55 protein-coding genes and 2 pseudogenes (1 of these 57 cut by a window edge) are annotated in these 56,335 nt (G+C 58.6%); 34 read left to right on the top strand and 23 right to left on the bottom strand.

Annotated features, from left to right (window positions below):
* Positions 1–677, bottom strand: the beginning of a protein-coding gene (locus AC1DPR_RS20095) for a UbiD family decarboxylase (RefSeq protein WP_477817016.1). It extends 832 nt beyond the left edge of the window; only the first 677 of its 1,509 coding nucleotides appear in the window; the start codon lies at positions 675–677; its stop codon lies beyond the left edge, outside the window.
* 102 nt (positions 678–779) lie between these two features.
* Between AC1DPR_RS20095 and ubiT the strand changes: the two genes are divergently transcribed.
* The 6 genes from ubiT (at position 780) to AC1DPR_RS20065 (ending at position 4,310) form a co-directional block, all read left to right on the top strand.
* Complete coding sequence (gene ubiT, locus AC1DPR_RS20090) at positions 780–1,286, top strand: ubiquinone anaerobic biosynthesis accessory factor UbiT (RefSeq protein WP_477817015.1); 507 nt, start codon at positions 780–782, stop codon at positions 1,284–1,286.
* Entirely contained in the window at positions 1,277–2,254 is a 978-nt protein-coding gene (gene ubiU / locus AC1DPR_RS20085) for a ubiquinone anaerobic biosynthesis protein UbiU (protein WP_477817014.1), read from the top strand. The genes ubiT and ubiU overlap by 10 nt, the downstream gene beginning before the upstream one ends.
* Before the next feature lie 3 nt (positions 2,255–2,257).
* Complete coding sequence (ubiV, locus tag AC1DPR_RS20080; RefSeq protein ID WP_477817013.1) at positions 2,258–3,187, top strand: ubiquinone anaerobic biosynthesis protein UbiV; 930 nt, start codon at positions 2,258–2,260, stop codon at positions 3,185–3,187.
* The gene (locus AC1DPR_RS20075) at positions 3,184–3,600 is read left to right on the top strand and encodes a hypothetical protein (protein WP_477817012.1); all 417 of its coding nucleotides are present in this window, start codon (positions 3,184–3,186) and stop codon (positions 3,598–3,600) included. Before ubiV ends, AC1DPR_RS20075 begins: the two co-directional genes overlap by 4 nt.
* Positions 3,597–3,779 carry a hypothetical protein gene (locus tag AC1DPR_RS20070; protein ID WP_477817011.1) on the top strand — a complete coding sequence of 61 codons (183 nt, stop codon included), beginning with the start codon at positions 3,597–3,599 and terminating at the stop codon, positions 3,777–3,779. Before AC1DPR_RS20075 ends, AC1DPR_RS20070 begins: the two co-directional genes overlap by 4 nt.
* A 174-nt stretch (positions 3,780–3,953) precedes the next feature.
* Positions 3,954–4,310, top strand: coding sequence for a hypothetical protein (locus tag AC1DPR_RS20065; RefSeq protein WP_477817010.1), 357 nt, complete (start codon positions 3,954–3,956; stop codon positions 4,308–4,310).
* 72 nt (positions 4,311–4,382) lie between these two features.
* Here AC1DPR_RS20065 and AC1DPR_RS20060 read toward each other — a convergent pair whose 3' ends face one another.
* Positions 4,383–4,595 (bottom strand): hypothetical protein, encoded by a 213-nt coding sequence (locus tag AC1DPR_RS20060; RefSeq protein ID WP_018856187.1) that lies wholly within the window; start codon positions 4,593–4,595, stop codon positions 4,383–4,385.
* A gap of 123 nt (positions 4,596–4,718) precedes the next feature.
* Here AC1DPR_RS20060 and AC1DPR_RS20055 point away from each other — a divergent pair, with 123 nt between their 5' ends.
* From AC1DPR_RS20055 to AC1DPR_RS20045, 3 genes are all read left to right on the top strand, one after another.
* On the top strand, positions 4,719–5,282 hold the full coding sequence (locus AC1DPR_RS20055) for a threonine transporter RhtB (RefSeq protein ID WP_477817009.1): 564 nt from the start codon (positions 4,719–4,721) through the stop codon (positions 5,280–5,282).
* Between the two features lie 94 nt (positions 5,283–5,376).
* Positions 5,377–5,709 carry an ArsR/SmtB family transcription factor gene (locus tag AC1DPR_RS20050; RefSeq protein ID WP_169680332.1) on the top strand — a complete coding sequence of 111 codons (333 nt, stop codon included), beginning with the start codon at positions 5,377–5,379 and terminating at the stop codon, positions 5,707–5,709.
* Positions 5,710–5,754: 45 nt separating this feature from the next.
* A complete protein-coding gene (locus AC1DPR_RS20045) occupies positions 5,755–6,477 on the top strand; it encodes a CBS domain-containing protein (RefSeq protein ID WP_477817008.1) in 723 nt (240 codons plus the stop codon).
* A gap of 289 nt (positions 6,478–6,766) precedes the next feature.
* On the opposite strand, the gene hutC is transcribed toward AC1DPR_RS20045, so the two are convergent.
* Together hutC and AC1DPR_RS20035 are read right to left on the bottom strand one after the other, a co-directional pair.
* Positions 6,767–7,489 (bottom strand): histidine utilization repressor, encoded by a 723-nt coding sequence (gene hutC / locus AC1DPR_RS20040; protein ID WP_018856183.1) that lies wholly within the window; start codon positions 7,487–7,489, stop codon positions 6,767–6,769.
* 56 nt (positions 7,490–7,545) lie between these two features.
* The gene (locus AC1DPR_RS20035; protein WP_477817007.1) at positions 7,546–8,907 is read right to left on the bottom strand and encodes a formimidoylglutamate deiminase; all 1,362 of its coding nucleotides are present in this window, start codon (positions 8,905–8,907) and stop codon (positions 7,546–7,548) included.
* 121 nt (positions 8,908–9,028) lie between these two features.
* Between AC1DPR_RS20035 and hutI the strand changes: the two genes are divergently transcribed.
* The 9 genes from hutI (at position 9,029) to AC1DPR_RS19990 (ending at position 19,559) form a co-directional block, all read left to right on the top strand.
* Positions 9,029–10,291, top strand: coding sequence for an imidazolonepropionase (gene hutI / locus AC1DPR_RS20030; protein WP_477817006.1), 1,263 nt, complete (start codon positions 9,029–9,031; stop codon positions 10,289–10,291).
* On the top strand, positions 10,288–11,823 hold the full coding sequence (gene hutH / locus AC1DPR_RS20025; RefSeq protein WP_477817005.1) for a histidine ammonia-lyase: 1,536 nt from the start codon (positions 10,288–10,290) through the stop codon (positions 11,821–11,823). The genes hutI and hutH overlap by 4 nt, the downstream gene beginning before the upstream one ends.
* Position 11,824: 1 nt before the next feature.
* The gene (gene hutG / locus AC1DPR_RS20020) at positions 11,825–12,625 is read left to right on the top strand and encodes an N-formylglutamate deformylase (protein WP_477817004.1); all 801 of its coding nucleotides are present in this window, start codon (positions 11,825–11,827) and stop codon (positions 12,623–12,625) included.
* Between the two features lie 26 nt (positions 12,626–12,651).
* The gene (gene hutU / locus AC1DPR_RS20015; RefSeq protein WP_113161657.1) at positions 12,652–14,340 is read left to right on the top strand and encodes a urocanate hydratase; all 1,689 of its coding nucleotides are present in this window, start codon (positions 12,652–12,654) and stop codon (positions 14,338–14,340) included.
* Positions 14,341–14,526: 186 nt separating this feature from the next.
* Positions 14,527–15,195, top strand: coding sequence for a HutD/Ves family protein (locus AC1DPR_RS20010; RefSeq protein ID WP_477817003.1), 669 nt, complete (start codon positions 14,527–14,529; stop codon positions 15,193–15,195).
* Between the two features lie 211 nt (positions 15,196–15,406).
* Positions 15,407–16,420, top strand: a complete 1,014-nt coding sequence (gene tauA, locus AC1DPR_RS20005) for a taurine ABC transporter substrate-binding protein (protein ID WP_477817002.1) — start codon at positions 15,407–15,409, stop codon at positions 16,418–16,420.
* Positions 16,421–16,494: 74 nt separating this feature from the next.
* Positions 16,495–17,286 (top strand): taurine ABC transporter ATP-binding protein, encoded by a 792-nt coding sequence (locus AC1DPR_RS20000; protein WP_477817001.1) that lies wholly within the window; start codon positions 16,495–16,497, stop codon positions 17,284–17,286.
* Complete coding sequence (locus AC1DPR_RS19995; protein ID WP_113161653.1) at positions 17,283–18,137, top strand: ABC transporter permease subunit; 855 nt, start codon at positions 17,283–17,285, stop codon at positions 18,135–18,137. The genes AC1DPR_RS20000 and AC1DPR_RS19995 overlap by 4 nt, the downstream gene beginning before the upstream one ends.
* A gap of 66 nt (positions 18,138–18,203) precedes the next feature.
* Positions 18,204–19,559 (top strand): LLM class flavin-dependent oxidoreductase, encoded by a 1,356-nt coding sequence (locus tag AC1DPR_RS19990; protein ID WP_477817000.1) that lies wholly within the window; start codon positions 18,204–18,206, stop codon positions 19,557–19,559.
* Here the strand turns inward: AC1DPR_RS19990 and AC1DPR_RS19985 are convergent, their stop codons facing one another.
* The 4 genes from AC1DPR_RS19985 to AC1DPR_RS19970 form a co-directional block, all read right to left on the bottom strand.
* Entirely contained in the window at positions 19,560–20,213 is a 654-nt protein-coding gene (locus AC1DPR_RS19985; protein WP_477816999.1) for a methionine ABC transporter permease, read from the bottom strand.
* Positions 20,194–21,276, bottom strand: coding sequence for a methionine ABC transporter ATP-binding protein (locus AC1DPR_RS19980; RefSeq protein ID WP_477816998.1), 1,083 nt, complete (start codon positions 21,274–21,276; stop codon positions 20,194–20,196). Before AC1DPR_RS19980 ends, AC1DPR_RS19985 begins: the two co-directional genes overlap by 20 nt.
* A 93-nt stretch (positions 21,277–21,369) precedes the next feature.
* On the bottom strand, positions 21,370–22,203 hold the full coding sequence (locus tag AC1DPR_RS19975; RefSeq protein WP_477816997.1) for a MetQ/NlpA family lipoprotein: 834 nt from the start codon (positions 22,201–22,203) through the stop codon (positions 21,370–21,372).
* Complete coding sequence (locus tag AC1DPR_RS19970; RefSeq protein WP_477817042.1) at positions 22,200–22,580, bottom strand: hypothetical protein; 381 nt, start codon at positions 22,578–22,580, stop codon at positions 22,200–22,202. Before AC1DPR_RS19970 ends, AC1DPR_RS19975 begins: the two co-directional genes overlap by 4 nt.
* Between AC1DPR_RS19970 and AC1DPR_RS19965 the strand changes: the two genes are divergently transcribed.
* Positions 22,518–23,915 carry an FAD/NAD(P)-binding protein gene (locus tag AC1DPR_RS19965; RefSeq protein ID WP_477817040.1) on the top strand — a complete coding sequence of 466 codons (1,398 nt, stop codon included), beginning with the start codon at positions 22,518–22,520 and terminating at the stop codon, positions 23,913–23,915. The genes AC1DPR_RS19970 and AC1DPR_RS19965 overlap by 63 nt on opposite strands.
* Before the next feature lie 30 nt (positions 23,916–23,945).
* Here the strand turns inward: AC1DPR_RS19965 and AC1DPR_RS19960 are convergent, their stop codons facing one another.
* On the bottom strand, positions 23,946–24,482 hold the full coding sequence (locus AC1DPR_RS19960) for a carboxymuconolactone decarboxylase family protein (RefSeq protein WP_477816996.1): 537 nt from the start codon (positions 24,480–24,482) through the stop codon (positions 23,946–23,948).
* Positions 24,483–24,698: 216 nt separating this feature from the next.
* On the opposite strand from AC1DPR_RS19960, the gene AC1DPR_RS19955 reads away from it, so the two are divergent.
* Genes AC1DPR_RS19955 through AC1DPR_RS19935 form a run of 5 tightly spaced genes read left to right on the top strand, consistent with a single transcriptional unit; the run spans position 24,699 to position 28,516 of the window.
* Positions 24,699–25,370 carry an amino acid ABC transporter permease gene (locus AC1DPR_RS19955; protein ID WP_018856166.1) on the top strand — a complete coding sequence of 224 codons (672 nt, stop codon included), beginning with the start codon at positions 24,699–24,701 and terminating at the stop codon, positions 25,368–25,370.
* Positions 25,370–26,041, top strand: a complete 672-nt coding sequence (locus AC1DPR_RS19950; RefSeq protein WP_477816995.1) for an amino acid ABC transporter permease — start codon at positions 25,370–25,372, stop codon at positions 26,039–26,041. Before AC1DPR_RS19955 ends, AC1DPR_RS19950 begins: the two co-directional genes overlap by 1 nt.
* 1 nt (position 26,042) lies before the next feature.
* On the top strand, positions 26,043–26,777 hold the full coding sequence (locus AC1DPR_RS19945) for an amino acid ABC transporter ATP-binding protein (RefSeq protein WP_477816994.1): 735 nt from the start codon (positions 26,043–26,045) through the stop codon (positions 26,775–26,777).
* 9 nt (positions 26,778–26,786) lie between these two features.
* Entirely contained in the window at positions 26,787–27,704 is a 918-nt protein-coding gene (locus tag AC1DPR_RS19940; RefSeq protein WP_113161646.1) for a glycosylasparaginase, read from the top strand.
* A gap of 20 nt (positions 27,705–27,724) precedes the next feature.
* Positions 27,725–28,516, top strand: coding sequence for a transporter substrate-binding domain-containing protein (locus AC1DPR_RS19935; RefSeq protein WP_477816993.1), 792 nt, complete (start codon positions 27,725–27,727; stop codon positions 28,514–28,516).
* Between the two features lie 38 nt (positions 28,517–28,554).
* Here the strand turns inward: AC1DPR_RS19935 and AC1DPR_RS19930 are convergent, their stop codons facing one another.
* On the bottom strand, positions 28,555–29,556 hold the full coding sequence (locus AC1DPR_RS19930; protein WP_477816992.1) for a LacI family DNA-binding transcriptional regulator: 1,002 nt from the start codon (positions 29,554–29,556) through the stop codon (positions 28,555–28,557).
* A 153-nt stretch (positions 29,557–29,709) separates the two neighbouring features.
* Here AC1DPR_RS19930 and AC1DPR_RS19925 point away from each other — a divergent pair, with 153 nt between their 5' ends.
* The gene (locus AC1DPR_RS19925; RefSeq protein WP_477816991.1) at positions 29,710–31,074 is read left to right on the top strand and encodes a Xaa-Pro aminopeptidase; all 1,365 of its coding nucleotides are present in this window, start codon (positions 29,710–29,712) and stop codon (positions 31,072–31,074) included.
* A 728-nt stretch (positions 31,075–31,802) separates the two neighbouring features.
* Here the strand turns inward: AC1DPR_RS19925 and AC1DPR_RS19920 are convergent.
* The 7 genes and pseudogenes from AC1DPR_RS19920 to AC1DPR_RS19890 all read right to left on the bottom strand — a co-directional run bounded on the left by AC1DPR_RS19920 (position 31,803) and on the right by AC1DPR_RS19890 (position 37,343).
* Positions 31,803–32,627: a glycosyltransferase family 2 protein gene (locus tag AC1DPR_RS19920; protein WP_477816990.1), complete on the bottom strand. Its 825-nt coding sequence runs from the start codon at positions 32,625–32,627 to the stop codon at positions 31,803–31,805.
* 300 nt (positions 32,628–32,927) lie between these two features.
* Positions 32,928–33,182 (bottom strand): DUF2934 domain-containing protein, encoded by a 255-nt coding sequence (locus tag AC1DPR_RS19915; RefSeq protein WP_113471746.1) that lies wholly within the window; start codon positions 33,180–33,182, stop codon positions 32,928–32,930.
* 111 nt (positions 33,183–33,293) lie between these two features.
* Positions 33,294–33,707 (bottom strand): VOC family protein, encoded by a 414-nt coding sequence (locus tag AC1DPR_RS19910; protein WP_025660825.1) that lies wholly within the window; start codon positions 33,705–33,707, stop codon positions 33,294–33,296.
* 3 nt (positions 33,708–33,710) lie between these two features.
* Positions 33,711–34,808 carry a Gfo/Idh/MocA family protein gene (locus AC1DPR_RS19905; RefSeq protein ID WP_477816989.1) on the bottom strand — a complete coding sequence of 366 codons (1,098 nt, stop codon included), beginning with the start codon at positions 34,806–34,808 and terminating at the stop codon, positions 33,711–33,713.
* Between the two features lie 10 nt (positions 34,809–34,818).
* The gene (locus AC1DPR_RS19900; protein ID WP_477816988.1) at positions 34,819–35,829 is read right to left on the bottom strand and encodes a Gfo/Idh/MocA family protein; all 1,011 of its coding nucleotides are present in this window, start codon (positions 35,827–35,829) and stop codon (positions 34,819–34,821) included.
* A 227-nt stretch (positions 35,830–36,056) separates the two neighbouring features.
* Positions 36,057–36,382, bottom strand: a pseudogene (locus AC1DPR_RS19895) (transposase); the annotation flags it as partial.
* A gap of 253 nt (positions 36,383–36,635) precedes the next feature.
* Positions 36,636–37,343 (bottom strand): hypothetical protein, encoded by a 708-nt coding sequence (locus AC1DPR_RS19890; RefSeq protein WP_477816987.1) that lies wholly within the window; start codon positions 37,341–37,343, stop codon positions 36,636–36,638.
* Between the two features lie 204 nt (positions 37,344–37,547).
* On the opposite strand from AC1DPR_RS19890, the gene AC1DPR_RS19885 reads away from it, so the two are divergent.
* Positions 37,548–37,691 (top strand): hypothetical protein, encoded by a 144-nt coding sequence (locus AC1DPR_RS19885; RefSeq protein WP_477816986.1) that lies wholly within the window; start codon positions 37,548–37,550, stop codon positions 37,689–37,691.
* A gap of 83 nt (positions 37,692–37,774) precedes the next feature.
* Here the strand turns inward: AC1DPR_RS19885 and AC1DPR_RS19880 are convergent, their stop codons facing one another.
* On the bottom strand, positions 37,775–38,578 hold the full coding sequence (locus tag AC1DPR_RS19880) for a hypothetical protein (protein WP_477816985.1): 804 nt from the start codon (positions 38,576–38,578) through the stop codon (positions 37,775–37,777).
* A 1,192-nt stretch (positions 38,579–39,770) separates the two neighbouring features.
* Here AC1DPR_RS19880 and AC1DPR_RS19875 point away from each other — a divergent pair.
* The 3 genes from AC1DPR_RS19875 (at position 39,771) to AC1DPR_RS19865 (ending at position 44,710) form a co-directional block, all read left to right on the top strand.
* On the top strand, positions 39,771–40,040 hold the full coding sequence (locus tag AC1DPR_RS19875; RefSeq protein ID WP_477816984.1) for a hypothetical protein: 270 nt from the start codon (positions 39,771–39,773) through the stop codon (positions 40,038–40,040).
* Positions 40,001–40,924, top strand: coding sequence for a hypothetical protein (locus AC1DPR_RS19870; RefSeq protein WP_477816983.1), 924 nt, complete (start codon positions 40,001–40,003; stop codon positions 40,922–40,924). Before AC1DPR_RS19875 ends, AC1DPR_RS19870 begins: the two co-directional genes overlap by 40 nt.
* Positions 40,925–41,395: 471 nt before the next feature.
* Positions 41,396–44,710, top strand: coding sequence for a type 2 periplasmic-binding domain-containing protein (locus AC1DPR_RS19865; protein WP_477816982.1), 3,315 nt, complete (start codon positions 41,396–41,398; stop codon positions 44,708–44,710).
* 108 nt (positions 44,711–44,818) lie between these two features.
* Here the strand turns inward: AC1DPR_RS19865 and AC1DPR_RS19860 are convergent.
* Positions 44,819–45,121, bottom strand: a pseudogene (locus AC1DPR_RS19860) (GH25 family lysozyme); the annotation flags it as partial.
* Positions 45,122–45,730: 609 nt separating this feature from the next.
* Between AC1DPR_RS19860 and AC1DPR_RS19855 the strand changes: the two are divergent.
* From AC1DPR_RS19855 to AC1DPR_RS19835, 5 genes are all read left to right on the top strand, one after another.
* Positions 45,731–46,324, top strand: coding sequence for a hypothetical protein (locus AC1DPR_RS19855; RefSeq protein WP_477816981.1), 594 nt, complete (start codon positions 45,731–45,733; stop codon positions 46,322–46,324).
* Complete coding sequence (locus AC1DPR_RS19850; protein WP_477816980.1) at positions 46,314–46,679, top strand: hypothetical protein; 366 nt, start codon at positions 46,314–46,316, stop codon at positions 46,677–46,679. The genes AC1DPR_RS19855 and AC1DPR_RS19850 overlap by 11 nt, the downstream gene beginning before the upstream one ends.
* A 153-nt stretch (positions 46,680–46,832) precedes the next feature.
* The gene (locus AC1DPR_RS19845; RefSeq protein ID WP_477816979.1) at positions 46,833–48,791 is read left to right on the top strand and encodes a hypothetical protein; all 1,959 of its coding nucleotides are present in this window, start codon (positions 46,833–46,835) and stop codon (positions 48,789–48,791) included.
* A gap of 1 nt (position 48,792) precedes the next feature.
* Positions 48,793–50,370 (top strand): ComEC/Rec2 family competence protein, encoded by a 1,578-nt coding sequence (locus AC1DPR_RS19840; RefSeq protein WP_477816978.1) that lies wholly within the window; start codon positions 48,793–48,795, stop codon positions 50,368–50,370.
* Positions 50,371–50,429: 59 nt separating this feature from the next.
* Positions 50,430–51,461 carry a patatin-like phospholipase family protein gene (locus AC1DPR_RS19835; RefSeq protein ID WP_477816977.1) on the top strand — a complete coding sequence of 344 codons (1,032 nt, stop codon included), beginning with the start codon at positions 50,430–50,432 and terminating at the stop codon, positions 51,459–51,461.
* A gap of 335 nt (positions 51,462–51,796) precedes the next feature.
* Here the strand turns inward: AC1DPR_RS19835 and AC1DPR_RS19830 are convergent, their stop codons facing one another.
* The 4 genes from AC1DPR_RS19830 to AC1DPR_RS19815 form a co-directional block, all read right to left on the bottom strand.
* Positions 51,797–52,879, bottom strand: coding sequence for a hypothetical protein (locus tag AC1DPR_RS19830; RefSeq protein WP_477816976.1), 1,083 nt, complete (start codon positions 52,877–52,879; stop codon positions 51,797–51,799).
* 260 nt (positions 52,880–53,139) lie between these two features.
* Positions 53,140–55,122: a peptidoglycan-binding protein gene (locus AC1DPR_RS19825; RefSeq protein ID WP_477816975.1), complete on the bottom strand. Its 1,983-nt coding sequence runs from the start codon at positions 55,120–55,122 to the stop codon at positions 53,140–53,142.
* Positions 55,123–55,301: 179 nt separating this feature from the next.
* Entirely contained in the window at positions 55,302–55,904 is a 603-nt protein-coding gene (locus tag AC1DPR_RS19820; protein WP_477816974.1) for an IS630 family transposase, read from the bottom strand.
* The gene (locus AC1DPR_RS19815) at positions 55,825–56,253 is read right to left on the bottom strand and encodes a helix-turn-helix domain-containing protein (protein ID WP_477816973.1); all 429 of its coding nucleotides are present in this window, start codon (positions 56,251–56,253) and stop codon (positions 55,825–55,827) included. Before AC1DPR_RS19815 ends, AC1DPR_RS19820 begins: the two co-directional genes overlap by 80 nt.
* Positions 56,254–56,335: the final 82 nt, after the last annotated feature.

Here is a 56,335-nt window from a genome sequence, read left to right as displayed (position 1 = left end):
GCGATCGGCATATCCAGGCCTTTACGCTGCCACAGCCGAAAATGCTTCGCGCCACCACGATGGGCCAGCCACCGAACGATCAGCGACGAGCGGTCGCGGACCTGCATCCGGTATATGCCCACGTTCACGTCCCTGGGGTCGTCGGGATTGCATGTAATCACCAGCGGCCAGGTCACGAGAGGCGCCGGCTCGCCTGGCCAGCACCATTGCACCGGAAGCTGCCCGAGGTCGATCTGCTGTCCCTTGTAGACGACCTCCTGAGAGGCAGCCGCCCTGCGCAAGCGAGGTCGCATGCTGCCCACCGCCTTGAGCATTGGCAGCTTGCTCCACGCATCGGCGAGCGACACGGGTGGTGTCGGCCGTTGAAGCTCGGCCAGGTCATTGGCGAGGCCCGCCAGCCCCGCTTCGCCGACGCCAAAGCCGAGCTCGATCCGCTGCCTTGTACCGAACAGATTTGCAACGACCGGTATCGGGGAGCACCGTCCGTCGGCATTTACGGGGTTTTTGATGAGGAGGGCGGGACCACCCTCGGAAAGCACTTTCTGGTGCAGGGCGGTCAGTTCATGCACGAGCGACACGGGCTCCTCCACGACAAGCAGCAGTCGTCGCTGCTGCAGGTCGCGAAGGAAGGACTGCAGGTCGCCATGGCGTTTGGCTTTTGGCTCTTCGTTACGCATGACGCTGAAATCGACGAGGAAACCGTCTTTGTCTTTGTCTCAGATCAAACAGAGCCTCGCCAAGAAAAACTAGGATTGCCCTGTTCAATCTGAGAGGCCGTAATGCTCGCCCCATCTCGCCTGATGGCGACCGCCCGCATCATTCCATTGCCGATCGTCGGGCGCATTGCCGACTTCCTGCTCAAGGAGGTTCTTTCAATTCATCCGAGGCTCTTCGACCGGCTCGGTGAGTACAGCCAGTCCCGCTTTGCATTCGTGCCGTCGGACTTCCCGTTTTCATTCCTGATTTGCCCAAAAGATCGCACTGTCCAAGCCTTTCGTCGCGGTACCCACATGGCCGCTGACACCACCATCTGCGGACCGCTGGTCCTGATGCTGGCCCTTGCCGAGGGCAGGATTGACGGCGATGCCATATTCTTCGCAAGAAAGCTCACTGTCACGGGTGACATGGAGGCGGTGCTGGCACTTCGAAACGCGCTTGATGACAATGAAATAGACCTCGTTGACGCAATCGGGAGATTGTCGGGCCCGATGACCCGTTCCATCACCGGAGCCCTTGGTTCGGTCCGTCGGCAAGCACTGAAGGCGCATGGTGTCCAATGGAGCTGATCTGCCCTGCAGGAACCCCTGCATCGTTTCGCGAGGCCGTCGATGCGGGGGCAGATGCCGTCTACTGTGGCTTTCGCGACGAGACAAACGCGCGCAACTTCCCGGGTTTGAATTTTGATCTCGCCGAGCTTCGTGATGCAATCGGCTACGCACGCGCGCGAAAGGTGAAGACGTTTGTCGCTCTCAACACTTTCATGACCGCCGGCAAGGAAGATCTCTGGTACCGCAGGGCAAGGGAAGCGTCGGAAGCGGGCGCCGACGCCCTCATCGTTGCAGACTTCGGATTGATGGCGCATGTCGCGGAACATCACCCGGCACAGCGCCTCCATATCTCGGTTCAGGCGTCTGCCTCCAATCCCGAGGCCCTTTCATATCTGGTCGACTGTTTCGGTGCTGCCCGGATCGTGCTGCCGCGAACCCTCACCATCCAGGACATCGCCCGCATTGCACGAAGCGTAGACTGCGAATTGGAGGTTTTCGTCTTTGGCGGATTGTGCGTCATGGCAGAGGGGCGCTGCTCGCTGTCGTCCTACGCGACCGGCAAGTCGCCAAATATGAACGGCGTATGCTCGCCAGCCAGCCACGTACGCTACCGGCAGGCCGGCGGCGACCTGGTGTCTGAACTGGGTGGCTTCACCATAAACCGGTTTTCCGAAGAAGAACCCGCTGGCTATCCGACGCTGTGCAAGGGTCGCTTCGAGGTCGGACAAAGCGCGACCTACGCTTTCGAGGATCCGGTGTCGCTGGACGTCATGGACCAGCTCGACGAACTTCGGGCGGCCGGCGTCAAGGCATTGAAGGTCGAAGGCCGTCAACGCGGCAAGGCCTACATCTCGGAGGTCGTGTCCACGCTTCGCGCCACGCTGCAGGCGGCGCCCGCGGACCGCCCGGTCCTCATGTCACGCCTTCGCAAACTCAGCGAGGGACAACAGACGACAAAGGGCGCCTATGAGAAGCGTTGGAGGTAGTCGATGAAATCTCCCCTGAAGCTTACCTTGGGGCCGCTCCTCTATCTTTGGCCGACAGAGCGCTGGCGCGACTTCTATTTCGCAATCGCCGACCAGTCGCCTGTCGACGTCGTGGTGCTTGGCGAGACCGTCTGTTCCAAGCGGTTGCATTTCATGGAACCCGAGTTCGTGGCTGTCGTAGAACGCCTGGAGGCGGCGGGAAAGGAAGTCCGTCTCTCCACGCTCGCCCTTGTAACCCTCGATCGCGAATCGAAGTATCAGAGATCAGTTGCAGCCGATGAAGATCACCTGGTCGAAGCCAACGATCTTTCAGCCCTTCAGATGCTGAAGGGCCGGCGTCACACCGTCGGACCCTTCGTCAATGTCTATAATGGACCGTCGGCCAAGCTTCTCGCACGAAACGGCGCGGCCAGCATCTGCCTGCCCCCGGAGCTGCCGGCAGCGTCGGTCGCCGAGATCACGCGATCCTGCCCCGGAGGCGATTTCGAGCTTTTCGCGTTCGGCCGCTTACCCCTCGCCATCTCGGCGCGCTGCGCGCATGCGCGATCCAAGGGAAAGACCAAGGACAATTGTCAGTTCGTTTGCCAGGAAGATCCCGACGGCCTTTCCGTAGCCACGCTTTCAAACCAGCCGTTTCTCGCATTGAACGGCGTACAGACGGTCTCTCACTCCTGCCAGGCGCTTCTGGAAGGGCCGGAGGAGTGGGACGCACTGGGCGTCAGCTCACTGCGCCTCTCGCCGCAGGATTGCGACATGGTTGCCGTGTCCGCGCTCTATCGCAAGATGCTCGACGGTCACCTCGCGCCGGCGGAGACGGGCTCAAGAATACGAAACCTCTATCCCGACGTCCCGTTGTCGAACGGATTTCACCACGGGCGCGCCGGTGCGGAATGGATCGCAAGACAAAGGAACACAGAAGGAGCGAGCAGATGACAGGGAAGCAATCGCGAAGCGGCAGTCTCGCCGATAATCATATTCTTGCAGCGGTTCGCCAGATCAAGGCTTTCGCGAAAAATCCGGCGCTCGATTGCGGCTGCTCCACGGTTGTGGGCCAGGTCCTGGTCAGCCTCGTGCCGAAACAGCGCGCTGCCGTCGTCCAGGAGCTGTTTCTGTCTGCCATGCGACAACGGGACAAAGTGTCGACCCTTATGGAGCTTCTGAAGGAACTCGACCAGTTCGGACCGGCAACGGAGATCGGGGAGGTTGAGGAAGCGGCGTTGATCTTCGACGACCTGGCTCAGCAGGCGCGGTTGGGATCGCAGCTCCTGAGAGCCTTCGCCTTCAATCGAAACGACATGCTGGCTCCAGCAACCAAGCATGTTGAGGTGCAGGAGGCCTTGTCGTGAATTCCGAAAGGAGCTGCCAGAGACATATCGACGCTCTGGAGTTCGTCAGCCTTTGGGGAGCGTCTGGCGGCGAGCAGCGGGCGGTCCTGGAGGCGTTTCTTTTCCATTCCCGCGGGTGGTTCTCGAAAGATCCGGGTGACCAGCAGGACCGGCTTTGCAGGGAACGCTCCGGTGAATAAGCCTTCATTCCAGTTCGCGTTCATCTTCACGGAGGTATTTGGGCCCGGCAGGTATGATGTCACGGTTTGACCCAGATCAAGGTTTTGGGAGAGCGCATCGCTAATCTTCGCAGAACTTTGGCAGGGGATCGCCGTCAGCGGCGCTTTTGGTGCGTGGCACGGAGGGAGCAAGTTTTGCGGTATACGGTAGTCGCTGCGTGGCTGGACGGAAAGGAGAGATCCGGACGCATCGTTTTGCAGGCAGCCGGTCGTTCACGGACGATCGTCGTCACGCGACGTGCGCTCCTCAATGTCGACACCCCTCCCCGCGCCACAGAGGAACGTCTCCTTCAACATCTTGATAGTTTCTGTGAGATGGCGCTCGCCTTCATCGGCGATCGCCAGGACGACTGCGAGACGCTCCTTGTCACAGCGACCGACGTTCGCAACCGCAGAAGAGCAGAACCGGTTCCGGAGCCGCTGTGGACCTGGCAAGACCAGTGGGGCTGCTGGAAACAGAAAGGCAGTCGTTCTCGGCTCGGGTTGGTCTGATCGGCAGGATCGCGCCGCTCGGCGCTCATGCCTTCGGCATTGCTCATTTGCACCGGGTCCGACTTTCGGCGCTCAAGGTTCATCAAGCCACAGCGCCGTCGCCAGGTAACCGGCAGCGATCGTGCTGCCGAACAGATAGACAAACATGCCCTGGGCGACATAATAGTCGGGCACTTCAATACCTGCGCCCCAGGAGCCGACCCTCCAGATAGCCAATCCAGCCACGGATCCGATTGCGAATCCGGCCGAAAGGCGGGTAAGCAGAAACCAGATCAAGTGAGGCATCGCGGTACCTCCATCCATGTCCCAGCATAACACGTCGTGTGGCGACAAGTTCTTGCAAAATGATCAATGTCAATGTGGCCGACGTCGCATCGTGCGAGCAGCGAGTTTCACAGGATACGGACCATGAATGACCTCAGCTTTGCACTTGGTGCTTTCACACTTCTGATACTGCCGGGACCGACCAACGCATTGCTCGTCATGGCGTCGCACGGCCTATCTCGCATTGGCTTGCTTGAGGTGCTCGCCGCCGTTGTCTTCGCTTACCTTGCGATCATAATTCCCGTTTCAAGCGTCGCTGGTCCATTCCTGCATGCTCACCCTCTCGCGCTGCAAGTCGTGAAGGCCACCTCCGCCGTCTGGGTGCTCTATCTTGCATTCAAGCTTTGGGGGCGCAGTACCGTCGCCTCGACGGAATTTGCGGGTCCCCGGCACGTGTTCGTGACGACATTGCTCAATCCGAAGGCGATAATAATCGGATTGACGATCATTCCCTCCCCGCAGGATGGACTTGCGCTCGCCACGATGATGGCGTTCGTCGCCGTGGCACTCTCGACGTCCCTGATTTGGCTTACCGCCGGCAGGCTGGTGATCGGCGAAAGCGATCACATGCCCTTGATCGCCAGGCGTTGCGGTTCAGCAGCCTTGATGATCTTCTCCATCGTCCTGACGGCGAGTGCTCTTCGCTAGGAGACGAGCCGTCTTTCCCTAGCAATTTGCGCTGGCTCAATGAAGGGATCCGGAAGGTCGCTAATATCGCTCCGTTCATACCGGAGGAAATGCGATGCTCGGCGACGACGGCGAACTCGCTGCATATTTCTCGGCGCTCGCGAATGCCCATCGCCTGGCCGTGTTGAGAACACTCGCCGAGGGCGAAATCTGCGTCAGGGAACTCGCGCTCCGCATCGGTCTGGGCCGGTCTGCCCTGTCGCAGCACCTGAACATCCTTCGACGGCATCAGCTGGTCAAGCAGCGTCGTGAAGCGCAGACGACCTACTATTCTCTGTCTGGCAGCAGAAGCGACAAGGCGCTCCTGCTCGTTAACACCATTCTTTTTCCGTATGGGGTCCAGTTGTCGATGTTCGGGTTCTCGGACGTCACGCGGGACGGCGTGTAGGCATTTGTAGAACCGGTTCCCGTTTGCGCCCTGGAGGTGCCTGAAATGCGCGTAAGTCAAATCATGACAGAAGGCGTCATCACGATCACTGAGCGGGCGACCGTGATCGATGCTGCAGAACTGATGCTCTACCATCGCATCAGTGGCCTTCCGGTGCTTGATGCGCGGGGCGGCCTGGTGGGTATGCTGAGCCAAAGCGACCTGGTGCGAAGGTCGGAGGCGCAGACCGAGACCCGCCGTTCATGGTGGCTGCAACTCTTGACGGGTCAAGACTGCCTTGCCGACGAATATGTGGCCTTGCGCGGACGGCGTGTTGGTGAAGTCATGTCGCGTCCGCTTGTGACCGTCTCTCCTTATGCGACGCTGACCGAGGCGGCAGAATTGATGGAGCAGACAAGTGTAAAGCGGCTGCCGGTGGTCGTGGGGGACAGCCTCGTCGGCATCATTACCAGGAAAGACTTCCTCAAGCCGCTTGGACAATCGCGATCGGTCTCGGTCTTTCCGATTGATGACAGGACGATCCTATCGAACGTCGAGGCGGAATTGCAGACCAGAAAATGGGCTCGATGTGGACAGATCCGCGTCAGCGTCAATGCCGGCATTGTCGTGTTGAGAGGGACGGTTCCCGACGAGCGGGTGCGGGCGGCCGTAAGAGTTGCGGCGGAGAATGTCGCCGGCGTGCAGGACGTTCGGGACGAACTCACCTGGATCGATCAGAGCTTCAGGATTTTGGCGCCGTCACCAACCGTCGAAGAGAGGCTGAACTGAACGCGCCTCAACTGGCGGCTAGACCGTTGCAAAAAGCCGCATGACAGGCCCGACCGATGACAGGAGAGGCAAAGGTGCTGACGCCAATATGCATTGCGGCAGTCTTGCTGGCGATGGCGAGCTTGCGGCGGCATGCGAGACATCAACCTTCTGAAGTTTGAGACGTTTTGCGTGACGTTCGTTGCGTTCACTGGCGAGCCACGAAACTCGGGTAGGAGACTTGCGCTCCGAGGAACCAGGTGTCTTGCTGACAAGGCCGTCTGACAACACAGTCTGACAAGGCCGTTCGCTATTGCGACGCCGGGGTGAAGCGCGCTACCAGTGCGTGCCGGTCGCCGGGATAGGTGAAGCGCACGTGAGTGACTGGCCCGACATTGCTCCAGGTGCGGCGTTCGACAACCAGACAGGCAGTGTTGCGCGGGATGTCCAGGGCGGCAGCCTCGTCCGCGCCGGCCGATACGGCATGGATGCGGTGCTCGGCGCTACTCCATGGGATCTGATTGATCAGCCAGGCGCCCGGTGCCATCTCGGAAAAATCGGCGTCGGCCGCCTCGGGTACGGTCGACAGACTGATTAGCCTTTCCTCGAGGCAGAATGGCCGCCCGCCCGCGTGATGAATGCAGGCCACGTCGACAACGGAAGAGCCCGGCATGACGTCCAGGCGTCCGATGTCCTCGGCCTTGGCCTTGCGTTGCACGCGCTTTGAGACCGTGAAGGCATAGGCAAGATTCAACGACTTGACCTCGGCGCCGATGTCGTGGATCTCGAGGACGGCCGATTGTGCCTGCGGCTGTGTGACGAAGCTGCCGGACTTCTTCCGACGCTCGATGAGGCCCGCCTTGGCGAGCTGGGTCAGCGCCTTGTTCACGGTCATGCGCGAACAGTCATATTGCTTGGTGAGATCCACTTCGAACGGGATACGGTGACCCGGTGGCCATTCGCCCGAGACGATGCGGCCCTCGATGTCACTCACGATCCGCTGATGCAAGGTTATGTCCTTGCTTTGGTTCATCGTCACGCTCCGGTTATACCTCCCGCTCTAATGTGAATGTCGGGACCTGGAAAGCCCTATGCTGAAAGAAGCTCGCCCATCGCCTTCAGGAACCGGCGATTGATTGCCTCGCGCGCTACGTGGCGGCCGCCTTCCACCTGCTTGCGGCCGAGCGCCCAGACACTGTCGACCGCGACACCGCCGGCAAAAATCCAATGATCGAGCAACTGGTCGCCTGAAAGATAGGGCACGGCGGTCGTGTCGAGCGAGATGAGATCGGCGTGATGACCGACGGCAATTCCCCCAGGGGCCTTCAGGGCGGCGCCGCCACCGGTTATTGCATGATCGAACAGGCTGCGCGCCGTTGAGCCGCCGGGTGCAGCCACCACGTTGCGGGCCCTCAACGCCAGACGCTCTGAGTATTCAAGCTGGCGCAGTTCGCCGGAAAGCGAGATCGCCACGTTGGAATCGGAGCCGACGCCGAGACGTCCGCCTTCTTCGATGAAGAGCGGTGCCTCGAAGGTGCCATCGCCGAGGTTGGCCTCGGTAATCGGGCAAAGGCCGGCGATCGCACCGCTACGGGCCATGCCACGGGTTTCCTCGTCGCTCATGTGCGTCGCGTGGATCAGGCACCAGCGATCATCGACGGGTTGGTTGGCAAGCAGCCATTCGACGGGCCTGGCGCCCGACCAGGAGATGCAATCCTCGACTTCCTTGACCTGCTCGGCGATGTGGATGTGGATCGGGCCGTTACCGGCAAGCGGGACGACCGTGGCCAGTTCCTCGGGCGTGGCGGCGCGCAGGCTATGTGGGGCAAGGCCGAGCTCGGCACCTTGAAGCCCGCTCGTCACCTTGCGGCAGCCGTCCATCAGGGCGGCAAAACTGTCCAGCGAATTGATGAAGCGTCGTTGACCCTCGATCGGTGCCGCGCCGCCGAAGCCAGAATGGGCATAGAATACGGGAAGCAGCGTCAAGGCGATGCCGCTGACATTTGCCGCCGCCCCGATGCGCTCGGCCAGCTCGGCAATGTTGGCGTAGGGTGTGCCGTTCTTGTCGTGGTGCAGATAGTGGAATTCGCCGACACGGGAAAAGCCGGCCTCCAGCATCTCCATGTAGAGCTGGGCGGCAACGGCTTCGACATGTTCGGGCGTCATCGACAATGCGAACTTGTACATGACCGTGCGCCAGCTCCAGAAGCTGTCATTGGCAGGTCCCCGCACTTCGGCAAGGCCGGCCATGGCGCGCTGGAAAGCGTGGCTGTGGAGATTGCCCATCGCCGGCACAAGCGTACCGTGACGATCATCGGCTGGCGTCGGAGCGACGTTGGTCTCGATGGTCGCAATCAGGCCGTCCTCGATCGTCACGCGCACGTCCTTGCGCCATCCCTGCGGCAGAAGTGCCGCGCTCGCATGAAGTCTGGTCGCCACCGTCTGAGCCATAACGCTTTTTCTCCTCTTTGGCGCCGCGCATCTTTCTTTTCCATGGAGGCGCACAAAATTTCACTTGTCATCGGTTTATTATGTATATACATGTTTCCGCATAAGGAAAGGCGCAAAGCTGATGAATGGGAACAAATTTTCAAGCCATGAGTCATCCGGCGACGTCCGTCCGCATCTGTGGCGGAATGTGCGCTTGGCAACACTCGACCCACAAAAGCAGGGCCTCGGCATCGTTGAAAAAGGCGCCCTCGTCACCGAGGGTGGGCGCATAAGCTACGTCGGCTCCGAGGACGAACTGCCTGTTTCCGCGATCGAGCGCGCCGAGATCACGGATCTCGAGGGCCGCTGGGTTACACCGGGCCTCGTCGACTGCCACACCCACATCGTCTATGGCGGCAATCGCGCCCGCGAGTTCGAGATGCGCCTCGAAGGTGCGACCTATGAAGAGATTGCGCGCGCTGGCGGCGGCATCGTCTCTTCCGTCAAGGCAACAAATGCGCTCTCGGTCGAAGGCCTCGTCAAGGCGGCGCTTCCCCGCTTGGATACGCTGATCTGCGAGGGGCTGACGACGATCGAAGTCAAGTCCGGCTATGGGCTGAACGTCGACGGCGAGCTGAAGATGTTGCGCGCTGCCCGCCAGCTTGAGCGCCTTCGCCCGGTGCGCGTCGTCACGTCCTATCTCGGCGCTCATGCAACGCCGATCGAGTACAGGGGGCGCAACAGCGACTATATTGCCGAGGTCGTCCTCCCAGGCCTCGAATACGCCCATGCCGAGGGCTTGGTCGATGCAGTCGACGGGTTCTGCGAGGGCATCGCCTTTTCCACCGCCGAGATCGCCCGCGTGTTCGACAAGGCAGAGACACTCGGTCTGCCAGTCAAGTTGCATGCCGAACAATTGTCCAATCTTGGCGGCGCCAAGCTCGCCGCCTCCCATGGTGCGCTCTCTGCCGACCATCTTGAATATCTCGATGCCGAGGGTGCTGCCGCCATGGCTGCGGCCGGTACGGTCGCCGTTCTCTTGCCTGGCGCTTTCTACGCCATCAACGAAAAGCAGAAGCCGCCCGTTCAGGCGCTGCGYGACGCCGGCACCCGTATTGCCATTGCGACCGACTGCAATCCCGGCACCTCGCCGCTGACCTCGCTGCTTCTGACGATGAATATGTCAGCCACGCTCTTCGGCCTGACTGTCGAGGAATGCATTGCGGGGGCGACCCGCGAGGGCGCACGCGCCCTTGGGCTTCTGGGCGAGACAGGAACGCTCGAGACCGGCAAGTCCGCGGACTTTGCGATCTGGGACGTCGAAAGCCTCGCGGAGCTCGTTTACCGCATCGGCTTCAACCCGCTTCATGCACATGTTTTCAAGGGCGAAAGGATCGACCATTGACCATTACCCTTCATCCAGGCTCCGTTTCGCTCAGGGATCTGGAGACGATCTACTGGACCGGTGAACCGGCGAGGCTCCACGCATCTTTTGATGCCGGTATCGCCAAGGCCGCTGCCCGCATTGCAGAGATCGCGGCCGGCAATGCACCGGTCTATGGCATCAATACCGGCTTCGGCAAACTTGCTTCGATCAAGATCGACAGTGCTGACGTGGCGACGCTCCAGCGCAATCTTATCCTGTCCCACTGCTGCGGCGTCGGCGCGCCGTTGCCCGAAAACATCGTTCGCCTGATCATGGCCTTGAAGCTCGTTTCGCTCGGTCGCGGCGCCTCTGGCGTCCGGCTTGAACTGGTGCGGCTGATCGAAGGCATGCTCGAAAAAGGCGTCATCCCGGTCATCCCGGAAAAGGGTTCCGTGGGCGCTTCGGGCGACCTTGCGCCGCTGGCCCACCTGGCCGCCGTGATGATGGGCGAAGCCGAAGCCTTCCTTGCGGGTGAACGCCTGTCCGGCGCAGCCGCCCTTGCGAAGGCTGGCTTGAAGCCCGTTGTGCTGGCGGCCAAGGAAGGCCTTGCGCTCATCAACGGCACGCAGACCTCGACGGCATTGGCGCTTGCCGGTCTCTTCCGGGCTCACCGCGCAGCTCAGGCAGCACTGATTACCGGTGCCATGTCGACCGATGCGGCGATGGGCTCGTCCGCGCCTTTCCATCCCGATATTCACACGCTGCGCGGCCACAAGGGCCAGATCGACACGGCCGCGGCACTTCGCGCGCTCCTCGAAAGCTCCGTCATCCGCCAGAGCCATATTGAGGGCGACGAGCGTGTGCAGGATCCCTACTGCATTCGTTGCCAGCCGCAAGTCGATGGCGCCTGCCTGGATCTTCTGCGCTCGGTCGCGCGCACACTGGAGATCGAGGCAAATGCCGTCACCGACAACCCGCTGGTGCTTTCGGATAATTCGGTTGTCTCGGGCGGCAATTTCCATGCCGAGCCGGTTGCCTTTTCAGCCGACCAGATCGCCCTCGCCATCTGCGAAATCGGCGCGATCGCGCAAAGGCGCATCGCCTTGCTGGTCGATCCCGCGCTTTCCTATGGATTGCCGGCCTTCCTGGCAAAGAAGCCGGGCCTCAACTCAGGCCTGATGATCGCCGAGGTAACGTCGGCAGCGCTGATGTCTGAGAACAAGCAGATGTCGCACCCGGCCTCCGTCGATTCGACGCCGACATCCGCCAACCAGGAAGATCACGTTTCGATGGCCTGCCATGGAGCGCGTCGTCTGCTCCAGATGACCGACAACCTCTTCAGCATTATCGGCATCGAGGCATTGACCGCAGCGCAGGGCGTGGAATTTCGTGCGCCACTCACGACAGGTCCCGAGCTGCAGAAGGCGATCGCCACCATCCGCAGCGTGGTCCCGACGCTGGAGCTCGATCGCTACATGGCGAACGATCTGAAGGCGGCTGGCGACCTCGTCGCGACAGGCGCGCTGAATGCATCAGTCTCAAGCGGCATCCTGCCGGCTCTGGAGGTCTGAGATGGCTGTCGTCGACGTCAAACACGGTTCTTCACCCATTGTCCTGGGTTTTCCGCACACCGGGACTGACGTGCCCGCCGGCATCTGGGAGCGTCTGAATGATAACGGCAGGATTCTTGCCGATACCGACTGGCACATCCATGACCTCTATGACGGCCTGCTTGCCGATGCGACGACGGTGCGCGCGACGTTCCATCGCTACGTCATTGACGCCAACCGCGATCCGGCAGGCGTCAGCCTCTATCCCGGCCAAAACACCACTGGCCTGGTTCCTGAAACGGACTTCGACGGCAAGGCGATCTGGAAGGATGGACGGGCACCTGATGAAGCCGACATTGCGGCGCGGCTCAGGGACTTTCATGCTCCCTATCATGCAGCTCTTGCCGCCGAGGTTGAGCGTGTGAGAGCAATTCACGGCGTGGCGATCCTCTATGATTGCCACTCGATCCGCTCCCATATTCCCTTCCTTTTCGAAGGCAAGCTGCCGGATTTCAACATCGGCACCGACATGGGCAAGACGTGCGATGGCGCGATAGAACAGGCGACGCTCACGGTCGTCGAGGCGGCCGAAGGCTATGACTGCGTGCTCAACGGCCGCTTCAAGGGTGGGTGGACGACGCGCCACTACGGCCAGCCTGAAACGGGCGTGCACGCCATCCAGATGGAACTCGCGCAATCGACGCATCTTGAGACCGAGGCGCCGCCGTTTGCCTACGACACTGCCAAGGCAGAGCGCCTTCGCGTCCACCTCAAAGACATTCTGGTGCGCATCGAGCAGATCGCGCCGGACCTGAAACGATAACGATCACTCGACAGGGGGAACCCCGCATGACCTCAAATCCACGTCACAACATTCGCGAGATCCGCGCCCCGCGCGGCAGTGAACTCAACGCCAAGAGCTGGATGACCGAAGCGCCGCTGCGCATGCTGATGAACAACCTCGACCCTGACGTCGCGGAAAATCCAAACGAGCTGGTGGTTTATGGCGGCATCGGCCGTGCAGCCCGCACCTGGGACGATTTCGACCGTATCGCAGCGACCCTGAAGACTTTGAACGAGGATGAAACGCTCCTCGTGCAGTCCGGCAAGCCAGTCGGCGTGTTCCGCACGCACAAGGATGCCCCCCGCGTGTTGATTGCCAACTCGAACCTCGTGCCGCACTGGGCGACGTGGGATCACTTCAACGAGCTGGATAAAAAGGGCCTTGCCATGTACGGCCAGATGACAGCCGGCTCATGGATCTATATCGGCACGCAAGGCATTGTGCAGGGAACCTACGAGACCTTCGTCGAGGCCGGCCGCCAGCACTACGATGGCAACCTCAAGGGCAAATGGATCCTGACCGGCGGTCTTGGTGGCATGGGTGGCGCACAGCCGCTCGCAGCCGTGATGGCGGGCGCCTGCTGCCTGGCCGTCGAATGTGACGAGACGCGCATCGATTTCCGTCTGCGTACACGCTACGTCGACGAGAAGGCGAAGACACTCGATGAGGCCCTGGCGCTGATCGACAAGTGGACGAAGGCCGGCGAAGCAAAGTCGGTCGGACTGCTCGGCAACGCTGCCGAAATCTTCCCGGAACTCGTTCGCCGCATGAATGCCGGTGGCCCTCGCCCCGATATCGTGACCGATCAGACATCCGCGCACGATCCGCGCAACGGCTACCTGCCAGCCGGCTGGACTGTCGAGGAAGCCAAGGCCAAGCGCGAGAGCGATCCGAAGGCTGTCGAAGTGGCCGCGCGCGCTTCGATGAAGGTCCACGTCGAAGCGATGGTTGCCTTCTGGGATGCTGGCGTTCCGACGCTCGATTACGGCAACAACATCCGTCAGGTTGCCAAGGACGAGGGCCTGGAAAACGCCTTCGCCTTCCCGGGCTTCGTGCCTGCCTATATTCGCCCGCTGTTTTGCCGCGGCATCGGTCCCTTCCGCTGGGCAGCCCTGTCGGGCGATCCGGAGGATATCTACAAGACCGACGCCAAGGTGAAGGAGCTTCTGCCTGACAACAAGCACCTGCACAACTGGCTGGACATGGCCCGCGATCGCATCGCTTTCCAGGGATTGCCGGCGCGCATTTGCTGGGTCGGTCTCGGCGATCGCCATCGTCTCGGCCTTGCGTTTAACGAGATGGTCAGGAACGGCGAGTTGAAAGCACCCGTTGTCATCGGCCGCGACCACCTCGACTCCGGCTCCGTCGCTTCACCGAACCGCGAGACGGAAGCGATGAAGGACGGCTCGGATGCTGTCTCCGACTGGCCGCTTTTGAATGCGCTCCTGAACACCGCATCGGGTGCGACCTGGGTGTCGCTCCATCACGGTGGCGGCGTCGGCATGGGCTTCTCGCAGCATTCCGGCATGGTCATCTGCGCCGACGGCACTGATGAGGCGGCGCGCAGACTTGAGCGGGTTCTCTGGAACGACCCGGCAACCGGCGTCATGCGCCATGCCGACGCGGGCTACGAGATCGCGATCGAGTGCGCCAAGGAACAAGGCCTGCGCCTGCCCGCGATCCTCGGAAACTAAGCCTCACATCAGTCGAACAAGGCCGCCGCATCTCGCGACGGTCCTGTCGACGGTGAGAAGGATCAATGCCTCCGAAAAGCCTGTGCCATGGGGAAAGGATCGAAGGCATCTCCCTAGGGGGGGGAAAGGTTTCCACTGTCGCTCAGTTCCAGCCGGTGACAGGGAGTTCACAATGATGGAGCAAAAATGACCCGCGCCACCGTCCTCAGAGCCAGCAATTATCGCCGCATGCCGTGGAAGAACGGCGGCGGCGAGACCGTTGAGGTCGCCGTCTCGCCCGAGGGGGCGGCCCTTTCTGATTTCGACTGGCGCGTCAGCATGGCAACGGTCGCGACCGATGGCCCCTTCTCGATCTTTCCTGGCATCGACCGGACGCTTTCGATTATCGACGGCAACGGCATGCAGCTCGCAATCGATGGGGATGATCCGCTGTTGCTGACGCAGGACAGCGCTCCCCTCGCCTTTGCCGCCGATGTCGCTGTCACTGCAACGCTTGCCGAGGGACCCATCACGGACCTGAACGTCATGACGCGTCGCGACGGATTGCGCCACCGGGTCGAGAGGGTTGATATCGATTCCAGGGCCACCTTTCAGCCCGCCGCGCCGACGTGGCTTCTCCTTTGTCATCAGGGCGCGCTCACCGTTGAATGGAGTGGTCAAAGCGTGGATCTTGGCCCAGGCGATACGCTCCTGCTCGAGCAGGCCGGGGATGTCGAGCTTCTGCTCGAGCAACCCGGGGATGTCGAGCTTCTGCTCGAGCAACCCGGGGATGTCGAGCTTCTGCTCGAGCAACCCGGGGATGTCGAGGTGAGCGGCAGAGCGCGCTGCTTCCTGATCCTTATCGATCCGGTCTGACGCCATTTCCCAAATTATGATGCCGATCTAGGCCCCTCAGCCGGCCGAGGCGCGAATGATTGCGCCTCAACTCAATCAAAAAACAATATTGTTCTTATATTCTATAAAATAGATAGTTTTGCCTGTGTCCGCTAAAGCATCCGCCCTACGGTCTAAGCGTCGAAACAAGTTCAGGCGCTGAAGCTGACGCTCAGCCGCAAGGGGGCGAAACATGAATATCAGGACATTATTGGCGGTGATCACACTTGGTTCCGCGAGCCTGCTGGCAACATTTTCCGTACAGGCAGCCGACAAGAAGGTCGTGGTAGCCTATCAGACGGATGCGCTTCCGTCGTCGGTCGCAATCGCCAATGGCGAATTTGCGAAGGCAACCGGCTACGACATCGATTTCCGCAAGTTCAACTCCGGGGCTGAAATCTTCGCGGCCATCGCTTCGGGCGATGTGCAGGTCGGTTACGTCGGCTCGAGCCCGTTCGCGGCTGCGACCTCGCGCGGACTGGAGGTCAAGGCCTTCTACCTTTCCTCGATCTCCGGCATCGACGAGGCGCTGGTCGTTCGCAACGGTTCGGGCATTGCGTCTCTGTCCGACCTCAAGGGCAAGAAGCTCGCTGCCGCGCCGGTATCGACCGACCACTATCAGCTTCTTGCGTTGATCAAATCCCTCGGACTGACGGAAAAGGATGTTCAGGTTTTTGCAATTCCGCAGCCCGAGATCGTCGCCAGCTACAACCGCGGCGACATTGACGGTGGCTTTGTCTGGGATCCGGCGCTGAGCGAGCTGAAAAAGAACGGCAAGGTGCTTGTCACCTCCAAGGATGTCGCCGACAAGGGCGCGCCCACTTTCTCCGCATGGGTTTCCGCATCGAAGTTCGCCGATGAGAACCCGGCGTTCCTGAAGGGCTTCGCCAGCGTGGTCAACAAGTACTACGCCTCCTTCGCGGCAGACAAGAAGGCCTGGGACGCCGACAGCGAAAATGCCAAGCTGCTTGCCAAGACACTTGGTGGCGCACCCGAGCAGCAGGCTGCCGCACTGAAGAACCTCACGCTGCTGACCCCTGAGGTGCAGGCGTCCGAAGCCTGGCTCGGTGGCGGCGAAAAGTCGGGCGCTGCCAAGATCCTCAAGGACACGGCCGCCTTCCTGAAGGATCAGGGCAAGGTGAGCGAGGTGCTGCCGAGCTACGCGGCTTTTGTCACGCCGGATGCACTTGTCAACGCAAGTAACTGAAATAACGAACAATCCTCCCATCCTGCTACGCTGGCGCGATATCGCGCCAGCGTCACAACATGAAGAGACGGCACATGCTCAAAGTCGATCACGCAAGCGTCTATTTTCGGACGCGGGATGGCCGGACGGTCCATGCCCTGGATCGCGTTTCTCTCGATATTCCAGACAACAGCTTCGTCGTGGCACTTGGTGCATCGGGTTGCGGCAAGTCCACACTCCTCAATGCGATTGCGGGCTTCCTGCCGCTTTCTTCGGGCACGATTACTCTTGATGGACGACCGGTCACGCGCCCTGGCGCGGACCGAGGCGTCGTGTTCCAGAAGGATACCCTGCTGCCTTGGAAGTCGGTCGTCGACAATGTCGCACTTGGCCTTCAGTTTACGGGTACTCCAAAAGCTCAGCGTCGTACCCGCGCGGAAGAGCTTCTGTTTCTCGTCGGTCTGAAAGACTTCGCGAAAGCCTTTCCCTACGAATTGTCGGGTGGCATGCGCCAGCGCGTCGGGATTGCCCGCGCCCTTGCCGCCGATCCTGATGTGCTTTTGATGGACGAGCCTTTCGGAGCCCTGGACAGCCTGACGCGTGAACAGATGCAGGAACTCCTCGTATCGATCTGGAAAACAACGGGAAAACGCATTTTCTTCATCACGCATTCGATCGAGGAAGCTCTGTTCCTCGGGACGCAGCTTGTGGTGATGTCGCCGCGTCCCGGCCGCATTGTGGCGCGCTTCGAACTCGATTTCGTTCGCGAGTTCGCCCGCACTGGCGACGCCCGATCGATCAAGATGGCACCGGAGTTTGCCGGTTTGCGAGAAGAAATCCGGACCATTCTGCATGGCTCCGACGAGATCAGGAGTGCGGCGGAATGAGCAATGTCATCGAAACGACGGGCGTGGTCGTGCGGGCCGAAACGGATCAACCGAAAACCGTCGAGATGAATGGGTTCGGCGTCGGCGAACGCAATACGCTTGTCATCAGCTTCGCGACGGCCGTCGCTTTGATTGGAACCTGGTGGCTGATCGCCAGGCTGGGGTTGGTACCGCGTCTTTTCCTGCCGACACCGCAGGAGGTCGCCACGCAGCTCGGAGCCGTCTATCGTGACGGCTATGCCGGCGCGTCTCTCGGCGAACATATTTCGGCAAGCCTGTTCAGGATTGCAACGGCAGCTGCCATCGCCATTGCCGCCGGCATCCCGATCGGCCTGCTGATGGGGCTCAATCGCTGGGCGAAGGGCATCTTCGATACACCGATCGAATTCTACTGGCCGCTACCGCCCCTCGCCTATCTACCGCTGATGATCATCTGGCTCGGCATCGGCGAGACGTCGAAGGTAACGCTTCTCGTGCTTGCCATGTTCGCACCGATCTGCCTTTCGGCGCAGGCTGGCGTGCGCGCCCTGCCGATCGAGCGCGTCAACGCGGCGCGGTCGCTTGGCGCCCGACCCTGGCAGCTTCTTGTCAGCATTGTTTTGCCATCGGCTCTGCCGGAGATCCTGACGGGTATCCGCATTGCGCTTGGTGTCGGCTGGGGCACGCTCGTTGCAGCGGAGTTGATCGCCTCCAACCGCGGCATCGGCTACATGATCATGTCGGCGTCCCAGTTTCTGGCAACTGACGTTGTCTTCGTTGGCATCGGCATCATCGCTGCCTGTGCATTTGCCTTCAGCGCTGCCGTTCGCCTCTTGGAAGCGACCCTCGTTCCGTGGAAAGGTAAGAGCTAGGGGATACGCAAAGCGTCCCTCGTGGCTCAAGACGGTGCCGGGTCTACCGGCCCAGGGAATGATTGTATGGAGCACATGCAGATCTACGCATTCGACATGAACTGCGTCGGTCATATCAATCACGGCATGTGGACGCATCCACGCGATACGTCCCTTCACTATACCGACCTCGACTACTGGGTGGACTTTGCCCAGACAGCCGAGCGGGGCAAGCTGGACGGGATATTCCTGGCGGATATCGTTGGGGTCTACGATGTCTACAAGGGAAGTCCGGCACCCGTCATCGAGGCTGGCGCGCAGATCCCGGTCAACGACCCGCTGATGCCGATCTCGGCAATGGCCTATGTCACCAAGCATCTCGGCTTCGGGGTAACGGTCAACACGACCTACGAGCCGCCGTACCTGTTGGCGCGGCGCATGTCGACGCTCGACCACCTGACAAAGGGTCGCATCGGATGGAACATCGTCACCGGCTATCTCGACAGTGCTGCGCGCGCGATGGGTTTCGACAAACTGCCGGAACACAACGCGCGCTACGACGCGGCCGAGGAATATCTCGAAATCCTCTACAAGCTCTGGGAGGGCAGCTGGGACGACGATGCGGTACCTGGTGACAAGGCGCGAGCCGTCTTCGCCGACCCTTCCAAAGTCCGAGCCGTCAAGCACGACGGCCAATACTACAAGATGGAAGGCATTCACCTCTCGCAGCCTTCGCCGCAGCGCACGCCCCTGCTCTTCCAGGCAGGCGCTTCGACGCGCGGGCTGGATTTCGCGGCCCGACACGCCGAATGCGTCTTCATCGCGACACCGACCCCGCAGGCGGCAAGGCCGACGGTGGCGGCCCTGAAGCACAAGGCGGCGGCATCAGGGCGCGGGGCGGATGCCTTGCGCGTTCTCGGCCTTGTGACGGTTGTCGTTGGTCGCACCGAAAAGGACGCATTCGACAAGCTCGAAGACTATCGCCGCCATGCGAGTGTCGAAGCTTCCCTGGCGCACTATTCGGCTTCGACAGGCGTTGATTTCTCGCAATACGGCCTCGACGATCCGATCGAGCAGAGGTCCACCAATGCCAATCAGTCTGCGCTCGCCGCAATCACCAGGGAAGCGCCAAAGCCGGTGACGCTGCGCCAGATCATTGATCAAATGGTACTCGGCAGCCGTATGAAACCGATTGTCGGCTCGGCCGAGCAAGTGGCGGATCGCCTGGCGGCATGGGTTTGCGATGGCGGTGTGGACGGCTTCAACCTGGCGCGCACGGTGGCGCCGGAAAGCCTGCGCGACTTCGTCGATCTCGTGGTTCCGGTGCTGCAGGAGCGCGGGCTGTTCAAGGCGGACTACACCGAGGGACCTCTCAGGCAGAAGCTGTTTGGCGGCAGCGGCAGGCTGCCATCCTCTCACCCTGCCGCTGCGTTTCGCCGCTGACTACTTGTGGTCAAGCCGTTCGACCAGTCGATCGCCGAGCCACTGTATGCCGCAGACAAGCACGATCAAGACGGCAACGACTGCCACCATGACGGTTGTCTCGAAGCGCTGGTAGCCATAGCGGATGGCAAGGTCGCCGAGACCGCCAGCGCCGATCGCACCGGCCATTGCCGAGGCCCCGATCAGGGTCACCAGCGTAACCGTGAAGCCGGCCACAATGCCGGGTAAAGCTTCCGGTACCAACACTTCGCGAATGATCGTCCAGCGATTGCCGCCCATGGCGCGCACCGCATCGATCAGTCCGCGATCGACCTCGCGCAGCGACACTTCCGCGATCCGTGCATAATAGGGCGTTGCGGCAATGGCGAGCGGGACGATGGCCGCCCAGGTGCCAAGCGCAGTGCCGACGATCAGGCGCGTCACCGGGATCAGGGCCACCAGCAGGATGATGAACGGCACGGAACGGAACCCGTTGATGATGGCCCCAAGGATGCCGTTTATCCAGGCGTTCTCGACTATGCCGCCTTTGTTCGTGAGAACGAGCGCGAGTCCGAGCGGCAGGCCGAAGACCAGCGAAATCAGTCCGGATGCACCCGTCATCAGGATCGTTTCCCAGAGGGAACGAAGCAGAAGATTAAACATGATCGGTGTCATAGCCAAGGACCTCCACCCGCGCAGAGCGAGCCTTCAGAAACTGCAGAACCTTGTCCTTGAGCGCAGGGTCGCGCATCGGGACAGCAATGAAGAACCGCGCCACCGGCTGGTTCTGGATATGGTCGATACCGCCGTGGACGAGCCGGAAAGATTGCGGCAGCGCCGCAGACAGGTCGGCAAAGACCGCGCCCTGTGCGGCGAGGCCCGCCATGTCGATGCTTAGGATCGCTTCCTCCCCTGATGTCGGCGAAAGGCGGGCGGCGATATGCTCCGGCAATTGCGGGCGGCTGCCGGACAGCAGACTCCGGGTGATCGGCGCTTTTGGGTCAGCGAACACCGACCATACCTGTCCCTCTTCCACGATCCGGCCGGCATCGATGACGGCGACGCGATCGGCAATGCTGCGGACGACTTCCATCTCATGCGTGATGAGGATGATGGTGAGGCCGAGCTTGCGGTTGATGTCCTTCAGAAGGGCCAGGATCGACCGTGTGGTCTCGGGATCGAGCGCCGATGTAGCCTCGTCGGACAAGAGCAAGGCAGGGCGTGCGGCAAGCGCGCGCGCAATGCCCACCCGCTGCTTCTGGCCACCGGACAGGGACGATGGATAAGCCTTCGCCTTACCCGCGAGACCGACAAGCTCCAGCAATTCATGTGCGCGCCTCAGGCGCTCGGTCTTTGCCACGCCGGCGATCTTGAGCGGCAGTGCGACATTCTCCTCCACCGTCCTGGAGGCCAGCAGGTTGAAATGCTGGAAGATCATCCCGACGCGGCGGCGAAGCGGCTGCAACTCCTTTTCGTCGAGACCAACGATGCTGCGCCCCTCGATTTCGATTAAGCCGCAATCCGGACGCTCCAGGCCGTTGAGGCAGCGGATCAATGTGGATTTGCCGGCTCCACTGCGCCCGATTACACCCAGGATTTCTCCCTTGTGGACGGTGAGCGCGACGCCATCGAGGGCCGGGGTGGTGCCGAAATGCCGATGTACGTCGACCAGGCGGACCACCGCCTCAGCAGTTGCTTGCGGCGTCTCGATTACAGAGGCCGTTACGATTGAATTCATAGTCTTTCCCTTCGGAAACGCCCAAGGCGGCCCGGGCAAGGAACGCCCGGGCCGCCTTGTTCAACGCGCCTAACCCCTCGGCGCGAATGTCGATCAGTAAGCGCTGAGGCCGGTTCCCTTATACACCTTGTCGAACTCCGCCTTGACCGCATCGTTCTGGTAGGACGAAACCAGCGTCTTCACCCAGTCTTCGTTCTCGCTGCCCTGCTTGACAGCGATGAAGTTGCGGTACGGATTGTCAGCGATAGGTTCCTGCGCAATGCGGTCGGCCGCCGAGAGCCCGGCCTTCAGGGCCCAGTCGGTGTTCACCACTGCCGCATCCAGATCATCGATGGCACGGCCGACCACACCGGCATCGAGCTCCTTGATCTCGACGTTCTTCGGGTTCTCGGTGATGTCGGTAACGGTCGCGAGGATGCCGGTACCGTCCTTGAGCTTGATGATGCCTTCATTTTGAAGAACGCGTAGCGCACGACCTTCGTTTGACGGATCGTTCGGCACGCCGATCGCCGCACCTTCGGCGAACTCGGCGATGGTCTTGTGCTTCTTCGAATAAAGGCCGATCGGCCAGACTCCGGTATATCCGACCGGGACGATATGATAGCCATGCTGCTTTATCTGATTGTCGAGATAGGGTTTGTGCTGGAAGGCGTTGGCGTCGATTTCGCCGCGCTCCAGCGCCTCGTTCGGCTGCGTATAATCGTTGAAGACGATCGCTTCGATCGTCAGGCCCTTCTTGGCGGCTTCGGCGGCCACAACGCGCCAGACGTCTTCGTCCTCGCCACTCATGATGCCAACCTTGATCGACTTGTCTTCGGCGAAGGAAGCGACAGGCGATGCAAATGCGATCAGAGCGATCGTGGAGGCGGCGATCGCGGCAAGGCTTGCGCGACGCGTCAGGCTGGATTTGGACGTCTTCTTGTTCATTGTGGTGTTTCCCGTCTTGAATTGATGAGGCAAGCCTCGAACGGCCAGATAATTTCAAAATCGCTGAGGATAAACCAAGCAAGCCCATCTCTATTGCGCTGCAGCACGGAAAAACTCTTCGGTGCTTTGGGGGGATAGCGGGATAAAAATTCTACTATTTTTGTAGAATATTGAAGTTGCTGTCCTGGCTGTGAGCCTTTAAATTGAACCATCGGGGCGCGAAGGACAAAAATGCGCCTTACAAGAAAGGCGATCTGGGTCGCGATCAAGTGAAGCAGGGCAGCGTGACATCTCGACAGGACACCCGTGGCAAGATGTGTCGCCCCGTCGTGGCGATTATTGGCGGAGGCGTTTCTGGTGCGGGCGTTGCGTACCATCTGGCATCCTCCACATGCAGCCCGCCACCAACAATCGTGGTTTTCGAGCCGCGAGAAGAGCTTGGCAGAGGGCTCGCCTACGATACCACCGATCCAACGCATCGGATCAATGTTCCCGCCGCCCGCATGAGCCTGTTGCCGGATCGGCCGGAGGACTTCCTCGAATGGATGGCCCGCAACGATGCTGTCGCCGACGATCCGGACGCGTCTCGGCCGGATGGCAACCTCTTCCCCCGACGCCATGTCTTCGGCACCTATATTGCTTCGGCGCTCGCTCCCCTGGTGCAAAGCCGGAGCGTGCATCATCGCCGTGCGGCCGTTGTCGAGGTATGCCGGGACGGCAGGCGCTGGGAGATCCTCGATGACGAGGGCGGACGAACGGTTGCCGATTTCCTGGTGATCGCCACCAGCCATCCAGCGCCGTCAGCGCCTCGTGCACTCAGAGTTCTCGAAGGACACCCCCGCTTTGTCGCCAACTCCACCGTTGCCGGCGCGCTTGACGTCGTCCGCCCGGCGGACCGGGTGCTGGTCGTCGGCAACGGCCTGACCGCAGCCGACATCGTCGCTTCGCTGACCCGTACCGGCCATCGCGGGCAGATCACATCGATTTCGCGCCGCGGATTGAGATCGAGAGGGCATGCTCCGTATCCACAGGAGCCGTTCGGTGAGTTTAACACCGCCCCGGCTCATAGCGCGACGGCGCTGCTGCGGGGGATCCGGCGGACCATTGCAGAAGCCACAGCCGCGGGATTGACGTGGCACGCCGTGATCGACCAGGTTCGCGGTCACGGCCACGCGATCTGGCAGAGCCTGCCGATTGCCGAACGCTGCAGGATCGTACGCCATATCAGGCCTTATTGGGACGCTCACCGGTTCCGCATCGCTCCGCAGGTGGAAGAGGTGCTGGAGCGAGCGATTGCCGAAGGAAGGATGGAGGTGCTGGCGGCCTCCGTCGCTCGGGTGCAACGTGACGGCGAGGCAATCGATGTGGAACTGAGACTGCGGCACGGCGCACCACTACAGAAGACCTTTGATGCCGTCGTTGTCACAACCGGTCCCGCGCATGGAAGCATTTTGGAAAGCCAGGCGTGGCTCGCTCGCCTGCGCGATCAATCACGCTTGCAGCTCGATCCGACCGGCCTCGGCATTGCATGTACCGAACGATCGGAGGCGATCAGTGCCGATGGCCGTCCTGATCCGACCTTGCTGATTTCCGGCCCCTTGGCGCGTGGGACATTTGGGGAGTTGATGGGACTGCCACAGATTACAGAACATGCCGCCCTTGTGGCCCGTGAGTTGGCCACAAAGGTGACGGCAGCCGGCGAATACGCTTAGGCTCGCCTGACCTCGACAGGATGCGGTCCGTCAGGACGCCGTTCGGCCGGTTTCGGCGAAGGGCTCGAGCTCTGGATCGAAGTCAACCTCCACGACATTGTTGAAGACCGCTGTTGCGAGCATGATGCCGGCAAAGGCCACCAGATCGACCAGCGTCTTGGCATCGTAGCGCCCTTTCAGCTGCGTCCAGATCTCGGCGGGAACCGCGTTGGAATTGGCAACGATCGCCGTGCCGAAGGCATCGAGCAGCGCCTCTTCCTCGGAAAGTACCAAGGCCTCCGGGTCGAAACCTGCATTGATCAGTGCCCGGCGAAAGAAAGTGATGGCGATCCTTGAGTTCGCAGCTTTTGAAATGGAATACGAGAAGATCCAGATCGGTCGATCCGCGATTGCAGAAAGCTCCGCGCGCAGCGTGAACCATTCGGCATAGATGCGGTGGGCGGCGGGCGAATGCAGCAAGGTACGCTTCATGTTCGTCATGCGCCCCCGCACCCTCATCTCCTCGTCATGCGCGGCCCGAATCTCTTCAGAGGCTGTGGTGTAGTCGATCTGCGGAATATGGCTCATGGCGGTGCTCGTTCGGTGTGGGTAAATCTGAATGACGCTTGAAAAATCGGAAAAGCCGGTGGTGCCCCAGCTGCTTCAAGCACAGTGCAAATCCGCCGGACGAGACGAATCTCTCCGTTCGCGCTGGATATAGCAGGAAATCTCCAGGGCGTTCTTGACAATGTTCGGCCATCGAGACACGATGAAACCGGTTTCACTCGTGCTCATGGAGAGATCGTGCGGCTCGACCTGTCGATTCTCTTGCCCCATCTCGGCTTTCTCGCACAAGGCGCGCTGCTGACAGCAGAAGCGTGTGTTCTCGCGCTCGTCGGCAGCGTCATCATGGGCGCGTTCGTGGCAATCGCCCGCACATCCTCGTCAGCGGCGCTGCGGCGAATTGCCTTCGTCTACGTCGATATCTTCCGCAACGTGCCGTTCATCGTGCAGCTGTTTTTCTTCTACTACGGCCTGCCCGAAATCGGTCTTTACATCGATGCGTTTACAACAGGCGTGATTGCGCTGTCGATCGCAGGCGGCGCATACGCGTCCGATATAATCCGCGCCGGTATCCTGGCGATCGATCAGGGCATCATCGAAGCTGCGGAGGTGAGCGGCTTGTCACGCAGGGTGATCTTCACCCGCATTGTCCTGCCGATCGCACTCAGGACATCCGTGCGCCCGCTCGGCTCGGTTCTGATCAACATGATCCTCACCTCTTCAATCCTGTCCACGATCACGCTCAACGAACTGACCGGCTCGGCGCAGATCGTGGTGTCGCAGACCTACCGGCCGTTCGAAGTCTATGTTGTGCTTCTCGTCGTCTATGCCGCCTTGACCTATCTCGTATCGCTCGCGATTGCGATCCTCCATCGCCGTCTCAACCGTGACATGATGGAGGCGGTTGCCTGATGCGCTTTGCCGATTTTACAGCCTTTGATCTGGTTCTTCTCGCGCAAGGGCTCGGGGTCAATATCGCGCTCTTTCTCGCGACCTCGCTGATCGGACTGGTGGTCGGCATTGCCTGGGCAATTGTGCGCTACTACCGTGTGCCAGTCCTCAGCGAAGTGATCACCTTCGTTTCTGAACTCCTGAAGAATTCGCCGGTGCTGGTGCAGCTGTTTCTGGTGTTCTTTGGTCTGCCAGGGCTATTCCATATCCGCGTCGCGCCGGTTACCGCGGCGACGATCACGCTGTCGGCAAATACAGCCGCCTTCATCTATGTCATCGCGGTTTCGGCAATCGAGTCCATCGGCCGTGATCAGATCGAGGCGGCACGAGTCTTCGGGCTTACACGTTGGCAGGTCCTTCGACATGTGCTCGCCCCACAGGCTGCCGCCTTCGCGGTCGGGCCACTGATTGCACTTCTCGTCAACCAGTTGCAGGTCACATCGCTGATCTCGGTGATCGGCGTGGTCGACCTTACCAAGATCGGCAACATCCTCAACATGCGAACGCTGAAGCCGTTTGTTGTATGGACGGCCGTTGGCTTGCTCTATTACGCCGCCGCCAAGCTGGTTGCCTTGCTTGGGACGCGCCTCGAAAATCGCCTTCGCGCCCACAGCGCCTGGAGGGGGCTCTGACATGATCAAAGTTGAAAACGTAAAAAAGGCCTTCGGCCAGACCACCGTGCTCGATGGTATCGATCTGACGATCGAGCCGGGCGAGGTCGTCTCGATCCTCGGCTCCTCCGGCTCGGGAAAGTCGACGTTGATCCGGTGCATCAATGGCCTGGAGAAGCTGAACGGCGGCCAGATCACGGTCGATGAGTTCGATGTCGGCAAACCCCGGGAACTGGCGGAGGCCCGCAAGCGGTCAGGTACTGTCTTCCAGCTCTTCAACCTCTATCCGCATATGACGGTGCTCGGCAACATCACGCTGGCGCCGATCGAGGTATTGAAGAAGCCGCGCGCTGAGGCGGAGGCGACGGCGCTCGCACTGCTCGAGTCGGTTGGTCTCGGGAGCCGGGCTGATGCCTATCCGGCCCAGCTTTCGGGCGGTCAGCGCCAGCGTGTCGGAATATGCCGGGCGCTTGCCATGCGGCCGCGCTATCTACTGCTCGACGAAGTGACCAGCGCGCTTGATCCGGAGATGACGGCAGAAGTGCTGGCGATCCTTGCAAAGCTCGCCCAGCAAGGCACGACGATGCTGTTCGTGACGCACGAGGTCGAGTTCGCCAGGCAGATTTCGGATCGTATCGTGTTCCTCGACAAGGGCCGTCTGCTGGTCGACCTGCCGACCAAAGAGTTTTTCGCCGCCGACGGCGGCATGGCACAGCCGCGCGTCGCCCAGTTCCTTTCCAAGATGCGCAAAGATTAGAGGTTCAAGATGCTGCTTTTGGCCAATAAAGAGGCGTGGCCGGGTTTCCCGACCTCCGTGGAGATGCTGCGGGACGGTGCAATCAGCCTTGATGCAATGGTCGCCGGGATCAGCAAGGTGGAGAGCGAAGTCAAGGTCCGCAGCGTCGGCTACGGCGGCTGGCCCAACATGCTCGGCAACATGGAGCTGGACGCTGCGGTGATGGACGGCAACACACGTGATGTCGGGACAGTCGGTGCCGTGCCGAACACGCTGCCGGTGGCGCGTCTTGCCTATGAGGTGATGAAACGCCTTCCGCATGTCATGCTGACCGGCGACGGCGCTCGGCGCTTTGCAACTGAAATCGGTTTCGCCGAGGACGACGTATTGTTCGAGGACAGCAGGCGGGTCTGGTGGGAACGATTGGAAAAGGAACTTTCGCCGGAGGATCTGGCGAAGTTTCCCAATATTCCGCTCGCGCCGTTGAGCCGCGCCATCACTGATCCGGAGCGTGTGCGCGATACGACCGTCTTCCTGTCGGCTGATTCAGCGCGCGGCATTCACGCAGCGACATCCACCTCTGGCTGGGCGTGGAAATATCCAGGCCGCCTTGGCGATAGTCCGATCCCCGGCGCCGGCTTTTATGCTGACAGTCGCTATGGAGCGGCTGCCTGCACCCACACCGGTGAGATGACGATGCGCTGCTCGACAGCGCGCACCGTTGTTCTTGCAATGAAGCTTGGCTATTCGCTCTCTGACGCGGTGAAGCTTGCCGTCGATGAGCTCGATGAACTCTCCTCCGGATTTCTCGCCGGCGTCGTGATCCATGCAGTCGACGCCAAGGGAAACCATGAGGTCGTGAATTTCAGATGCGAGGGCGAAATTCGCTACTGGCTCTGGGAGGAATCGATGCCCGAACCGGAATTGCGGGCAGCGAAACTGGCATAATCAAAAGAGGGAATGAAACCATGAAGCGTATTCTGACTACCCTTGCCGCCCTCGCCATCGCGGCCGGCTCGGCATTTCCGTCCTTTGCGGGAATGATCGATGACATCCGCTCGCGCGGCACCGTTCGGATCGGCGTATCGCTCGGCGGCGAGCCGATCGGCTTCCGTGACGCGCAGAACAATCCTGTTGGTTACGATGTCGACGTTGCGACGCTGCTCGCCCAGAAGCTCGGCGTACCCGTCGAATTCGTCGACGTCTCGGGTGACGCCCGGATCTCGATGCTCGTTTCGGGCCAGATCGACGTCGCCGTTGCCAATACCTCGGCAACGCTCGAGCGCGCCAAGACAGTGAATTTCACTATTCCCTACAATCGTGCTGGCTTGCGCGTCATCGTTCAGAAGGACGCAGCTATCAAGGAGTTGAAGGACCTGGCCGGCAAGAAGGTTGTCGTCGGACGCGGCACGACGGGCGAGAGCTTCCTGAAGACCGCCGTTCCCGATGCCCAACTCGTCTACGTCGATCAGTTTGCTCCGGATGGCGTTCTCCAGCTGCAGCAGAAGCGCGTCGATGCGGCCATCGAAGATTCATCGCTGCTCGATTATCTGGCTACCAAGAATCCGTCGCTCGTGACGCTGCCGGGCCTCTATTCCAACGATCCGATCGGCATTGCCGTTGCCAAGGGTGACCCGGAATTCGTGCGCTGGCTCGACATGTTCGTTTCCGACTACATCCAGTCGGGTTCTTATGCGGCGAACTACAAGAAGTGGTGGGGTCCAGAATCCAATCCCCCTGCCCTGAACCCCCTGTGGTAAGTTGAACTTCGGGCTGCCTCCTGGCAGCCCGTTTTCGTTTAAGCGGTGAGGCGAGGCACAAAACGTGTGGGCACCGTGACCGGCGGTTGGCCCGGCGCGAAACTGCCCGGGTTGGCAACGGATTCAACGATATGGCGAACATAGAGCAGCTTGTCGTAGCCAATGGACGAGATCGGATAGGCATCGAAATCGGTCAGCGACAGATTGTCGAAACCGTAGAGCCGGAACCGCGACGGCCGACCAGCAGGAAAATCGGTCCGACAGACGTCAAGGATGCCCATCGCCATGGCATCGGATGTACAGAAAACCGCATCAGGACAATCGGCGCCGGCCAATGCGTTGGCCGCGGCATGCCCGCTCTCATAGGAATAGTCGCCCTGGACCGTCCGGATGAGATTAATGCCGTAGCGCGAAAATGCCTCGTGGTAAGAGCGAATGCGTGCCTGCTCCACGGGAGAGGAGGCACGGCCGGTGACGAGCCCGGCTGTGCGCACCATCTTCGACGCAGCGTCGGCCACAGCTTCCGCGATGCCGGCATCTTCGTCCGGGATGATTGCGGGGGAGAACTCGTCGTGCAGACCGTTCAGCATGATAACGCTGTCGGAACGGAACAAGCGACGGACAGTCGGGGCGTCAGCAAAGTCGGAGAAGACCAGCGCTGCGTCGACATGGTAGGCGACGCCGTTGCGCAGAAACTCGTCCACGCGCGCAACCGAGCCGATCCGGATCAATATGACCTGCTTGCCAATCGACTGGACCTGATCAATCAGCCGGTCGAACAGGTCGAGATCCGACAGATCGTGAATGTGGTTGACGACGACGGCGACCAGGTTGACGGTTTTGGTGGTCAGGCTCTGCGCCAGAAGGTTCGGCTTGTAGCCAAGGTTTGCGGCAGCGGCAATGACGCGCTCACGCTTCTCGGACGATACCGGCCGCGGTTCGTTCGACAGCGCCCGGCTCGCGACGGCGCGCGAGACACCCGCCATGCGCGCGACATCGGCAATCGTGGGAGGAGCGTCGCGGCTATTGTCGTGATTCATGATCGAGAGCTTTCCACCTTTGATAGGGTGATATCGCAACGTTGCGTGCTTCGGCTATGCTAATCTTTTGCTGCTTGGCGGTCGGGCCGCCGCTGTACACGGTTTTGCGCCTTTTATCTTTGTCTGGTTTTCATTTTCGCTTGGAGGAACTTGATGTCGATTAGTCTAGCACCTGTTGCATTGCCAAATTTCGGACCACTTGGAGCGCAGCCGAAAATCCCGTCGACGACCTACGCCGCGCGCGCGGACGCAGCCCTTGAGGCCGCTGCCACCGATTGGCTGGTCGTTTATGCTGATCGCGAGCATTTCGGAAACATCATGCATCTTTCCGGCTTCGAGCCCCGTTTCGAGGAGGCGCTGCTACTCCTCGGTCCTGGTGGGCGCCGCATCATCATCACCGGAAACGAATCCGAGAGCTATACGGCAATTGCCGGTCTTCCAGGTGTCGACGTATTGCGCGCGCAAACCTTCAGCCTCCTGGGGCAGGACCGCAGTCAAAACCCGCGGCTCAGCGATCGACTGCGCGAGGCAGGGATCAAAAGCGGAGATTCCATTGGACTGGTCGGCTGGAAATATCTCGCGGCCGAGGAGGACGAAGAATATGCGCAGAGTTTCTTCGTTCCCCATTTCATCGTGAATGCGCTGCGCCGGGCGATCGGTCATTCGGCGCGACTGGTCGATGCGACGCCTGTGCTGATGCACCCGGAAACCGGCCATCGCGCGATCATCGATGTCGATCAGCTCGCGGCCTTCGAATGGGCCGCAGTGCGGTGCTCGGACGCGCTCTTCAGGGTCGTTTCCGGCGCAAGGGAGGGAGATACGGAATTCGAGGCTCTTGGCCGCCTCGGCTACGAAGGAGACCCGGTAAACGTCCACACCATGTTTGCTTCCGTCAGCGCCGGAGAGAGCATCATTGGTCTGCGAAGCCCGACGACCCGCCGCCTGAAGAAGGGAGATGGCGTAACGACCGCACTCGGTTACTGGGGGGCGTTGTCTTCGCGCGCCGGCCTGCTCACCGACCATGACGAGGCATTCCTGAAGCCCTCGAAGGCCTATTTCGAAGCCTTGATCACATGGTATGAGACCGCAGATATCGGCGTGACCGGCGGTGATCTGTTCTCCGCGGTCACCGAAAAGCTCAAATCCGCGGGTCTCAACTCAGCGCTGAATCCCGGTCACCTTGGAAGTCACGAGGAGTGGCTTCATTCACCCGTACGCCCCGGCTCGACCGAGCGCTTGCGATCCGGCATGCCGTTCCAGGTCGACGTGATACCGGTGCCGATGCCTGCCGGTTGGGCACTCAATTGCGAAGACATGGTAGCCTTCGCGGACGTTGGGCTGCGCGAAGAGATACGCCAGCGCTATCCTGACATGCATGCCCGCATTGCCGCACGACGCGCGTTCATGGAAGATCAGCTCGGCGTGACACTCTCCGACAATATTCTGCCGTTCTCTTCGACGCCGCTCTATTTGCCGCCATTCTGGCTGCGGTCGGGCAACGTCCTCGTGCGGAAATGACGGAGGCTGGTGGCGCTTGAGAAGTCGCGGGTTCGAACCCTGCCAAGCGCCCGGGCGCCGAGCGCCGCTCCTACGCCTTGCCCAGACTATGTTTCATCACGTGGGTTTCTGATAGCCAATTGTCGCTGCAGCCGAGCGCTGGCCCCATCGCCGTCCTCGATCGCAACAATTTCGACGGCTTGACCGTAGCGGGACAAGAAAAATGCGCGCTCCCTCTCTGCTTTTGCGAGAGAGTCGGAAACCATGCATATGTCAGACCCTTTGAGTAATGCGTATCGCATAAGTCTGCCCTCGATTGCCGATTATACAATCATAGATTGGCATGCCGGAAAATCAACTCTAGTCAGCACTGCTGGTGAACTTTGACGCAGCGATCCGCTCAGTTCTCTCCAGGACCCCATTCGAAGAAAAGAGGCACAGAGAAAATCAGCTCCCCTATGCCGATGGCAATGCATACGAGAGAAATCGCGATCAGGAGCTTTTCCATGCGCGACCTTAACCGCTAACTCGCATATGTGCGAGCAGAAGATTCCGCGCCCGTCTGCTGTTATCCTGAAAAGGAGAGAACCATGACCGATCCCCGGACCAATTTTCTCGACCTGAGCTTGGACGGCAATGATCGTCGGCGAGAGTGGCATTTCTGGCATTCAGAAGATGACAAGCCGATCGAGATCGAGACGCTGGCTCCTGAATGGCAGAAGGCGCTTGGGTGGCGCTCTCCACAGGCATCACCGCCAGATACCGAAATGCTCCTGCATATACTCAATGCATCGACGGTTGGCTTCGGCGCGATTTGCACCCTCAATCGTTGCCCTGTAGAGCGAAGAAACCTCATGGGCGCCGGTCGAAAATGGCTCGGCGAGCCCGGCAGGAAGATAAATCGGGATCCCCTTGACCGCGAGCATGCCGGACAGCCAATAGTCGTCGACCGTCCAAAGAACGTTTGGAATGTCGTAGGCCAGATCGTCGAAGAACTCGGGCCGGACGACAACACCGCCGAGGCCTTGGAAAATATCGGCATACCCGCCCCTTTCTATGAGGGTCGGCATCGGTCGGCGCACCTCAGCCCCGAAAACCTTCGTGGCGACCTTGTAGTGAAGCCTGCGGGCTCGAAGCGCCAACGTTAGCTTTCGCTTGCGCACTGCCCTAGGTAAAAACGGGGTCGAGGTTGCAAAGGCTCTCGGAACATCTTTACCGACCAGCGCGACACACTCGTTCGGCCGCTCCTTCTGCGCCAGGAATAGTCGCGAGGCCCAGTCGGGCTCGAAGACCTTATCGTCGTCGCAAAAGAGGATCTGTGCGTCCTTCCCGCGAAACTCACGGGCAGCAAAAAGCACCTTGGACGCCGGTCCCATGTCATCGTCGGGACGCACAAGCGTAATCCCGTCAGGAACGGCAGGAAGTGACCCGTCATACTCCGGAAACCGCCGATATCGCTTTGGAATGTAGAGCCGTATTTCGTTGATCGGGCCGATCTGATCAACGAGACTCTTTAGGGTCGGAGCGAGCTTGGCGAACCGAGGGGGAATGCTGGAGAGTGATATGATCCGCAATGGGTGCTCGATGAAAATGTAACCCGCTGATCAAATTCAGGTGTCGCTACCGTGCCATTTGCGGTCACGGCAAGTCAAGGCCAGAACACCTGTGAAGCGTCATATGCGGATCACTGCAACTGACGAAGCAAATTGGCCTCGTATTCTGACTTGGAACGCACTGCCAGGGGCCTACCGGCCGAATACCACCATCACGACTCGCCGGCCGAGGTAGGGCGCGCCTTTCTCGAAGCGACATACACCGCGAGAGGCCCTGCAGCGCACCCATTCTTCCAGGTTCTGCCATAAGGTGGGTGCTACTCAGGCAGATGCCTTTTGCTCCGAAGCGCGGACACCGACGCCGATTTCAACGTCGTTCGGGTGCATCAAGCGGCGCATGGTCCGCAGCCGCTCGATGAGGTCGCTGCCGTCGACCGAGGCCCTGGTCAGTTCGAGCTGCTGATACTCGCGTGCCGCCTGCTGCCAATGTTCGCCACCGCGCCCCTCCGGCCGTCCTTCGGCTTCCCAGAGTGCGTAAGCGCGCTGATTGATCCAGTCATCTTTGCTGCGTGACATAACAAGCCCAGCCGTGAACGAACGTATTGTTGCCTTCAGGCTGACAAACGAGCATTACGGAGTCGTTACCGCAGTGCAAAAAATAAGCTTCGGGGGCCGTCTCGTTTGCGATCAGTCGAGCTTCCGTTCATCACGGCGTTCGGCGAGCTCGACGATGATACCATCGGGGTCGCGAAGGAATGCCACCCGGTCCAGCACCTCCGAATTTACGGCGGGACGCGGTCGCTCCTTGATTGCCACTCCGGCAGCCTCAAGCTTCGCGAAGCTTTCATCGACGTTATCGACAAGGAAGGTAATGTGCAGCACGCCCGATGTTGCGGCTGGAAGATCAGAGGCAGGCCCCGCGCCGCCGGGCGGCGCAAAAATCTCAAGCATGCCATTGCCACTATCCAGGAATGCCACTTCAGTGCCGTTTGCCATCGTCTTTCGTAAATGAAGGCGCAGACCCAGGAGGTCGCGATAAAAGGCCAGTGACCTGTCCATGTCGCCGGTGACCATGCCGACATGCTCGAAGCTCTTGATCATGGATCAGGCCCCGGCCGCCAGACGCCGCTCTTCGTCCGGCAACCAGGAATGGTAGAGCGGATGATCGGAAAGAATCGGCAGCGGTGTCGGCTTGCCGGTGCGCTGCGAATGATAGGCCGCGGTGACGAGCTCCAGTGAGTTGCGAGCATCCTCCAACGTCACCGGCGGCTCGCCTCCCGATGTCAGCACATGGTGGAACAGTTCGAACTGTCTGGTATAGCCGTCTTCCTTGACCACATAGCCGGCCAGCGCCTCATCGACACGCTGCTGATGCTCCTCGGTCCCGGCAACGAAGCTCCAGGGGTCCCGGCCCATCGTGTAGGGCTCGAGAATGCTTTCCGCGACGAGATCCGAAAAGCAGAACCGCAGACGCGAAATTTCTTTCCGTGAGCCCAGTGTCATCGACAGCGTCGCCAGCGAGCCGTTCTTCATCTTTACCGAAAGGGCTGCCGTATCCTCGACCTGGATCGGGTTTACGAGTGTCGCCCCGTAGGAAAAGATTTCGGCGCAGGCGCCGTGAACATAGTTCAGCATGTCATGCGCATGGATCGCGTGACCAAGCAGACCGCCGCCCAGCTCGGTCACCCATTTTCCGCGCCACGGGACGGCATAATAGTCGGGGCCGCGCCACCAATGTGTTTCGATCGTGGTGAGGAACGGCGTCCCAGTCAGACCTAGATCGATCAGCATTTTCAGCTTCTGAAGTCCCGAGCCATACCGATACTGAAATATCGGCATCAGTTGCGGACCTTCGGCGCGCGCTACGATCCTGGCCATCTCGTCCACTTCGGCGATAGAGCCGAAAAGTGGCTTCTCGCAGATGACATGTTTTCCCGCCTCGATTGCCTTGCGGCAGAGCTCGAAATGCGAACTTGGCGGGGTGCAGATATCGATGATGTCAAGATCCGCACGAGCGATCATCGTCTCGGCATCCTGGGTATATTCGGGAATGCCAAACTCCTCGCAAAGCGCTTGGCCGCGTTCCTCGTCCAGCGAACAAAGGACCGCAACCTCAAACAGATCCTTGTTCCAGGCAAAGCCTGTCAGGTGGCGCGAGGCGATCCCCGCTCCGATGATGCCGACACGAAACTTCTTGGACATGGCGGATTCCTCAACGATGACCCAGGCGCGCTGCCCTTGATTGTGCTTCCAGCGAAAGGCGGCAGACTTCGTAAACATGAGCCTGGGACATCGCCGTCTCCGTACGGTCGCGCACGTCGGCGGCGAAGGCATCGAAATAGTCGAGCTTTTCGCCGCTGCAATCGATGTGCGTCATCTCCGTGCCGTTGACGAGGAAGAGGTGGTCCTTGCCGGGGCGTCCGGCGATATCGATGTATTTGCGCAGTTCGATGTAGCCTTCGGTCCCAAGGATGGTCAGGCGACCATCACCCCAGGTCGGCAGCGCCTCAGGGGTGAACCAGTCGACCCGCACATAGCCCGAGGCTTTCTCCGAGCGAAGCAGCACCTCACCGAAATCCTGAAAGGCCGGCTTGTCGGACATGCCGAAGTTTCCGACCGAGCTTGCGACAACCTCCGCGCTGGTCGAGCCCGTATAGAAGAGAAACTGGTCGACCTGATGCGAAGCAATATCCACGATGATGCCGCCGAACTGCTCCGGATCGAAGAACCAGGCGGGGCGTGTGGGCAACTGCAGCCTGTGCGGTCCCATGCCGAGCGTCTGGATCACCGTGCCAATCGCCCCCTCCTTGACGAGCTTGCCCGCCTTGACAGCGGATCGCACGCAATGGCGCTCGGAAAAGCAGATCGAAAAGATGCGACCGGTGTCGGCGACGGTGCGCTTGACTTCCTCGAGTTGGGCAAAAGTCGTCACGCCTGGCTTGTCGGTCATGACATCCTTGCCGGCCTTCATCGCACGGACGGCCAATCCGGCGCGGTCGCGCGGGATTGCGGCGATGCAGATCACGTCGATCGAAGGATCAGCGAAGATCCTCTCGCGATCGATCTGCGGCGTATTCGGATAGGTCTTCTTGAAGTTTTCCAAGAGCGCTGGCACTGAGGTCTGAGGGCAGTATCCAACGAACTCGGCACCGGCCGCAAGCAGGCCCTTCACATGATCAAACGTGTGCCCATGATCGATCCCGACGACGGCAAATCTCAACATAACAGCAATGTCCTCCTGGAAATTTCTAGCGTGCAGTCTTGAGCCCTGCGCGGTCTCCTCTGGTCGAAGCAGACAGCGAAACTCAGTGGCTGTCAAGCTTGGAAAGGCAGTGGAACTTCAGAGAAATCATGCTAACCATAGGAAAATGCATGATAAATTTTTGTATCTAAATAGTTATTTAATTGATTGAGGTGAACATGGCTTTTCACGCCCGCCGTTCAACACTACTTACTCATCTGATGGTGGCTCACCAGATGAGTGACAGCGTTCCGCTGGGCTGCGGGCGTCACCACTTCTTTCCCAAAAGGTCCTTTAAAGCAGCATTGTCGAGCATGGCATTCGCCAGGAGCCGCTTCAGCTTCGTGTTCTCGTCCTCCAGCGTTTTCAGCCGCTTGGCCTCGGACACATCCATGCCGCCGAATTTGGCTTTCCACTTGTAGATGCTGGCATGACTGACGCCGTGCTTGCGGCAAAGCTTCGAGACCGGCGTGCCCGCCTCGTGCTCCTTCAGAATGCCGATGATCTGTTCGTCCGTAAAACGGTTCCGCTTCATTCCCTGGCCCTCCCCACCGCACCGGCTCAGGAGAAGGCCAAGACAATTTCACGGTCCATGCGCGCGACCTTCAACAATGAGACTTCGTTGGGTATCGCGCTCGAGTTTTACGCCGAGGTGTTCGGCTGCATGGTCGACGAACTGCGAGGCGACAATGGCTGACATCGACATCATCCCGAAGATCTGCGTCGACTACCGCAGCCACACCGCGAATCTACGCTCGACGAACTCAAGCACTGCGCGCATGAGCGATCTAAAGACGATGCAGGATGTTTTCAGGCTCGACCATACTCTCGGTATCTGTGAGGTATCGCTCTGCGATGCCGATACACTCTGCCGCAAACCAGGCTGGGTCATCCCAAATACGCGTCAGAGTAAAGTCGCCCTTTTCCAAACCGGTGCGATATTCAGCCAGATAGCCGCTATCCTTCTCCAACTTCGTGATCTGCGCTTCAATATCCGCCACCATTTGACCGACGGAATAGGACGCAGCTCCAATAGTTTCCTCCATCCACCGGAATACGTTGGCGCCGACTTTGCCATGCAATCCTCGGAGGTCGACCAAAGCCGTCTCTACGGTGTCAGGATATGCGCCGGCACGGCTACGCACCTCCGGGAGATAGCCTTGCGAATATGTGGAAAGATCATTTGCCGAACGTATCAGTTGACGAGCCAATCCCCTCGATTGCCGCATCTGGAAATAAATCGATTGTCTGTGATGTTTCTGTGCGTCTCGAACCTGACGAGAGAGGAACAAGATTGTCGGTACGGCAACTACGGCCGCTGCCCATCCGCTAAGCGCACCAACCCATTCCCTGAAGCAATGCTCTTCATTGGGGGAACAGGCCGAGCGCAAAAGACCCGCCTGCCAAAATACGACGGCCAATACACCCGCCAGCGCTGCGTAGGAGCCAATCAAAGCAAGCCAAAAAAAACGACGGTCCCGGCTTTCCCTTTCCATCTTCGCGCCCTCGACCTGTTCTGGAAGACGAACCTGCGAATGATACAACCCGGAGAGTGTTCGGCCAAGGTGGGCTCTAAAAGGATTGGCATTTCCTTCAGGAGCATCGATGAGTGAAGCGCCGCGAGTTTTCCAGGAAAGTGAAAGCCGAAATCATTCTCCGAACAGCTCGTGAAGGCGTGGTCTCGTGTGAGCGCTGTGGCCATGTCCTCGGCAAGAAAGCCCTATCACATCGATCACACGATTGCGGACGCGCTCCAGGTCGACAAGTCCCGGAAGCTGACGGCGGACGACGGCAAACTCCTCGGTGTGGAGTGCTGCCACAAGCCAAAGACGAAAGTGGACTAGGGCGTCATCTCCAAGGCCAAGCGCAACGAGGAGCGGTTCCTCGGCATGAAGCGGCCGAAAAAACGATCGTCCGTGATGCCTGTCTACACGTCGCAGACGAAATCGATGATCGCTCGGCTTTCAAATCTGCCTGTGAAGATCTCCTTCTGGAATTCAACGGGCGGACCGCCCGAGCCATCGCCCGCCTTCTGGGCGCTAGCGGTGATCCGGTAGACCGTATTCGCCTTGACGGTGTGACCTCCGTATGCCGGGAAGCGCATGGAATCCGCCAAAAACACTCCGCGCATGCGGTCTTGGAAGGTGCGAGTGCCTAGCGTGCCCGAGAGTGCTGGCGTAGCGGCCATCTCTGAGGTCGGAGCTGTAATTTCGTCGACATGGATGCGTATGTCGCCGATCGCGTGCTTTCGTATCGCCTTGATCGAAACCCACGCAAGGTTTTCGGGAGGCTTGGGCTGGGATTTCGGTGGTTCGACGGGATTTCGAAAGCCGAGGCTAACAAGCAGTTGATAGATTGCGGCGCTCCCGCCTGCGAGCACGAGCGCCGAAAGAACCTGGGATGTTCGCGATGTCGCGCCGAGCCCTCCAGCATCCCCCATTACCTTGGCGAATACGTCGTAGTTGAACCCGCGCACCACCGCGAGGCTCACGCCTATCATCACCAATGTCTTGACGGCGCGGCCGTTGAAAAATTCGCGATACAGTCGCCATTGAAAGATTGTGGTCAGCGCGGACTCTAGGACAGCCGCAACCACGAGCAGACCAAGGAGTTGCGTCAGGAGCTGGGTAGATTGGGCATATCCGGTCAACGTCTGCTCTGCAGATGCCGGGGACCCGACCGATCCAATCGAGAGAGCAACGGAGGCGTACACAAATGTCTTTGTAAGCATTCGTGTCCCACGGCTCTTGGGCTGAAAACAAGGGGCGGGATATGCTTGGTGGACAGCCGGGGACTGAGGGTTCGCATAGGCACGCAAACCATGCCATTTTGCATCGTGAACGGGCCTGGCTGCGCCGATTACCCACCACCCTTCGCCCCTTCGGCAGTGATCGACGTCGATGATGTCTTGCCCTGTTTGCTTCATAACGCTCCCAATCAATCTTCAACGAAGTCGAGCTGTTCTCCTGTGTTCCCCAAGCGAAACCGCAAACGCCATGGCCCTCGCGCCCGGCGACGACGCCCGGCATTACCAGTGGGTACGAACTCCCAATATTCGGGAGTTCTCCAGTCCCGGTACGCCGATCCGAGACCTCAAACGGGAAGTGGTCCCCACTGCATGCGCAGGTTCGGAAGAAAATTTAACACCGCGAATATCGCTTAAGGTCGCGCGCCATTACTTCCGACAAGCCCGTGCCGCGCGGAACATTAGGCTTCGGAAAGGTGCCGCTGGGCGGCTAACTGCTTGCAAGAACGAAAAAGCAAACATCCAAACATGTCGCGAACATCTTGGACGGTATCCAGCGCCCTCCTCGAACGTTAATTATCGGAGGGCAATAAGAATGTAACGTGTAATTATAACAAGCACTGCTTGCATCGGCAATACTTTGGATGGAGCTTTTTGATACATTTTATAAGAGCAGTGGAGGCTTCATCAAATGCGTAAATATTACAGATATTGAAATACATTACTTTTGCGCGACTTCAGAACGTCCTACTCGTGATCCTTTACCGATGTGCACCTGTAGATTTTAAGGCCGACCTTTCACTTCGGCAAACTAACGCCATTTTTCGGGAATTGTCGGTCTTAGCTTGCTAGGGCTGCGTCGGAGGATGCTTCGGTCCAAAAAATGCGACCTTGGACGCGCAATGCGATTGCGTCGAGAAACGATTGTTGTCGAGAGTCTATTTCGCGGTATCGATCGCCCGAATTGGAATCTATGTGGACGGACGCGTCGTTAAATCGTGCATGTATTGGAGTTCATCGGTGCCTATACCAAATGCGGCCGACACTAGGAAAAGGGAAACCCTGATGGGATCTTCTCAACAGAACAACATCATCGGTTCTTGGCACCCCTGCGGCCGGAATGCATTTTGGTCTGGCGACCAAGCTGATCGGTCCGCTCATTAGGCGGTTGGGCACCATGAGCGAGCTCCTCGTCCCGACGATGCATCCAGTCCGCGACAAAGTGCTGAGAGCGTTGGGTTCGGTGAGGCCGCTCAGCCGCGCCGAGCTCGCTTCGCGTAGGGTTTCGGGGCACACGCTGGTTAGCAGTGCTATGCTTCCTCCCCAGCATTTCATTTATTTTGCCCTCGTTGAATTGCTTGGCTTCGCCGACCTCGGCCAAGAGGAGAAGGTTGCCGGTCTATTCCAGTGGAAATCGATGGAATTCCACTCTTCATTACATTCGTAAAGTTCGGCCTTCGCATTGTCGGCCAGAACGACGAGGTGTCCCAGTCAGCCGCAAAGAAGCTAGCCATCCGTATTCAGAAAGCGGTCAAAGCCGCCGCACCTTTTTTCGAATGGATGGCCGAAAGCGCGATCCGGGACTCTGCTGTCAGTGTCTTGAATAAAAGCGCGGATCTTTTGGCGCGCTTTAGATTTCTGCGCGACCTTCATAGAGAGAAATCTGGTGAAGCTGACCTCAGATCGAAGGAAGTGATTGAGACGCGAGGGACGAACGAAGCCGGCGGAACGTGGACACAATTCTCCCGCCCAAGCTTTCAAATGCGAAAGGAGGCCAAGTGGCTGGGACTGGCAGCGGTTGAGGCTTTCTTTAGTTGGTCCGAGCACGTGTTTATCCACCTTGCCGTTCTCCGCGGCAATGTAACAACGGCCGAGGATGTTACCCGCACAGCAGAAGCGGATTGGGCAGCCAAATTTCGGGCCGCGCTTGACGTGGATGATCCCAAGACCAAGCGCTTCTACGATCATCTGCTCGTTACGTGGAAGCATCTCCGGAATTTTGTTGCCCATGGTTCCTTTGGCAAGGATGGCGAAGCGTTTCATTTCCATTCCCCTGCTGGCGCTGTTCCCATTGTGCTTCCGCATCCGATTGGCTCTCGGGCTTTTTCGTTTGCCACGACCACCTCTTGGGACGTCGGCTCAGCCTTAAATCTCATCGATGATTTTATGATTCATCTCTGGGAGGGCTCGAGAGCAGCGGCAAAGGTTCACATCGAGGACTACGACTTGCCGACGGTATTGTTGTTTGCCAGAGACGGAACTTACGCTCCTGCCATGGCCTCGCCGATGGAAATGACGCGTTTTGCCGAAACGATGAGCGATGAGCGATGAGCGATGAAATCGATAACGCCGCAAATATGGATTGGTAGCACGATCCGGCGACCCATTTTTGCGAACGACAACTTCGCCAAATCGCATCGAAGGCGGCCTAGGCCAATTAATCTTTCTCTAATTCAATGCAAGATAGTAGTCTCTTGCCGCGAAGCGACCTTCAGACAACGTCACAACCGTTACATACCAGCAGCTTTGAGCTATCGTCGCGCTTTCGCACGCATGAGAGCCTCTTCCATCCGAGGGGCACATATGCTACCTTAAAGGGAATTAGGGAGGATACGATGCGTATTATTGTTCTTCTCATCGCTTTGGGTCTCTGTTTATCGGCGGGAGCTGCTGTTTCGCCGTCCGCGGTGGCAGGACCCTGTGACCCGAATGTGGCTCGTTGCTAGCCAATTCGGCCAGCACTTGCCAGCATATCAATAATGGTCTGGAGCTTACGCACACTACGGTCATCGGAGGGCGCGGATGGATAACTCGTGGCCTGCCGACATCCCGTGGTCCCTTTGGAAGTATCAGGGCCTTAGTATCAGCGACGTGCCGCAGGTTCCGATGATGGGCGTCAAGTTCGCACCGGGCTTCCTCTACGCGTTCGCGTTCGGCTGCATTTTTGTCGCGTTCTTTTCCTGGCAGCGGTTCCGGAGTCGGGGAAAGAACATTAACTCTGAGTCCGAAGCACTCCGGGAGTTCGAGCCAACGGACCTCGGCGGCCAACATTCACTTCTGAGAGCGTACTTCATTTATGCCGGCGCGATGCTCATCCTGTACATATCGCTCACGTTCTTCGGAAAGCTGATTTTCCAGGCGACGCAGATGATACCCGTCGCGGGCATCTCGGTGGACGTTGCCGAACTGAAATTCGACAGTCCGCAATGGCCGCTCACCCTGGCTTTCGCTTTCGCGGGCCTTGCCGATCTGCTTCCACCCGTGAGGCTGGCGGAGGAATGGCTTCGCAATCGCGCATTCCGGGCCGCCGGAATCCCCGTCCGCCTCGAACAAACCACACGCAGTCTCATTGCAACGCTGGAGGAACCTTCGGTTCGCAGTACCGAGGACACTCACAAGGAGCGGGTAAATAGAAGCGCGGGCTCGCTTTCCGAGTTGTTGAGCCGGTACCGCGATAACTGGAAAATCCAGATCGAGGCAAATGACCGAGCCAAGCGGTTGTTGGAGAAACGGGTATCTCGATATGAGGAACTGCTCTCTCTCCTCTCCGAAATCGAGCTTTTGGTGGTTTGGGCGAAGACCGCCCGCGGAAGCTGGCCGGGGGCCGAGGTTTCAACTCGCGTACGGGAAACCGAGAGCAAATTCGTCGATGCCGCCGATCATCTGCTAAATGAACTGCAGCGTCGGTTGCGGGAAAGCGTCGAACAAGGAAAGCCCGAGACCGAAGTGAGTCAAACGCGGTTCGACGACTATCTTTCCAACGTGATCAAACAGGCCGCGGCTATTCGATTTGAATTGGTTAGCCTGCTCGCCATTTTCCTTGAGCGCGACCCCGATTTTCCGCAACCTCCGAAGACATCGACACTGGATCATGCTCGCCCCATCGACGCTCTCGCGGATCTGCTGTGGGAAACAGACCGCCCCGATGCGGTTGGCAGTGGTCCCGAAGCCGGGCTTTTGGTGTTGCTTATTCCGGTCTTCATTCTTTTCGCCGCAAGCGCGTGGCAGGGCGTGCAAGAACTTGTAGGCCAGTATGTGGAGACAACAAATCTAACCGGGGTTTTGCTCACCGCACTTCTGGAAACTTTAAAAATCGCTTCCCTGACATGGCTTCCCCTTCTCGCGGCATTTTCGTTGCGCCAGTATTTATGGGATACCAAGGACTGGGCAGGGGCACATTCCTGGAGCGGCTATCGCCGTTCTTCCCGCTTGTCGCAAATGATGGGATGTCTCGGACTTGCACTCGCCGGGTCGCTGCTCGGACTGGTGGGAGTGGCCTTGCTGCGCGCCTTCTACATCGCGCAGAACGCCAACTACTTCAACGCACTGCTCTTTAGTGGCCCGAACCCTTTCATGCTCTACTACCCGACGCTAGCCATCACAGTGGTTCCTATGGTTCCTGTCTGCCTTTTGGCAGCGGATGCACGCGCGCAAGGCCGGTCCGCATTGCCCTATGCTCTGGTGTGCGCGGGTTTGGTGTCCTTGTTGTCCCTTTGGCACGGCAGGTTTTGGGATCCGACCTGGCCCGACGCATGTTTGAAGCTGTCCACCTTTGCGACAGCGGAGTGCAGCAGACGGTCGGACACTCTCAGCCGTTTAATACTGACCGCTTTAGTCTTCCTCTCCACTTGGGTACTCGGCGGGCCGGGTCCAAGCCGGATTCGTTTGCGCGCGGTCTATCCGCGCGCTGGGCTAGCCTGCACGGTCATCCTGGCGAGCGCAGTCGCTACAACGATGCCACTTCTCGCGCAGGACATCAGGGTCGGCTTTCGCGACGACGTCGAGCCGTTTTCGTACCTTGTCGACGACGGCGATCAGGAGCCGCACCACATCGGATATCTGGCCGACCTGTGTCATGAGATATTCGAGGGGACAAAGTACAAGATACAGGAGCAGTCGGTTACGGCAGCCGAGCGCTTCAAGCTGGTGAACGGAGAAACCATTAACAAGAAGGAACCGATTCAGGTTCTTTGCGACGCAGTCACCATGCGATTTTCCCGGTCGTCGTTGAGCGCGAACGGCGATGACGGAGACGACGACGAAGATGGCCTACGCGACCGAAGCCAGAAGAGCATCTACTCTCCCATCGTTTTTGCCTCCGGCGTCTCTTACCTCGACAGATCGTCACGGGATCCAACCACGCAAAGTGGCGACGTCGCCATCGGATACGTTTCAGCGACAACCGCCGCGGATGTAGCGCTTAAGAGCTGTCAGGTCGATCTCTTCAAGGCCCTTGCGCCCACCCAACGCAAAGCCATGTACGAACGGTGTCGATTCCTCGATGCGCTTGCTGCGGCGAAACGCAGCATCCAGATGCTGCGGTTGAACGACACCTACCGCAAGCGCGCCGAGATCACACTAAACAACGCGCTGGAGAATGCCCAGGTCCTCGTAGGGATCACTATCCAGCCTACTCAGGAGGTGTTCCCGCTCCCCCCTCTACCGTCACAAGAAATTGCGAAAAATCTATTGGACGCGATCAAGGCTCTGTGTCCGCCTCCGACCAGCGACGGCGGCGAGCAGATCAAAGCGTGCGGAAAGGCGTTTGAACCGACCAATTTGGAGCAAGTGGAAAAGGCCGCGACCGATCCCGCCTGTCCGTCATCCATCAAAGTCACTTCTCCGGCCAGTTCTGCACGGAGGTCATGGCGGGAGTATCATTTCTGTCCGATGGAGAGTCACCAGGATCTCATCAGATGGTTCTGCACGGGGAGCACGGGACTTCGACATATTTATATGGGCGACCGCGAACTTATACTTGGGAAGCTTCAAAGTTGGAATTCGCGGAATACGCCGTGCGTCGTTGAGCAGCCAAGCGGCGCTGAGTACTTGACCTATGAACCGTACGCGCTTCTCGTGAATAGGAGCGACCCCGAACTTGTACAGTTCGTCCAAACCCGGGTCTACCAGATATTCTCTCACCGTTCTACGGCGACGGCCCTGTTCGCGTCCTATTTCCCGAAGCGGACGATGTCGCCCGCTCTAGCTTACTTATATCTGCTGAACGCCGTCGATCCCGAGGAGGGTTATCTCATCCCGGGCGACACCGAGGCGGCACGCGGTGATGGGACGATTAAACCGATGCCGACTGCGAATATAGCGGGCGGCGCTCCGTAGGACGCGCTAAGTGCCCTAGCTTGCGAGAACCTCACGCTGAGGCGTTTCGTGCGGTGGATACGCTACATCTAACCTCGTTCTTCCAATGATCCGGCTCACAGGGATTTGCTAAAGCTGCCGCATGGGTAACACGGGATCTCTGCTCATCCCGAGTAACTGCTTTATGTAGTGGCCGGAATAAAATCCCGCGTAGCGGCCAGTGGCTTCTTTGACGTGCGTGACAAATGCCCTCCGACCTCGCCTCTTCGAGGCCCATGCTGGGGCCGTCGGATTCGGCTCAAAGTCGAGCACCAGTAGCGTCTTATCGAAGTCTTCGACAACGGAAACGCAACGTTGCGCTTGCTTCAACCCGTCACCTCCCGTGGCGAAGTGGTAAGCGCCCCATAACAACCCTTCACCGAGGGCTTTTCTTTGTTGGACTTGTACGTTGGATCAGCACCCGACTGCCCTTGGGTACCTTTTGTATAATTCCGACAATCCCGGCTTGCGCCAGTTTGTCGAATTTAACTCGCCCGTTATGACGACAGATACCACGCATTACATTCGCGCCAGGTACAATATCGATCTCCATCCCAAAACTCTCCTCGCATTCTTATGGTTCTATTTTCTACAACCTTCTGAGAACAAAGATTTCGTTAATTATAAATTTAGTATCTTCATCAGATGTTCTTAGCGTTTTCGATATTTGCACCGGCGTCAAAACCAATATTACATCACTTTAACAGTGAACATACTGGATTAGCCGCCGCACCATGTAATTCTTTATTGTTGTTCGTTCCGCCCGTCACTTCTTCGAGATCGTGTTCCGCTCTTCATCATCCGAAATCCCACCGAAAGAAGCGGAGTTCTTTCGCCGAAGGGCATTACCAATTGAGATGGCCCTCGGTTTACCGCAGCGTAATTCCAATCACAAAGCCACAATGCAACTTTTTATTGCGTTTTGCAGCTAAACACTCTAACCTGTTCAAGTTCGGGACTTCTTGAAGAGGGCGGCTGCTAGTTCCGGATTTGGAGGGGACGATGTACCTGCAGTTGGACAACTGCCGACGCTCCGCGACGCCAACAGTGTGGTTACACGATACGTTCGCTGTGCTCACAGTCCTTCTTCGCGCCCTTTTACTATGCGCCGTCACAAGTTGTTCGGTCCAGCTCTCGCCGGAATACGACAAGCTTGCCTTCGCAACGCTGAGCGACCTTAACGTGAAGACGGAAACTTTGTTTGCCTCGCTGTCGGCTGGCGGGACCGCACAGAATTTCTCAAACTACCAGGAGACGTACGCGCAGATTATCGGCGGCTTTTCCGCAGTCAGGGTCACGACACTGAACCGACAGACCCCTCCACTGAGTGCCAGGCTTCTCGCGAGCCCACCGTTCAAGACCGTTTGCGGAACCCAACCTGACAATTGCGTCAATCCAACACCCGATCACCTCGAGCAGATCATAATGCTGCTGACGAGCATGCGTGACACCCACAAGCGCGGGAAGCTCACCAGCGAACTTGTGTCCGGGTTCAACGGTGCCGGCGGCTTTAAGAATCAATATGAAATCGAAATGGGCCGCGTCCTCGCATTCGAGTCGGCGCTGCAACGGTCAGGGGGCGCAAATGGCAGTTGATTTCGACGTCGGCGCGACCGAAGCCGCGCTCGTCAAAGCCATTCAGAAGCAGGCAAAGAAAGGCTGGAGCCAAATTTCGGGTTTGGCTGCCGCTCAATCCAAGATGATGGTGCAACAGGCGGCTTGGATTGCGGAAAGCAGTGCTGTTGGCGCGCTGCGGGACGATGCCGAATTACGGGATATGTTCGCTGATCAGTTGGCGAGCTCGGTACGGAGCTTGGCAAGAGACATCGCGGCTCTGACGATATTGACGGTGGAGCAAGTGTGGAATGCGGCGGTGGCAGTCCTTTGGAAAGCGATCAACAAAGCGATTGCGAGTGCCAGCGGAGGTCTGCTGGCGCTTCCGACTCTCTGAGACGGCCTGTGGGCGCTACGGTCTCACGAAGTAGCGTTTCGGCGGCCGGTGCGCACGTTGGCAAGTGCGGCTGACACGTGAAGGCGACGTGGGCTCCCGCTGAGGAGAGTAGACCGATTTTGCGAACTGCGTCGTCGATGCGCGAGATGAGCAATGGAGGACAAATCCGTGGCCGAGGGGACCTATCAAAAGCCGGCGATGCGTCGGCTGCGCGTATACGCATTCGATCCACAGGCATCCACTAGAATGGACACCGCCGGCGTCAACGTCGCGACAATTAAGCTGCCTTGGGAACGCGCCTATGAAGAAGCTCTTCAACCCGGCCCGGTCAACGATTACCTAGAAGTCATAGATGTCGATCCCGTTAGCGGACAGTTCTACGAAGCCGTCGATCTCGACAATCCCTATCTCCTTGCACAAGACGGGCTGGCTCCATCGGAAGGTGATCCGCGGTTTCATCAGCAGATGGTTTTCGCCGTCGCCATGAAGACCATCCGGACGTTCGAACGAGCCCTCGGCCGTCGTGTGTTTTGGGCACCTAAAAAGGAAGTTACGCCCGAGGGCAACATCTACAAACCTGTCCCTAAATTGCGCATATATCCTCATGCTCTGCGCGAGCCAAACGCCTATTATAGTCGCGAAAAAAAAGCATTGCTTTTTGGATACTTCAAAGCCAACTCCCAGAGTGCCGGAGCAAGCTGGGTATTTACGGCTCTGTCTCACGACATCATCGTTCACGAAATGACACATGCCATTCTCGATGGATTGCATCGCCGGTTTGCCGAACCCACAAGTCCGGATAGCCTCGCGTTCCACGAAGCGTTTGCCGATATCGTTGCGTTATTTTCCCACTTCACTCTCGAGGAGGCCGTACGCACGCAGATCGCGAAGGATGGAGGACGGCTAGATAACCGCTCACTCCTGAGCGGCCTCGCAAAGCAGTTCGGCGACGCGACAGGACGCGAAGGAGCTCTTCGGGAAGCCATCGACAAACAGGCCGGCCAGGACAAACCGATCGTGCTCACTGACGACATGACAGAACCCCACGAGAGAGGTGCCGTCCTCGTCGCTGCGGTTTTTGACGCCTTCCTGTCGATCTATCAAAAAAGGACAGCCGATCTCATGCGCATCGCGGGCGTTCGACCGAATGCCGAACGCGGGCAAGACCTACACCCCGACCTGGTGGCGAGGTTGACGCGAGAGGCCAACAAGGCGGCTGACCACGTCATGCGGATGTGCATCCGGGCTCTCGATTACCTGCCCCCCGTGGATGTCCGATTTGGAGACTTCCTGCGAGCTATCATCACGGCTGACCAAGACCTCGTTCCCGACGATGTGCTGGGCTACCGTCTGGCGATGATCGAGGGCTTCCGCAGGCGCTGCATTATGCCGAAGGACTGCCTTTCGCTAGCGTCCGACAGTCTGCTTTGGGAAACACCATTGCACATCCTCTCGGTCGACAATGATCTCGTAAAGCTCGACCTCGAACCGAAATTCCGCCGCGAAGAGGCGATCAAGGTTGCGAATAAAAACGCACGGGCCGTCTGGGAGTGGATGATGAAATCGGACGACCAACCGGGCGAGAATATGTCGCCGCGGGGCCAAGGCGAATCTAAGGATGCACAATGGCAGGAGGTCTGCGGCGTCGTATTCCGGCGCAACCTGGTTCCGGGCGATAACCGGGAGACCATCTTCAGTCAACCAAATCAGAAAAACAGAACTAGCCCAGGGATCGAGATCCATTCCGTCAGGACCACACGGCGCACGGGCCCCGATGGACAGGACCTAAGACAGCTAATCATCGAGGTCACGCAGAAAAGGCGGGGCTTCGCCGATCCAGACGTCCAGAAACGCGAAGACAGTCCGCCTGCGGGCAGCGATCCTCTGCCGGAAGAATTCACGTTCCGCGGCGGTGCAACGCTGATATTCGATCTCCGGGAACGGAACCTCCGCTACGCCATTCGCAAGCGCGTCACCGACGACGATCGACTCGACGCACAGCGGAGCTTCCTCGTCAATCAAGGTATTGGCCAGCTAGGATTCGCCTATACGGAGTCCGACAACCTTTCCGGGGCCAGCGAGCCCTTTGCTCTCGTCCATCGCGGAGGATGACATGTCCAAGCTCAAGTCCGTGAAAATCAGGATGTACCGTGGGATTCTTGGCGATTGCTTCCTGCTCCAAACGACGGTTGTCAAGGACGGCAATGAGGAAGTCCGGAAGATCCTCATAGATTGCGGCGTCCTCCAAAACGTTCCGTCCGGCGCAAACCTTGTCGATATCCTCGACAAGAAGATTGTCGACCAAGTTGGTGCCCTCAAGCTTGCGGAAGTCGTCGAGGGCCGCCAGCAAATCTCAAACATTGTTGATGACCTAATAAATACGGTCGGAAATCGAATTGATCTATTGATCCTCACGCACGAGCATTTCGACCATCTTTGCGGGTTTGCCGTCAAAAGAAACGCGTTCCTCGACAAGAACCTGGAGATAGGTGAGCTTTGGCTCGCCTGGACCGAGGATCCGAACGACGATCAGGCGAAAGAACTGCAGGCTCGGTTCAACAGGGGTCGAGATGCTCTTGTCTCGGCGGTGCAATTTACGGGGCCATTAGGGGTGGACACCCCACCGCGCTTGAAAAGCGTTCTATCGCTGGCAGCGTTCGCCGGCATCGCCGACGAGACGAACTCCTCGGAAGAGGAAAAGCCAAGCGGCAGGATGACCACGGGCGCAATCATCCAGATGATGAAAGACAAGGTTGGCGCATCCTGCACGCGGTATCTCTCGCCGGGACAGGTGATCAATATGGACCCGTTCGGATTGCGAGCATACGTTCTCGGGCCGCCCAAGGACGAGAAGCTCCTGAAGAAAGATTCGCCTTCCAGCCAGAACAGCGAGGTCTATCTCACACGCGTTGACGCGGTCGCAGCCGTGGAAAGCACCCTGGCCGCACAGAAGGAGCTTCAACAACCAGCCGGAGCACCGGTGTCGGTGAAGGACGGAACGCCATTTGCTCGTCCACACCATAGTTCGTTCAAGAGCGGCGAGGCACCGAGTGAAGCCTATCCCAAGGGCAGCGTTCGCGCGCTCTATACCGATCCAGGGGAAAGTTGGCGAACAATCGACGATGAATGGATGGGATCGGTGGAAGCACTGGCGCTCAAAATGGACTCCGATACCAACAACACGAGCCTCGCCCTTGCGTTCGCTTTACCCGACCAGCAAGTCCTCCTTTTTCCCGGTGATGCTCAAGTGGGTAACTGGCTGTCCTGGAACAACCAGATCTATCCGCGGATGCCCACGCAGGACATTGCGCCCGTGACCGCCGAGGAATTGCTGCGCCGGGTAACCTTCTACAAGGCAGGCCATCATGGAAGTCACAACGCAACCCTGAAGGAGCTTGGGCTTAAGCGAATGACTGACCCCCGACTAACCGCTGCCATTCCCGTCGTGGAGGCCGTTGCAGCGATACAGGGTAAGGGTCGCTTCGAAGCGGGAGCGGGATGGAAGATGCCGTACGGGAAGATGTACGATGACCTGCAAAAGTCAACCAAGGGCCGCATCATACGCGGAGATGGCATCGTAGAAGAAGAAGCGAACGCGTTCCAGACCAACCCAACCGACCCAGAGAACCCGGTCACCGTGACACATGAGCCACAGGGGCTTTGGGCAGAGCTTCTTTTCCAACTTGAGTAATTTGCCCGATCCCGACGTTGGCATCATCAATTCGCAGATATTGGGAACAGGAGACAGCAATGTCAGTGATGGTAGACGGAACCGAGAAGAAGATCGGCCTTGCTCTTTCGGGCGGCGGGTTCAGAGCGGCGGCGTTTCATCTCGGGGTCTTCACCGAGCTCCAATCCCGCCGGCTTCTAGACAAGTTGGATCTCATCAGCTGCGTGAGTGGTGGCAGTATTGCCGGGGCGTTTCTCGCCACCCACTGGGGCGACCCAGACGTACTCAGCAACCTCAAACAGTATCTGATGACGAAATCGATCGCCATTTCGTCGGTTGTCGGTGGCCTCCTGAGCCCATTCGAGACCCGGCTCGAAAAGCTTGCCGCCACCTACGACCGCGATCTATTTAGCGGCAAGACTTTGTCCTCCCTGCGCAATGGCCCTCGCATCTATTTGAATTCCACGAACCTGGCGACCGGCAACATGTTCTTCTTTGTGGCGGGCCGGGCGCTGGCCGATGGAGAGGACGGCGGAGAGACGATTGGAGAACATGAAAGTGGAACTGTAGCCGCCAGCGACTTCCTGATAAGCCGCGCCGTCGCTGCATCCTCAGCCTTTCCTCCCGTGTTCCCTCCCCTTCGTATCGACGCGGACGTTTACCCAAATTCGTTGACCGACTATGTCACGCTGACGGACGGAGGCGTTTATGACAACCTGGGCGTAAACCCGCTTCTTCGGTTAAAGCGGAATCCTTTGGACTACTGCATTGTCAGTGACGGTGGACTGCCCTTCGCGGTCAGTAGCGACCCCACTGAATCCGGCACCATCGTTTTGAAAGCAGCGATCAACATCCTGATGGAACAGGTAAGAGGATTGCAGTTCGCACGCCTTCAGTTGTCCTACGAAGCCAAGAAGGGGCCGAAGCCTCTCTGGTTTTCAATTGATAGTGTACATGGCGAGGAACGCGACGGTGATGCGGCCTTTGCCTCGGCGATCAGCACTGACCTGAAGGCTTTGAGTGCGCCTGAAATGGGTGTCCTGATACGACATGGACGCGCGTTGGTGCGTGCTCGCCTGACGGAATATGCCAGCGAGTTGTTGTCGCCGTAAAGCAGGACGACCGCATCCCCGCGTAACAAGTGGTAAGCGCGCAAACGATACGAAAATGAACTCGCCAACGGCCGACAGAATAAGCAATGATGAAATGAGAACCGACATTGATGATCGGCTCGCCCGAGCGGTTACTGCTTTTAGCGCTACGCACGAGAGTGGCGACGGTTCTCGTCAGGCGCAGTCTAGATTTCAATGCTTAAATCAATTCCTAAGCGTCGCTCGAGATTGAAACGAAACGTGAGGAGTTTGTGCCGCTTCCAGTTTTCGCGGGTTCGTTCCCTAGATCGGGACGCGATTGGTGGTGTTCGGGGTCCGACAGGCCGCCCTATCCGCTAGCCCTCGCCGCGAGAGTTTGGCTTACTTGCGTTTGCCGCGCAATCTGGCGGGGCGGATGGAGTGCTAGCTGAACTCGCTCGGCGGCCGGAATCATCAAGTTTGATGATCGATTGCTCGTTGAGAACCCTGAGGATGGCAACCGCACCTGGATTTCTTGCCATTCTCTCCTCAAGATCGACTGTCAAAGCACTCGCCGTAGTCGTGTGCGTGTACCCACTTGTTCGACCCCAGAGGTAGGGGCTGGAGCCACCTCTCCTCTGAAAGCCAATACCGTTATAAGCTTCAATGCGAGCAAGAATAGCCCCAAGAGTAGCGCCGTTCAGGTCCACCACCTTAGCGGCCCTTATTGATTTGATCGCGTCGTCCTCCCATGTCGCCTGTGCCGGAATTGGTTTCCCATTGAATAGCGAAATGTCAAACCGGTCGCGCTGCTCAAGCCAATGGATTGTTCCGATCACATACCAAGGCGTGTTCACCGCCTGACCAACCGTTTCGAACCTGGCCATGTTGGCTCTTATGTTGGCCACTGCCGTGTTGATCGAAGCCAACACGTCCTGGTCAATCGTCACCGTCCAGAATGCGCTTTCATAGTCTGCTGGTGTAAGCGCCTGGGTGGGCGGAGCGCCAACGGAAGGCAAAACCGGAAGGTACTTGCAAGCCGCTTGGACGACGCTTCCATCAGGGTCAGGTATTAGTCTCGACTCCACGAAGAACATGATGTTCCGAAAGGAAACGTTGGCATCGCTCGATGCGATGGCCTGCAGAATGAGCGATGACTTAGCCTTCTCCCGTTCAACGCTGATCGCGTTGCGGCCGTTGAACCACGCTACGCCGGCGTTTCCAAGGACAGTAAGGATGCCGCCGACAAGCAGAAGACTGATCTGATTGATCCAGGGTTGACTGTCACCTTTCTTCGTTGGTGCGTTCTGCTCGGCTGTTTTTTCAACGCCCCTAGCCTCTGGTGCAGTCTCTCCTGACTTAGTGTGATCCGCCTGTTTGCTTGCTCCGGCGTTTTCTGGCTCGCCGTCGACCTCGTTCACGTCCGCCGCCGCTGCCTTTGCATCCTTGCCGTTTTCCATTGACGTCGACTTCGACTTCGACGAAGGCGCGGTACCCTTCGCCTGATTAGTAGGGGCTGACGGTGCCTTAGCCATGTATAGACTCTCTCGGAAAAGGAGCTTCTTCAGGTATCGATTAGGCAAATAACATTCATCGCCACACCAGCGTATTGTCGTGGCCGGAGCGCCGATGAATTGAAGCAACGGCAACTATGCGTCGACGTGAAGCCTCCGGGCGTCTGGCACTGCCTCCCTCCGGATCGGGGGCGATCTATGAATGGTTACCCTAATACCTCGTCCCCCGGCATAACGGCCGTGAGGAAGCGATAAGAGTGATTGGCAAGATAACGAGGATCGGCCTTTATCAGCTGCATAAACTTTCTGTGCCCATCTTTCGTTCGCCCGACCAGGCAGCCAGCGCTTGTGCGACCAAGATCGTCTTTAGGCGCGTCGTAGCCCCAATGTTGATTGATCGCGAAAAGACCCGTATCCAGCTGATCACCCGTCCTTTTGAAATCCTTGTTCAGGTCGCGACACACTGTAATTGGCTCGACTTGAACCAGTGCCTCGTGTGCGGAAGCAGAGTTTGGATGATGCGTTCCGACGACCCATGCCTTGTATTGGTTGAAGGCGATCCGAGCAGCCCCCTTTGGATTCATCGGATTCACGGTCCAAAACTTGCCTGGTTCCGTCGTGCCATCCCATATCGCGTTCTGAAGGTTTAGTCGTCCGCCCTCGCCTACCGAGAAAACGATGCGCAGATCGTTAAACTTATTAGGCGCATCATCATTCACCGTTCCGTCTGGGTTCACGCCTTCAAGATACACGATATTTTTGCAGTCAGGATGGCGACATACAAAGTACTTTTTGTTTCGCATGAAGCTGATGACTTTATCGAACCACGTCCCACTCGCTGCGATTTCCGGAAGGAGACTGGTTGGGGAAATGAGCTTTTGCGCAACGGATCGGCTGAACCCGTCCTTGAGCGATATGTTGTTGTTCGAGCAAAATTCGGCCAACGCCCATGTAGATACCGGTCCAAAACTTCCATCAGCCGGAGGATCCAGGTAGCCTAGTTCAGTGAGCCTCCACTGGACAGCTTTTGCCAAGGCGGTATCACGGCTCATTTCAGAAAGATCGATCGGCGTCCCATCGAATTGGGCGAGTGTCTTGGCAGCATCGCTGCCTACGGGAGCCGCAACATCCGCGGGCTTTCTATAGCGCTCTGGCTGGATATGTTCCTGAATGTAACCATTCAGCCAATTTCGATAGGCAAGCGATGCGTTTCCACCGGCAGCATCAATAAGCCGCTGGGCCTTTGCCGCTCCTACTTGCGTCGCCAAATCGCTAAATGTGTAGCCCTTGTTTCCACGCAAGAATGCACTCGCGCCTCCAAGGCCCTCGTGGTGGGCGAGATAGATGAACTGCGCTTTCTCGTCGTCACCGGTTTCATCGTCGACAAGTCCGTCTGCGATTAGCGCTTTCAAATTAGATGCCCCGTACTCCGCCGCGGCGACTATCGACATTTCAGGATCGAACCGGAGCCTAAGCAGTTTGTCTTCGCTCCCGGGAGCTATTGCATTTCCGGCTGTGACAAAGCCTTGGCCTTTCGCGTGTTCGTTAAGATAGGTCCGGTTCTTTTTAGCTTCTCCAAGCCAAGTCGCAGCAAGGAACTGGGTCAAGCCTGCGGCCGAACTCGTCGAAGCTTTGCTGTTCCTGTCCCATTCACCGCTTGGAAGTTTTGCTGCCTCTGCGTTGATCACTGCGGCAATGGCTGCTGCGTCAATCTCCGTTCTTTCTTCGGCAAGCAGCAGGTGCGGGCGGTAAACGTCGTTTACTCCCAGGACAAGCTCGGCAACGGCTTCTTGCTTAGCAGACGTCTCGATCTCTGGAGTCGTCGGAGAGGCTGCGGCACCCGTTTTAACCCAACCCGATTGCACCGTTCCGTCTTCGATCAGGACATCCACCTTTTGCCAAGGTGGCAGGGTGAGTTTAATAGTCGAGATAGTACCTTTAATACTTTTCGATTGCCCTTCCGGCTCCTCGAAAAGTTCGATAGGTGTCACTTCCTGCCTTTTTAGAATTTCAGAATGAACCCATCCAAGAAACTGTCGGCCGTCTCTGAGCAAGGAAATTTTCATCCAGGGTCCGATTTCCCGCAGAGCGGAGACTTTCTCGCCTTCAAGAAGTGAGGCGACATTAATCGAAGCATCGTCGGGATCGGGTCGCAGATTTGTGGCTTGAGAAAGTGTATAATCAACCATAGTCGCCCCCTTCCGGACCTCACCCGAGACCCAGATTGTGTGTATTCACATTGCGTATGGTATTTTTTGCAACGTACTCGTAAACGTTACTTTTGTCACCCAGAAAAACACGCTATAGTACTTTCTAGTCCGTATAGCTAAGTAAGACAAAGCTGATGCGTGACTAAAGCTTGTCGCGTCTAAATCGCCTCATACCCGGCGGCCCTGAAGTAGTTTCGACATTCTTCGACGGGGAACAGTGCACAGATGTCGCTCAGGGCATTTGATATTGCGTCGAAACTCCTTGCGGCTTTCTTTCGTAGGAGCGTCTTGAGTTTCGAGAAGACCATTTCGATCGGATTCAGATCGGGCGAGTACGCAGGTAGAAAGAGCAGCCAGGCACCTTTTTGTCTGATGAGATTTTCGGCCTTTTCGCTTTTGTGGAAGCGAACATTGTCGGCAATCACGACGTCGCCCTTGGATAGAGTTGGGACGAGTTGCGTTTCGATCCAGGTCTCGAATATCTCGGCATTCATTGGTGCGTTGACGATCCATGGGGCGACCATGGAATGCGATCGGAGGCCAGCGATGAACGTCTGCGTCTTCCAGGATCCGAAAGGCGCATGACTTCGGTAACGGTGGCCCTTTGGCGACCATCCGGAGCGTTTTGTCAGCTTCGTGTTCGTTGACGTTTCATCGATAAAAGTAAGGCGAGCCAGAGCCTTATCGAAGAATGGCTTGCGCCTTTCGAGCCATAGACTTCTCGCCCGAGCGATTTCCGGGCGATGCTGCTCGCTTGCCATGAGGCTTTTTTTTATGGCTCAAACCGAGCCGGTGCAACATGCGTCCAACGCTCGAGCGATGCACAATGACGCCGCGCTCTGCAAGCTCGAGGCACAATTCGTCAAGCGTCAAATCACCCTTCTCAGCCATACGTTCACGGAACCATGTTCCAAGGTCGCTCAACTTGCCGCCACCGACATGGCCCTGTCGTCTTGGCAACAGAGAGCCCGTTTCACGCTTCAGGATAACAAGGTTATTCACAAACCGAGGCGATACACGGAAATGCCGAGACGCCTCGCGATGGGTGTTACCCTCTTCAACGAACGCAACAACACGGGAACGCAACTCGATCGGATGTGATTTGCCCATGACCGGTCTCCTTCCAGCTACGAAGGAATCACAAATCGGCCGATTCGAGAACCTGAATCAAAAAACGGGCGACGCGCTTTAG

The organism is Rhizobium sp. 01T417, assembly GCF_056398905.1.
This window is presented reverse-complemented; position numbering and strand designations above follow the sequence as displayed.

Coding starts and splice junctions, on each gene's coding strand:
- ubiT (WP_477817015.1), top strand. CDS start 780: ATGCTCGCCCCATCTCGCCTGATGGCGACCGCCCGCATCATTCCATTG.
- ubiU (WP_477817014.1), top strand. CDS start 1,277: ATGGAGCTGATCTGCCCTGCAGGAACCCCTGCATCGTTTCGCGAGGCC.
- ubiV (WP_477817013.1), top strand. CDS start 2,258: ATGAAATCTCCCCTGAAGCTTACCTTGGGGCCGCTCCTCTATCTTTGG.
- AC1DPR_RS20075 (WP_477817012.1), top strand. CDS start 3,184: ATGACAGGGAAGCAATCGCGAAGCGGCAGTCTCGCCGATAATCATATT.
- AC1DPR_RS20060 (WP_018856187.1), bottom strand. CDS start 4,595: ATGCCTCACTTGATCTGGTTTCTGCTTACCCGCCTTTCGGCCGGATTC.
- AC1DPR_RS20055 (WP_477817009.1), top strand. CDS start 4,719: ATGAATGACCTCAGCTTTGCACTTGGTGCTTTCACACTTCTGATACTG.
- AC1DPR_RS20050 (WP_169680332.1), top strand. CDS start 5,377: ATGCTCGGCGACGACGGCGAACTCGCTGCATATTTCTCGGCGCTCGCG.
- AC1DPR_RS20045 (WP_477817008.1), top strand. CDS start 5,755: ATGCGCGTAAGTCAAATCATGACAGAAGGCGTCATCACGATCACTGAG.
- hutC (WP_018856183.1), bottom strand. CDS start 7,489: ATGAACCAAAGCAAGGACATAACCTTGCATCAGCGGATCGTGAGTGAC.
- AC1DPR_RS20035 (WP_477817007.1), bottom strand. CDS start 8,907: ATGGCTCAGACGGTGGCGACCAGACTTCATGCGAGCGCGGCACTTCTG.
- hutG (WP_477817004.1), top strand. CDS start 11,825: ATGGCTGTCGTCGACGTCAAACACGGTTCTTCACCCATTGTCCTGGGT.
- hutU (WP_113161657.1), top strand. CDS start 12,652: ATGACCTCAAATCCACGTCACAACATTCGCGAGATCCGCGCCCCGCGC.
- AC1DPR_RS20010 (WP_477817003.1), top strand. CDS start 14,527: ATGACCCGCGCCACCGTCCTCAGAGCCAGCAATTATCGCCGCATGCCG.
- tauA (WP_477817002.1), top strand. CDS start 15,407: ATGAATATCAGGACATTATTGGCGGTGATCACACTTGGTTCCGCGAGC.
- AC1DPR_RS20000 (WP_477817001.1), top strand. CDS start 16,495: ATGCTCAAAGTCGATCACGCAAGCGTCTATTTTCGGACGCGGGATGGC.
- AC1DPR_RS19995 (WP_113161653.1), top strand. CDS start 17,283: ATGAGCAATGTCATCGAAACGACGGGCGTGGTCGTGCGGGCCGAAACG.
- AC1DPR_RS19990 (WP_477817000.1), top strand. CDS start 18,204: ATGGAGCACATGCAGATCTACGCATTCGACATGAACTGCGTCGGTCAT.
- AC1DPR_RS19985 (WP_477816999.1), bottom strand. CDS start 20,213: ATGACACCGATCATGTTTAATCTTCTGCTTCGTTCCCTCTGGGAAACG.
- AC1DPR_RS19980 (WP_477816998.1), bottom strand. CDS start 21,276: ATGAATTCAATCGTAACGGCCTCTGTAATCGAGACGCCGCAAGCAACT.
- AC1DPR_RS19975 (WP_477816997.1), bottom strand. CDS start 22,203: ATGAACAAGAAGACGTCCAAATCCAGCCTGACGCGTCGCGCAAGCCTT.
- AC1DPR_RS19965 (WP_477817040.1), top strand. CDS start 22,518: ATGTGTCGCCCCGTCGTGGCGATTATTGGCGGAGGCGTTTCTGGTGCG.
- AC1DPR_RS19970 (WP_477817042.1), bottom strand. CDS start 22,580: ATGGTACGCAACGCCCGCACCAGAAACGCCTCCGCCAATAATCGCCAC.
- AC1DPR_RS19960 (WP_477816996.1), bottom strand. CDS start 24,482: ATGAGCCATATTCCGCAGATCGACTACACCACAGCCTCTGAAGAGATT.
- AC1DPR_RS19950 (WP_477816995.1), top strand. CDS start 25,370: ATGCGCTTTGCCGATTTTACAGCCTTTGATCTGGTTCTTCTCGCGCAA.
- AC1DPR_RS19945 (WP_477816994.1), top strand. CDS start 26,043: ATGATCAAAGTTGAAAACGTAAAAAAGGCCTTCGGCCAGACCACCGTG.
- AC1DPR_RS19940 (WP_113161646.1), top strand. CDS start 26,787: ATGCTGCTTTTGGCCAATAAAGAGGCGTGGCCGGGTTTCCCGACCTCC.
- AC1DPR_RS19935 (WP_477816993.1), top strand. CDS start 27,725: ATGAAGCGTATTCTGACTACCCTTGCCGCCCTCGCCATCGCGGCCGGC.
- AC1DPR_RS19930 (WP_477816992.1), bottom strand. CDS start 29,556: ATGAATCACGACAATAGCCGCGACGCTCCTCCCACGATTGCCGATGTC.
- AC1DPR_RS19925 (WP_477816991.1), top strand. CDS start 29,710: ATGTCGATTAGTCTAGCACCTGTTGCATTGCCAAATTTCGGACCACTT.
- AC1DPR_RS19915 (WP_113471746.1), bottom strand. CDS start 33,182: ATGTCACGCAGCAAAGATGACTGGATCAATCAGCGCGCTTACGCACTC.
- AC1DPR_RS19910 (WP_025660825.1), bottom strand. CDS start 33,707: ATGATCAAGAGCTTCGAGCATGTCGGCATGGTCACCGGCGACATGGAC.
- AC1DPR_RS19905 (WP_477816989.1), bottom strand. CDS start 34,808: ATGTCCAAGAAGTTTCGTGTCGGCATCATCGGAGCGGGGATCGCCTCG.
- AC1DPR_RS19900 (WP_477816988.1), bottom strand. CDS start 35,829: ATGTTGAGATTTGCCGTCGTCGGGATCGATCATGGGCACACGTTTGAT.
- AC1DPR_RS19890 (WP_477816987.1), bottom strand. CDS start 37,343: ATGGAAAGGGAAAGCCGGGACCGTCGTTTTTTTTGGCTTGCTTTGATT.
- AC1DPR_RS19885 (WP_477816986.1), top strand. CDS start 37,548: ATGTCCTCGGCAAGAAAGCCCTATCACATCGATCACACGATTGCGGAC.
- AC1DPR_RS19880 (WP_477816985.1), bottom strand. CDS start 38,578: ATGCTTACAAAGACATTTGTGTACGCCTCCGTTGCTCTCTCGATTGGA.
- AC1DPR_RS19875 (WP_477816984.1), top strand. CDS start 39,771: ATGAGCGAGCTCCTCGTCCCGACGATGCATCCAGTCCGCGACAAAGTG.
- AC1DPR_RS19865 (WP_477816982.1), top strand. CDS start 41,396: ATGGATAACTCGTGGCCTGCCGACATCCCGTGGTCCCTTTGGAAGTAT.
- AC1DPR_RS19855 (WP_477816981.1), top strand. CDS start 45,731: ATGTACCTGCAGTTGGACAACTGCCGACGCTCCGCGACGCCAACAGTG.
- AC1DPR_RS19850 (WP_477816980.1), top strand. CDS start 46,314: ATGGCAGTTGATTTCGACGTCGGCGCGACCGAAGCCGCGCTCGTCAAA.
- AC1DPR_RS19845 (WP_477816979.1), top strand. CDS start 46,833: ATGGAGGACAAATCCGTGGCCGAGGGGACCTATCAAAAGCCGGCGATG.
- AC1DPR_RS19840 (WP_477816978.1), top strand. CDS start 48,793: ATGTCCAAGCTCAAGTCCGTGAAAATCAGGATGTACCGTGGGATTCTT.
- AC1DPR_RS19835 (WP_477816977.1), top strand. CDS start 50,430: ATGTCAGTGATGGTAGACGGAACCGAGAAGAAGATCGGCCTTGCTCTT.
- AC1DPR_RS19830 (WP_477816976.1), bottom strand. CDS start 52,879: ATGGAAAACGGCAAGGATGCAAAGGCAGCGGCGGCGGACGTGAACGAG.
- AC1DPR_RS19825 (WP_477816975.1), bottom strand. CDS start 55,122: ATGGTTGATTATACACTTTCTCAAGCCACAAATCTGCGACCCGATCCC.
- AC1DPR_RS19820 (WP_477816974.1), bottom strand. CDS start 55,904: ATGGCAAGCGAGCAGCATCGCCCGGAAATCGCTCGGGCGAGAAGTCTA.
- AC1DPR_RS19815 (WP_477816973.1), bottom strand. CDS start 56,253: ATGGGCAAATCACATCCGATCGAGTTGCGTTCCCGTGTTGTTGCGTTC.